Raw genomic sequence first — 57,671 nt, forward strand, 5'->3', positions numbered from 1 at the left:
TGTGAAAGCAGCAATCGATCAAGTCTTGCTCAGTTTCCAGAAACAAAATCTTATGAGATCAGTGCTTATGAAGATGTGGTTTCAAAAGGTGAGTATGATAAGTATGTTATTAGACTTGAAAAAGATTCAAAGAACTTTTTTCACTTTGCAGTAGATTCGAAAACGGGGAACCTTAGCTATACCATACAATCATTGGATGCTTCTAAAGTTCTATCAGACCGCAATGTAAAATCCGGGGTAGATAAAATCTATGCCTTACATCCTGAAACAAAATCCTATGAGATTTCAAGTGCTAATATTGTAGACAACTTTGTAAGCAAATTTAGCAGATATAACCTTACGTTTACTGATAAAGGTTCCAAACGCTTTATCACTTTTGGAATAAATGCGAAAACGGGAGAGATTATTACTACGGAGAAAAAAGAGCTCTAATCTGCTATCTTTGGAGTGGGGCTATCTAGAAAGTGGGCTTAGACTGACTTTCTAGATAGCCCCTGATCGTTCAGAAGTCGTCCGCATGTTATTTCCGTGTGTCACTTATTTTTTTAATGAAGGCATGACACCCTCTGGAATCGGGCACACATACGTTTGACCGCCTAGTCGCTGTTTCAGCTCAGCTTTTGCCTGCTCGATCAGCTCTGGGTTTTTCAGCATGTCAATAGCTGTAGAAGCCAAGACTTTCCCCGCATGCAGCATCCCTTTATGTGCCATGGATGTCGCCCCGAGGGACACCCATTGCCAGGAGTGCAGCGTGGAGCCATTCATATAGCACGCAGTTGTGCATTGCGCAGTTGGCGTAATCCAACTCACATCCCCTACATCCGTGGAGCCGTTCAGCGGGATTTTTGATCCGTCGAATGGATTGAGCCATGTCACGATGTCTGGAGCAGGCATATCCGCTGACTGTTTTTCCGAAGTAGCGAGTTCCTGCTTGGACAGTGTCGCACGCATTTCTTTTGCCAATTGCAGTTCCGCTTCATCATGCACAGGGACGCCTAGTTTCTGGAAGTTTTTGTACATGACCTCTTCGAGAAGCTTGTTTTGTACGAGGTTCAAGCACGCTTTGTCGAATACAATCTCTACCTCCGTTTCGGTCATGAGCGCAGCGCCTTGCGCAATTTTGCATACACGTTCGTAAATCTCCTGTACTTGATCAACCTTTGGCGCACGTACGAGGTAGAGCACCTCTGCTTTTGGTTGAACCACATTTGGCGACAAGCCACCGGAGTTCGTGATGGCATAGTGCACACGTGCTTCCGGGATAATGTGCTCACGCAAGTAGTTCACGCCGACATTCATCAATTCCACTGCATCCAGTGCGCTTCGACCGAGATGTGGACTTGCTGCCGCATGGGCACTCTTTCCTTTGAATTTAAAGTAGATTTGATAGTTCGCGAGTGAATCGATGGACATGATGCTGTTGTAGCCCATTGGGTGCCAGCAAAGCGCGAAGTCCACGTCGTCAAACAATCCTGCTCGCGCCATGAACGCTTTCCCGGAGCCGCCTTCTTCCCCTGGGCAGCCGTAGTAACGAACAGTCCCCGCCATGTTGTTCTCTTCCATGTACGCTTTCACTGCAACGGCTGCCGCAAGAGAAGCGGTACCGAGCAAGTTGTGTCCGCAGCCATGGCCGTTTGCGCCAGCTACGAGAGGCTCTTCTGTGGTTTGTCCTTTTTTCTGACTCATGCCCGACAGAGCGTCGAACTCTCCCAGAATCGCCACGACAGGATTGCCGCTGCCAAAACTTCCGATGAAGGCCGTTTTCATCCCACCTACACCGCGCTCAACCTTGAAGCCCTCTCCTTCGAGTGTTTGAGCCAGCAGGTCAGCCGATTGGTACTCCTCAAAACGCGTCTCCGCGAAGTCCCAAATCTGGTCGCTCACCTTGATGAAGGCATCTCGCTTTTTCTCAATCATTTCTGCAATTCGCTTGGTATGCATTCGCAAGCATCCTCTCTGCCCTCGTTGTCCACGTGCTTTTCCGCTCAGTTTCGGAACGTTTTTACGTCAGCAATCGTCTGGCAATTCGGTTCAAAAGAGCTACGCTGCGTGGCAAAATCTCTTCTTGTATATCGAACTTCGGATGGTGGTGAGATGCCGGGATATCCGTACCGATTGCCATGTACGTTCCTTTTCCGCCACGGTCCTGAACGCGTTTAATCATAAAGCTGGCATCTTCACTGCCCATCGAGTTGTACTCGCCGTGCTTAAAGGAATGGAAGCCCTCTACATGCTTGGCTTCTTCCAGGGCAAGCTCTGCCATCTCCACATCGTAGTTGATCGGGATTGCTCCTCCGATGACTTCGATTTTGTAGTCGAGCTCATGCATAGCGGCACTGTGCGCAATGATGTTTCGTACGCGATTTTCTACTTCTTCATTTACTTCTTCGGTGATGGAGCGAGTCTCCACAACCATCTTGGCATAGGCCGGAATGATATTCGCCGCTGTTCCGCCTTCTAGGACCCCCACATTGATTCTCGTATCACCAGTGCTGAAGCGAGGAATCGCATGAATGTTCAACAGGGCGGTAGCCGCTCCGAGCAATGCATTTTTCCCTTGCTCTGGCGACGCACCAGCATGTGAAGAAACACCGTAGAAATGCGCCATCATTTTCGTGGTAGCCAAAAATCCATAGGAACCGCCGTGTACCTCACCTAGCGGCACATTGACACCCAAATGGTTGCAGAAAATATAGTCAACATCGTCCAAATGGCCTTTTTCCACGATCGCGTATGCACCGCGCACGCCTTCTTCGGCTGGTTGGAAGATCAGTTTGAGCGTACCGGAAAAATCCCCTGCTGCAAGCGCTTCTGCCAATCCCAAGCCAATCGTGGTATGACCGTCGTGAGCGCAGGCATGCATGTTGCCTTCATAATGGGAGCGGAAGCCATTCGCTTGTGGAAAATGGTCTTGCTCCGTACTTTCTAAAACAGGCAGTGCGTCCATGTCAAAACGAAAAGCAACCGTTGGTCCAGGTGCCTTCCCTTTCTTCACACCGATCACTGCTGTATAGCCACCACGCATTTTTTCAACGATGGCTGGGTTCGCACCGTCACGCAAAGCTCTTTCATACGCTACCTCGAGAACCGCCTCGGAAGGCACGCCCCGCCGGGAATCTCCATCGATTGCTTCTTGTCCGTATATGACCTCATAGCCGAGGGACGTCAAAATCTCTACTACCTTGGAAGCGGTACGGAACTCCGTAAAACCCACCTCTGGATGTCTATGAAAATCTCTTCGCAACGAAACCAGATCCAACATCGTTCAATTCCTCCTGTTAACTCTGGAGCATGTCTTTTTCCATGCCCAGGTCCGATAGGCAAGCTCTAGAAATATGAGAAGACTGGCAAAATGAAACCCTTACAATATACGAATAATAAAGGACATTTTCGCTTAATTGAATTATATAGTTGCCCTTCTGTTTTTTCAACAAAAGTTGTTAGACTTCTTGGAAAATAACAAATTTTGTCCAGTTGTTTTGGAGAAGAGGAAACAGACGAAAAAGCGAAACCGTGTCTAAAGAGCTTCGCTTTTTCGCCTGTTTCCTTTACGAACTGTTCTAATTACACATATTCTCATGGGAGTGTTAAACAGGATAACTACTTATTAGGATTTATTCATTCAATAACATACATAGAAATGGTCTTTGGACTATTCTCCGAGTCATCCACTCCAAACGAAATGGCTGAATCAGATCGAAACAATTTACTTGTCATCGTTATGTTATCAGTAATTGGTTTTCGCTTTCCTGTTGACAAATCGACAACAAAAATTTGATTGACTGCGTATCGATAAAAAAGGTAATTATCTTTAATAATGGGAGTGTCGTTTGTAAGTGTGCTACTTGCACTATCAAATTTATACTTTACTTTTCCTTCTTTCAGAGATGCTACAAAAACTGAACCCTCCTCAGTCCAAACAAACCAGTCTCCATCTACTGTAAAGTCGATTACTCTGTCACGGTCTATAATATGAATCGGTTCTTTACCGTTAATTGGATAAAAGGAAATCCTATACGATTTTGTCTTTGCTCTCTTATCAAAGATAGATACATCGACAATATAGCCCTCTTTAACCGCCTTTATTGAACTAAAATAGATGCCATCCCTTTCATCTGATTCATCCAATTCTTCAGTTGATATGATACTCTCTCTATTTTTTTCGATGTCAAATGAAATTATTTTGCTTATCGTTCTTTCTCCAACTACCTCATATTCAAGCCAACATAGTTTTCCTTGTGCCATGCTTAAAATTGGAGGGTCTGTTTTCTTTCTGCTAACTCCAGATTTCATTTTATTGGTCTTCTTGTTAGAAAGATTGTATTCCCAGATTGTCCAGTGATTTTCATCCTTTTCTGATTTGTCAAACTCGACCCAGTACAATTTGTTTTTATACCCGGTGAGACTGTTCATAAATTTCTCATCAGAAGCTTGACGAATCTTGGTATATTTCTTAGTTTTTCTATCAATAAGGCCAATTGATGCTCGTGAAGCATCCTCTTTGGACACATATGACTGAAAAGCTATTATGTTGTGAGTAACATATTCAGGTGCAATGAGTTCATCTTCTAGTGTTTTCCGTTCAATATCATATTTCTTTATTGTGAGTGGCAACACTACATTTGAATTACTTTGTATTTGAGGTGCCACTTCATCAAAATTGCTGATTAATGTAGCATCCTTCTGTGGCTTATCGATTTTCTCATCTTTGATTACTTTTTTAGTCGTATGTACCTCTGGTTTTGCTTCAAGAGTCTCCTGCTGCACACTGCTACATGAAGATAACAAAATAGAAATCAGTGTCATACAAAGAAACTGCTGTTTTCTCATAAACGATTCTTCTCCTTAGCTCGAGTAAGAATCCTTGAAGCGATTGCTCCAAGGATTCTGCTGATTCTACCAGATTACTGCTTGACGAAAGTGTGCTTGATTTGCTTTCCAAACTCCATCGGCAGGATGCCATGTATTACCTAGAGTTCGACCTTTACCATTCTGGTCAAATGGGTCGGTCAATCTTAGTTCCCAATCACGCCAATCATAACCAGAAGCATTCAAGATATGTCCTTCAACAGGTTTGTTATAAATGGGCATGTACGAAGGCTTAATGTGCAGATCCATTAATACTGGATAATCAGATTCAATACCGTATTCAATCTTATCTAGAAATTTGTGTTTTTCATCAGAACTGTGAGTTTTGTAGACATACTTAGTTCGGTCTTGGTGTTTGTTTAACAGTTCATCAATTAGTGAGAAATCTGTTCCTGCTTTAGTAGTACCAAGTTCTTTGGCATATTGATCTTGAGATTTTGACTTGCCATTAATGAAATGTAAAACTTGCTTGACTGTTGCTGGACCGCAATAGTAATTGGTCTCTTGCTCAAAGGCGTCTACACCAATAGTGCCACGGTATTTTTCACCGGCCTTATTTGCCGCAATATTCGGATATTCAGATTCAGACATATTTTTGATGTCCGAGCGCTCGAATTTTTCATATTTACTTTCAATATATCTTTCCAATAATTCTTCTTTTTCTGGTATTGCTTCGATTTGTTCTTGTGTTGGTTTATCTTCAGTTATTTCAGGATTATCACCTGTACCTTGGGCAAATGCTTGTGGAATTAAAAGTACACTTGAAAGTGCAGTAGCTGCAACCAATCCAGATACAAATTTTTTGGTGAACATTCTTAACTCTCCCTTTGTATATATTTTACCTAATTTTACATTTTACTACAATTATATTACTTTCATAAATTTTGTTGTTTACTCATTTAAAAAAATCTGAGTTATATTTTATTATATATGCTATGCACCCCCTTATTTTCTATGTGTCACTTCTATAGATTCTCACCTCCTTTCATTGAATAATTTAGTACTCACAAGTTTTCTTTTTTGACATTCTACAATGTATTTATCCAGCTCTTGGCTTAAATCAATGACTATCGAATGTGATAGCCCATACTTACTAACGGCATCCTCCAATTCTTTTTTCAGATCCTCTATCATCTGATTGAGATAGCTCTCATAGGAGTTGAATCTAATGGATTGCGCCTGCTTTTTTATGTCTTCGTATACTAAATATTTTTCCAACAATTCCATTAGATTCCTCCTATTATGGTATTATTTGGATACTACCATACGTCTCATTAATCTTACGTATCTAACTTTTTCGTGAGACATTCGATTTATTTCGACAAATCGGTGTTTAATAATGGGTATTTTATTCGCTTGTCTTATGAACAAAAAAAAGAACGCTGCGCGCGTTCCAAAGTTTCAATATAATTCAATGCCCCGGATCATATTCATACTGAATAATTAGTGGTGGCTTTCGGATGTTAAATGATTTTCCTTCGACTATTGGACTAAAAATTGCAACTAAAATAACGAAAGACGAAGCAAGCAAAATCATGTTTTTTTTCAATTCCGTTCACCTCTTTGGGGATTTAATGGTTCTATACTTAATCTATCATAGCACTTCCTGCAACATGGCTATGTGCTCCCTTTTTAATTCCATAGAACTATTGCAGATGTTTTTCATGAGTTCTTTCATACAGATATTTATTTCCTCATGGGCATTTATTGTTTTATACGCTCCAATACTTTTTATGAAACTTTCAACCCCTAAATCAAAAAGGCCAGTCCTGAATCGATAAATCCCTTTAAGACGAAAATACGAACCGATAGCAGAATATTTATACGGTGTTTCAGGATTCCTAGGAAGGAATAAATCTTCTCTGCTTATTAGACCAACAATTGATTTCATATCACCAAGCTGCAAGTATATATCCAGAAGTTCGTTTTCTACATGTATTTGTGCCTGCTTACTTGTTTCATCCAAACATTTTTTTAATAATGGGATAGCCAAATCAAACTCTTTTTTTCTTGATTTTACAATAGCTCTTGTCAGTAATGATGCTTCTCCTACAAAGTCATGCTTAAATGTTTCAAATATGTCTAAATGCTTCTCAACCTCATCATAGTTAGCTGTATAAGAATAGCAATTAATCATGCTCAGATAGGCTCTTGCCTTAAGCTCAGTATCCTTCTTTTCTAGTTCAATACCCTGCTTGCAGCTTTCAATACACATTACGTATTCTTGGATATTGTGAGCATGCAGTGCAAAACGAAACAGAAAAGTTATTTTCTCCTCTATGTTCAGAAATTCTAAGTAGTGTTTCACTTCTTCACCAAGTTTAAACGTTTCTCTCAACCTATTCAGATCAGTTCGCTCTAGTAAATATCTTTGCAAAAGACTCCTCGCAAAGATTGGATGAATGCCCCTGATCCGACAATATTTGATCAGTACTTCTAATAGTACTAGTTTAAGAGGTGATTCCTTAACAGAAACGGCTAATTTATATAACCTATCCGCTAATGTCCAACTCTCCTCTCCAGGACATTCCATTATTTTCTCTGCTAATTTTCTACATAAAGACACATTGTCAAATTCAAGTTCCTCCAAGAGTAGCTCATATAGTATCTCAAAACGATCTTCAATCTTAATGTACAGTTCCATCATTTCTTCTTTTGGAATATTTAACGCAGAGAAAATGGGTATCAGTGTCTTTAGTTCAGGTCGTTTTGTTTCACCATTTTCGATTTTCCCAATTACACTTTTGGAAACACCAGACACTCGTGATAACTCTGACAATGAAGTATTACCCCTATAACGTTTAATTAGCTCCCCCAAAGTTGTTTTTCTCTCTTTGGTCGTTGCCACTAATTTAACCTCCCTAACAAACTTCCTTTTAATCCCATATATGGTATCATCGTTTTTCTTCTCGATCAACTCCTTTGGTTCTATATAAAATAATCCTGTCTAAAAAGCCCCTAACAATGCAAAAAAACTGATAGAAAAGTATTTCGTTTTTTGTCGCTTCTTTTATCCTAGGGGTCGAAGAGAAACTGAGAATGAGAATGACAAAATAAATCATTGTCTTTTCAAGAAATTAAAAACACCCAAGTACTCCTGGGTGCCCTTATATTTTCAACTTATAAAGTTTTTTCGGTCTGCCACGCACAGCCTGCTGCTCTTCCCCGTTAAACTCGGCCAAATCCACCTCGCACAAGCTTCCCATGATCCGCTGGGCATTCCGTACCGTCATCGACAAATGCGAAGCGATATCCGTCGTCGAAAACGACTTCCAGCCCATACGCTGAATCAACGCACGCAGCTTGTGATACGATTTGACGCTGACATTGGCCCGGTTCAGCTTTTCCAACAGCGCGCGATCACTGGAGCGGAACGAATAGGCGAGCTCCTCTGCTTCTCCCACCGATTCCATCATGACGCCATTATCCTGTACGACGACAATGCCTGCCCCCGGTCGTTCTTTTGCGTGCTGGATTGCTTTTCGCGCATTGTTTTCCGCTGAAAAAGCTGTGTCCCCAAAGCCTACGCCTACTGCAACCGGAACCTCTGCCTCCAAAGAGAGCTGTTCCACCGTGTGTCGTAGCATTTCAATTTCTCGTTGAATCGCACCACGCGAGCTGAAAATCTGGTAGCGTCCGTTGCCATTTGCCAGCAAAGAGCCGTCCAGCCGATCGCAGAGCGCAAGCAGAATTTGTCTGATCTTTAGCTCTAGATGCTGCAAGTAAAAACGTGTGCTGGCCCGCTCGGGAATCTTGTCAAACTGCTCTAGTTCAATGATCTCTACCCCAATTTGTGTGTCCTTGAAATAGGAGCTTTTCACCTTTTCGATGACAATTTTCATCGCTTGCCGAATCTCCATTTTGGTCATCAAGACACGATAGACTGGAATACCCTCTTCGCGCAGTGCATGTTCCACCACAGAAAACGTGGTGAACGCTCCTTGTGTCTTGCCTTCACGCCACAGTGATACATGAAACTGCGTGATCGCATCGAGGTCAAAATTCTCGTCGTACGTACTGACGTAAATCTCCTCTTCGGGTATGTCCAGCTCCGACATCGCCTCCCGCAAATGCGTTCCTTCCGAATCAATCATATCAATGGAGACACGGTTCACGGCTGTCTTTTGATCAATCGACATCTGAATGAAACAACGGTACAGATTCGAACCGTTCGGCGGGCAATACACGAGATTGGCATCCGGGCTGAGCACGTTTTTGGCGATGGTAAACGGAATCGGTCCAGAGAAGAACCATCCGTTTAATTCTGGATGATGCTCCAGGACGATTTTGCTCACGTCACGAACGTCCTCATAACGAAAAGGAACAAATTCGATCTCATGCTCAAACTCATTGGCAACTGCCAGAATCCGCTCCACCGAAGGCCGTGGTCCTACAACACCGATTCTATACATAAGGGCGTTATCTCCTACCTGGTCATGATCGACACCATTTCCTCATTCATATCATGTGCCGTTCTCTTTGTCTACTGGATGCCAAGCATACTACGCTTGCTCCATGATTTGCATAACCATTTGTTCGAGTGAAGCAGTGGGCTTGCCGATGATTCTCTCCAAATCCGTCGTCGTGCTGCTCGCATCAATCTGCATCAAGAAGCGATACAGCCAACTTTCTGCAAGAGGGTCCTCCCGATGCCTGATAGATTTGCCTGTCTGTGCCGTCAACACTTCAGCCAGCTCTGCAAAAGTCCAAGCTCGGGAAGCCGTAAGCACGTAAGTCTGATTTTCGTGCCCCTCTGTGCTGATCACAGTGGCAGCAGCCAATGACAGATCCTCGCGTGTCACTGTGTGAAAGCTCCACTTGCCAGGGGATGTAATGAGCTCTCCTGTTTCGATTGCCTGCTGAATGCCAAATGCCGCAATCACATCACTGTAAAGTCCATTCCGCAGAAACGTATACGGTATCCCTGTCGTGCGAATGGCGTGTTCGGTTGCCAAATGGAGATGCGTGAGCGAGATATTTGCTTTTTCCAAAAAGGCAAAGCTGGTATACACTATGTGAGTGATATTTGCTTTTTTCGCCGCTTCTATGACATGACTATGCTGTCGTACACGAGCGGTATCATCAGTGTGGGGGCTGGAGATAAACAAAAGCTTCGTGCCGTCCACAAAAGAGCGCTCCAGAGACAGAGGGTCATCATAATCCGCCTGTCTTACCTCGATTCCCAACTCTCTTAGCCTTGTCGTTTTGTCCAGTCGGCGCACACAGGCAATGAGGCGTTCTCTTTCCACCCTTTTCAAAAGCTGTTCGATAATCAAGCTCCCTAGCTTGCCCGTTGCTCCTGTGATGAGGATTGACATGCTTTTTCCCCCATTTCCCCTGCGCCCCAAAGTTCATCTCACACTCTTCCTTATTTTCCCTAATAAAAATAGCAGTTGATGCAGCTCCTGCTCCTCCAGTCCTTTTAACCCCTCTGCAATTACCTGGCGATTTCCGGGAAGGTGCACGAAAAGAAGCTGTTTTCCTGCTTCCGTCAGTGAGATTACGGATTTTCTGCCGTCTTCAGGATGGGAAGCCCGGTGTATCAGACCATCCTTTTCCAGTGGCGCAAGCAAAAGACTAATGTTGGCCTTCGTCACACCAATACACTCTGCCAAGCGTGAAGGCAGGATACTGTCACCATGCTTCGCGATCTCTACCAATAGTCGGATTCTTGCGCCGTTCATGCCTTTTGCATGCCAATATTTTTCTGAGAGCGCCACCAAATCTGCGGTAGCGTCTACCAAGGAAAAGAATGCCTTTGTCCGTAAAGGGGGCTGTTTTACATACGCTTCGAGATCATCTGCCATGCTCTCCCCCCTTATTTAGTTAAGCACTTAACAACCTGAAATGTAATCCATTTGTATTTTTTTGTCAATGGGCAAATTAAAAAGAACTGATGGTTATATACTCCTTATCCATCAGTTCTTTTTCTATAGAAAGTTTCCCATTACTAAGTTGAGTTCGAAGATTTATGGAATACGACTAATAGCGATTCAAGTTTTTAATGTACTTACCAGCAGCCACTTGTCCCTCGTAAACCCATCCTGGTGGAACAGGGGAGTATTTGCTTACTAATAATACGGTTCCATAAGGGGCTCCAACGACATTCATGATCGTTTTGCTATCATAATTTTCTCGCGATACAACCCATCCAGTTGGAATGGGAGAGAACTTAGTCACATTGAACTCCGTACGATAAGTTGCTCCTATTACGTATTTTATCACCCGACCAGCTACTTCATCTCGTAAAACTACCCATCCCGCTGGAACGGGAGAATATTTGCTAACTCGTAATTCCTCACCATAGGGAGCACCTGCTGTATTTTTAATGAGCTTGGACCCTAGATCTTCACGAATGACGACCCAACCTGCTGGTACAGGAGCAGATTTTCGAATCCATTCCTCATCTGAACTCCATCTGGCGGAAGCGAATGGATGTTCTTTCTGTCCATCAACACTAGGTGGTGTGTTTGCGGCTTGAATCGGAGACGTTAGCACTGAAGAAAATACGGCTACGCTTAATGCTGAAAAAACCATTTTCTTAAACATAATGATTCCCACCTTCTACCATTAACATTTACCAGAATATACCATATTTTAAAAAATGAGTAAATACAGTCAATGGCCGAAGTAAATATTTTTTATCGAGAAACTAAAAAAATTCCTTTGCTATCGAAAACGCTAGCAAATATTCTGAATATACGTTTTCTATTATTATTATTTTTAGGGGGGTATTTATGAAAAAGGGACTGGCAATCGCAACCTGTCTTACCTTGCTTTTCGGGGTACTAGCGGGGTGCTCGAACTCTTCCACACCTGCTGAACCCACTGGCTCCACTACACCTGCAGAAGCGACAAAAACAGAGCCGATGGTGTTAAATTGGAGCATCAACAACGAACCGCCATCGATGGACCCTGGGATCGCCGTCGACGCGGATTCGTTTGACATGATTTACGCTGCCTTTGAAGGTTTGACCAGCTATGACCTGAATGGTCAACTCGTCAATGCTACGGCCGAGAGCTTCACTAACTCGCCGGATTACATGAACTACACCTTCAAAATTCGCAAGGACGCCAAATGGAGCAACGGAGACCCTGTCACCGCCCATGATTTCGTTTATGCGATCAAGCGCAACCTCGATCCGAAAACAGCGTCCGAGTACGCCTATCAGCTTTACTACATTAAAGGAGGAGAGGAGTACAATACGGGGAAAGGCAAAGCAGAGGATGTAGGCGTCAAAGCTGTAGACGACTACACCGTGGAATTCAACCTGAAGTCACCGACTCCATTTTTCCGTGAGCTGACCTTCTTCCCGACCCTCTTCCCGTTGCATCAAAAAACGCTGGAAGGAAACCCGAAATGGGCGAATGAAGCGAAAACCATCGTGGGAAATGGTCCATTCATCATGGACAAGTGGGAGCATAAAAGCAGAATCGTCTTTACGAAAAACCCGAACTATTGGGATAAGAACAACGTCAAACTCGACCGAATTGAAATTGCTATGATTGAGGACAACAATACGGCGTTCTCGATGTTCGAAAACGGCGACATCGATTGGGGCGGCTATCCTGCCTCAACACTTCCGACCGACGCAATCCCTACACTCAAAGATGCGGGGAAGCTGATGGTCGCGGATAATCCGGGCACACAATCCGTTGTTTTTAATACAAACAAACCACCGTTCAACAACAAAAAAATTCGCCAAGCCTTCGCTTATGCCATCAACCGTCAGGAAATCATCGACAATATTTTGCAGACGGGTGTTCCAGCCGCCTACGGTTGGGTACCGACTTCCATGGGATTAAAACCAGATGGCTACTTTAAAGAAGACCAGGCGAAAGCAAAAGCACTGCTGGAAGAAGGTATGAAGGAGCTCGGACTCTCGACCTTCCCGACTGTCACCTACACCTTTGATACGAATGATACCAATAAAAAGCTGGCCGAAGCTCTTCAAGATCAGTGGAAAAAAGCACTCGGCGTCAACGTGAAGCTGTACACGGCGGAGCTGAAGGTGTACCGCGACATGAGATCGCAAGCGAACTTTGACATGATCCGCTTCCAATGGGGAGCAGACTTCAACGACCCGATCAACTTCCTGGAGATGTTCCGTGATAAAACGGGTGGAAACAACCACCCGGATTGGGAAAATGCCAAGTTTAAAGAGCTGATCGACAAGAGCTACAATGAGCCTGATTTGGGCGCGCGGAAAAAAATCCTGCTAGAAGCGGAAACGATTCTTATGGAGGAAATGCCGTTGGCTCCAATCAACTTCCGTGGAAGTCCTTATGTGAAAAACGACAAGGTGAAGGATTTCATCATCTTCCCGCTGGGAGGCGCGTACTTTAAGTACACCTCGGTTAATCCGTAAAGGCAAAAAATCTTATGTTTGTGCGAACATAGTGGTGGGGAAGAGAAAAACGGGCTTCCTCCGTTCGTGGCACGCCAGCGAGGAAGCGGGGATGTCCGTCTCCACTCCAAAAAGCGGTACGTCGACCAAAAGCCACCCGATGGGCGGAAGGTTCTCTATGAAGAGGTAGGTCGACAAGCGTGTACAGCTTTTTGGAGTTCCGACTGGGTAGGCGTGCCAAGGCCTTCGGTCGCTCCGTTTTTCTCTTCCTCTCCGTAACTTTTGTATTCATGAGTTTCTTGAAAACACATAATATAACAAAACAGGCTGTACCTGTCACAAGAGACGGTACAGCCTGTTTTGTTTAATTTACATTTACACAGTCAGTGTTTTTTGTTCATTTCCGTGGTAAGCATTGGTATCCAGCTCTTTTGTCACTCTGCTCGTCAAAAGTCCGGAGGTCATGCTTCCGCTTACGTTTAGCGCTGTGCGGCCCATGTCAATCAACGGCTCAACGGAGATGAGCAGACCGACAATGGCAATTGGCAAATTCATCGTGGACAAGACGAGAAGAGCTGCAAAGGTTGCTCCGCCCCCTACGCCAGCAACCCCGAAGGAGCTGAGTGCCACTACTGCGATCAGTGTCAGGATGAACGATGGTGTCAGCGGATCAATTCCTGCGACTGGTGCTACCATGATGGCCAACATGGCCGGATAGATCCCTGCGCAACCATTTTGTCCGATGGAGAGTCCAAAGGAGCCTGCGAAGTTGGCAATTCCCTCAGAAACACCCATGCTTTGTTGCGTTTTCACATTCAGCGGCAACGCGCCCGCGCTTGTACGCGAAGTGAAGGCGAACGTCAGGACAGGGAATGATTTTTTCACATAGGTGATTGGATTCAATCCTGCAAACGTCAACAGCAACAGATGAATGATAAACATGATAATCATCGCCACATACGAAGCGACAACGAACTTGCCCAGTTGCCAGATGGCATTGTAATCGCTAGTAGCTGCCACTCTGATCATGATTGCCAGTACACCATATGGCGTCAGGCGCAAGATCAAAGTAACCACACGCATAATGATCGTATGGAATGCGTCCACAATTTTCGCAAACAATTCAGCTTGCTCTGGATTTTTGCGTTTTACCCCTAAATACGCAATACCGATAATCGCAGAGAAAATCACAACGGCAATCGTAGAAGTCGCCCGATCTCCAGTCAGATCGAGGAAAGGATTCGCCGGAAGCAGTTCCAGGATTTTGGCTGGCATACTCAAGTTCTGGATATCACCCAAGCGCTGTTCCACCTGTTCGATCCGAGCGGATTCCGCATCCCCCTGCTGGAATTGTGCTCCGTCGAGATTAAAAGCCAAGGTAGTGGAAATCCCGATCGCTGCGGCGACAGCAGTCGTCCCTACCAAAAGTCCGATAATCAGCGTACTGATTTTCCCAATGTTATTGGTTAGTTTCATTTTGGTGAAAGCCGATAAAATAGAGATGAATACCAGTGGCATTACAATCATTTGAAGCAGCTTCACATAGCCTTTCCCTACAATGTTGTACCATTCGATGGTGGATTTGAGTACGTCCGATTTGGCTCCGTATACGTATTGCAAAATGAGTCCAAATAAAATCCCGAGTCCGAGACTAACAAATACCCGCTTGGAAAAAGAAATATGCTTCTTTTGCATGGCATACAATCCAGCAATGAATAAGAGCAACAAAACAATGTTTGCGATGATCAATAACGTCGACATATATTCCCCTCCCTTTCGTTTTATGTACCTCTCATTATTGTATTCGGTATAGATATAGTTATATTACCAACAATCCCTACTGGTCAAGTATGAATTGTTTTTGTATTATTCCAAACTGTCTTACATGAATAACTTTGTCCGGCTGTTGTGGTGGGGAGGAAACAGGAGAAAACGCTCAGCTTCTAGGGCCACCCCCTGTGGGTTTGACTGCCCAACTCCATGCAAAAAGCGAAACCGCGTCCAAAGTAGTCCATTCAGGATGTGTTTCAGAGGTGGACGCTTAAAGGCGTGTTTCTCTTTTTGCATTGCGTCTCGGTCGGTGTCCCTAAGATCTTCGCTGTTTTCTCCTGTTTCCTCTACTAGCTTTCAGTCTTCATCGTGTTTTAAAATCCTTAAAAGATTGAAGAATGCACATTCGTTACGCTAGAGAAGAATATTTCCAGACGTAGCGAATTGTGAAGTCCTACCGAGCGGAGAAGGGATTAGCGGGAAATAGAAACGCAACCGTGCCCACGCGACGTAGCGGCTACCACTTTTGCGTTTCCCCGCTAAGCCCTTCGCAGCGGGCAGTCTATTCCCACAGTGGGACGGAGCACTGAAGCCTAGACTGGAAATATTCTTCTCCCCACCGCAGCCACATATAAAGTGACCAAAGAAAAAAACAGGAACCGCCCCTTTGGACGATTCCTGATTCGTTAGTCGTACGAAATCTTTTCGCTTATTGCAGTTGTTTTCTTACCAAACACCACAACCAAGTAACGACGACCGCACCAATGACTCCGGCAATGACGTTGAAGCCGGCCCACATCCAAAGCCAATCACCCAGTACCAAATCGCCCAGCCAGCTACCCACAAGAGCAGCAATGAGCGAAGCCCACCAGCTTGATCCTGCCGCTTTTCCTGAACAGATCCTACTCATTGCCCACCAAACGACCACACCGACGACAGCCCATACGAACCAGAACATTCGTACACACTCCCTCTCTCATGATGGTGACGCTTACATAAGGGCCAAAATAATGACTGGATATCTGTTACCATCATATTGAACAAAAGAGAAAGTGTGCATAGGCATTTAATTGGTATACAGTTCCACTCGGCGGTTGGCTACGCTTGGCAATTTGCCCCGTACTCGTTCAATCCGACTAACATCCAGTTCTGCGATCAACAAGGTTTCTTCTTCCCCTGCACTTGCAATCACGACACCCATCGGATCGACGAACATGCTCCGTCCGGCAAAAATATTTCCGACCTGATCAGCCGCACATACAAACATCGTGTTTTCAATGGCACGCGCACGAACCAGTGTCTCCCAGTGATCTTCTTTCATCGCTCCCGCTACCCAGCCTGCTGGCACAAACAAAATATCGGCACCCTGTAGCGCAAACTGTCTCGCGATTTCCGGGAAGCGCACCTCGTAGCATACCATCAGCCCGATTTTGCCAAATTCCGTTTCTACCACTTGATACGGATTATCCCCAGGCGCGATGAAGTCCGATTCTGTGTAGGAAAAGGCATCGTACAAATGTGTCTTGCGGTATGCATGCTGCAGCTGTCCTTCACGCCCTAGAAAAACGGTCGTATTGTAGGCGCGGTTTTCATCACCCTCGATCGATTCGAACACACCGCAAACCACATAAACTCCATGCTCGGAAGCAAGCTCTGCCAAGCCGGAAACAAATGGACCATCCAGCTTTTCCGCTACCTCCGCTGGGGTTACTCCCGACTTTGGCGTGGCAGGTGCGCTGTACATTTCAGGCAAGATGACAAAATCTGCCCCTGCTGCCTTTGCTTTTGCGATGTAATCGGCTGCTTTTTGCAAATTTTGCGTCTTATCCATCGTCGCTGTCAGTTGTGCAATGGCTACTTTCATGAATATCCCCGTCCTTCCCATTCATAAAAAGCTCTCGTTTTCTTATTTGCTAGTATAACTGATTTTGTCCGAGTTCCAAGTAATTATGCTTTACCAGCTGAACGTCTTGTATATAATGGACTTGTCATCTTGCGTATGAGTTTTCACCCTATTGAAAGTAGGTGAGTCCATGTCCATCCGTATCAAGCTGCTGCTTTCTTACACAGGGATGCTAGTCATCAGCTTGCTGACGTTTTTCGTAGCCGCCAGCCTATTTACGATTGCGGCAACAGGCGATTTCAACAGCTTTCGCGATTTTTATAAAGTGCATTATCAGCTCAATCCGCTGACAGAACAAGAAGAGAATATTTTCCTCGAATTGAAATATCATGCCAAGAATGAGCCGGATCAACTGCAAAACCAGGAGCTACTTGCCGATTACGATTTCAAGCTCAAAACGGTACGAGCCGGGCTGTATGTCCGCAGAGAGAGCAATCAAGTCTTTGCCTCCCCAACTATTAATCAGCCCGAGCTGGAAAACAGCTTGCCGCCCTATGACTTGAACAACAACCAGATTCGCAATACGTTCAACATCGGTGAAAGATTTTATGCGTATGCCAAATTTGACTTCAAGTTTTCGGATGGCGCAAAAGGCAGTGTCTTTGTGATCCGCGAGCGCAGTCCATTTGGTGAGGTTATCCGCAAACTGCTGCCGATTCTCGTGTTCCTCCTCCTCGGCGTCATTGTCATTGCAAACGTCTTGTTGTACCGCTGGATTACCCGCAGCGTCGTCAAGCCGCTCGATCTACTGCGCAATTCGGCTGAGAATATCAAGGAAGGCAATCTGGACTTTGAGCTCCATCTGCAAACGAAGGACGAGATTGGACAACTGAACGAAGCGTTCGAAAACATGCGCAAACGATTGCAGGAATCAGTGCGGCTGCGCCTTGCGGACGAAGAAAGCCGCAAAGAATTGATCTCCAACATCTCGCATGATTTGCGTACGCCGATTACCAATATCAAAGGCTACATCGAGGGAATCCGCGATGGGGTAGCTGATACCCCGGAGAAAATGGACAAGTACGTTAACATTATTTATTCCAAAGCAGTAGACCTCGACATGCTCGTCGATGAGCTGTTTCTCTACTCCAAGCTCGATCTGAAACAAGTACCCTTTACGTTTGAACATGTAGATATCGTGCGGTTTTTGGATGATTGCATCGACGAACTACACTACGATCTGGAAAAGAAGGGCATCGCGATTCAGTGGAATCAACGCACAGCAGAAGGTACCCTGGTCATCGCCGATCTGGAAAAAATCAAGCGCACCGTCTTAAACATCATTGGCAACTCGCAAAAATACATGGATAAACCTGAAAAAGTCATCTGCATCTCGGTTCAAGCTGACGCTCATTGGGCCACGATTGAAATAAAAGACAACGGCATCGGTATCCCGCTAGAAGCCATTCCCCACCTGTTCGAGCGCTTTTATCGGGTGGAGCAATCCCGTAATTCTTCTACGGGCGGTAGCGGTCTGGGACTGTCCATCGCGCGCCAGATCGTCGAGGGTCACGGCGGAAAAATTTGGGTGGAGAGCAAGCAAGGCGTAGGTACCAGCGTGTTCTTTACGCTAAAACGTACCCACAAACAATAGGAGGTGCACATTCCCATGTCTTCACGTATCCTCATCATTGAAGATGAGACGACCATCGCTCAGCTGGAGCGGGATTATTTTGAACTGAACGGCTTTCAGGTCGATTTATGCCACTCTGGCAGCGAAGGCTTGCCGCTTGCCATCAATGGCGACTACAGTTTGATCATCGTTGATTTGCAGCTTCCGGGCATGGACGGCTTCGAATTGTGCAGCCAGATCAGGCAAGTCAAGGAAGTGCCGATCCTGATCGTCTCCGCCAAAAAAGAAGAGATCGATAAAATCCGTGCCTTTAATCTCGGTGCCGATGACTATATTACAAAGCCATTTAGCCCAAGCGAATTAGTAGCCAGAGCCAAAGCCCATCTGACAAGATACGAGCGTTTGACAGCCCGACAGCCTCAACCAACGAACGCAGAGATTCACATTTGCGGTCTCGTCATCGACAAAGTATCCCGACGAGTCTATGTACGCAATCAGGAAGTTATTTTCACGACAAGAGAATTCACTCTGCTTGAATTTTTAGCGACCCACCCGAATCGGGTTTTTAACAAAAATGAGCTGTTCGAACGAATCTGGGGCATGGATTCCAGCGGAGATATCGCGACTGTTACGGTGCACATTCGCAAGCTGCGGGAAAAGATCGAAGTCGATCCGTCCAATCCGCAGTACATCGAGACGGTCTGGGGTGCCGGTTACCGATTTACTGTCTAAGCGTGAATACCATGACCATCACAAAAACCTTCAGCGAAAACGAGGACGGATATTCCGCTCCACGTCAAAGCTGGAGGTTTTTTTACGTGTAAGAAAGTCAAATCCCTTTCCGCTAAAGCGCGGTCGCTCCTCCATGTCCAGGCTTCGATAGAGGTCAGTTTATCTTTTTTTAAGAACTTTTTTAGATTCTGTTAATCTCTTGTTTCTTGGCAGTTTAGGTCTCTCGACTATCCTACAGATAATCAAGCAACACCCACTCAATTGATCTAAAGGAGGACCAACTGATGAAAAAGCTTTCCAATAAAATCGCGATCATGATGCTTGCAACTATTATGGGCACAGCATCCCTTCCTTACGCTGCATTGAACGTGCAAGCAGCTTCCACTCCCCTGAGTGCTCAAGAAATTCAACAAGCCGTTACTGAACTCTCCAAGCTGAAAGTCATGCAAGGCAGTAACATTCATAATCAGGTTACGCGTGCCGAGCTGGCAAAAATGGTCGCACACACCTTTGGCTTGCAAGGCGGCAAAACAGATAAATTCGTAACGTTTACGGATGTGAAAGCAAATGACTGGTTCTATAAATACGCGGTAGATCTGGTATCCCTCGATATCATGCAAGCAAAAGATGGCCATTTTGATCCACGTGGAACCGTGACAGATGCTGAATTCGCACAAATCGTCGCAAAGGCGCTCAAGCGTGATGTGAAGTCGGTTAACTACTGGGCGGAACGCTTCTTCTCCGCTGACAGCACCGTTACTCGCGGTGAAGCGGCTTATCTGTTGAATGTGGCTCGCCAGGCAATCCCTTCTGATAAAGCGACCATCACCAGCGTACACGCCTTGAACGAAATTACATTGATTGTGACGTTCGATGCTCCGTTGACCGCAGAAAATGAAGTATTTGCCAAAGCAAAAGAAGACTTTGTCTTTAGCGATGGACTGACACTGACCAATATGCCACGTCTGAAAACAGGTTCTACCCATACCTACATCGTGCCAACCTCTGTTCAAAAGCCAGGAATCACCTACAGCCTGACATACAAAGGGAAAAAGGCGGGCACATTCGCGGGCAACGCAACCAAGATCAACATGACAGAAGTGCGCCAAGTAACAAACGATACGTTTGAAGTCGAGTCCCTGCAAGCAAACGGTGTCATCGATTATGGATATGTCATCTCCGCCTACAGCGGAGGGCGCGGTGCAAATGCATTGGTGCTGGATCAAAACAACGGTGCAAACGGCAAAACGTATCAAATCATTTCTTCCATGCAAGCAAGACAAGTGACCATTACACCAGAAGGCGGACAACCAATCGTAGCGAAATACGTGCCTTTCACACAATCAACAGACGGCAAACAAGAAATTAAATTCCGTCTGCCAGAAGGCCAAGTCCTGACTCCGGGCGTTACGTTCACCATTACCTCCGACTGGGCGAATATCGCGAATCCAACCTTCGTCGCAAAAGAAATCGCTCCGCTTGAAATCAGCGAAGCCAAAGCAGTTAGTGAAACTTCTATCACCGTTTCCCTGACAGAGGACCCGGGAGACGAGCTGTTCTCCGGACGCAGCGTAGAACTCACTAGTGCAGATGGAGAAAAACTGCTGGCGACGTACAAATATTCCAGCCGCAAAGGTACCACAGGCGTATTTGACATCCAGCAAGATGGTAAACTGAAAGCAGGTACCACATACACAGTAACACCTGTCGGCGATTGGGCTGGTAAATCTTCTGCCGAGCTGACAGTGGAGTAGTCTTTGTGAACTACCTCTTCGTGTGATGCAGGCATCCAAATCAAAAAAAGGTGTGGGCTCGCTATACTGCGTATCGGTCTTATGACGATCGCCATCTTAAGCGGCGCTAACAGATGGCGCGGATATTGACGCCACCGATAGGAAAGGCCGCACCCCTGCGGCTGATCGTGAGTAAGGCTACAAAGAAATGATGGAAATACTCACACAGGCTGGCGGAAAATAAAGAACATCTCCCATAAGAAAAAGGATAGGATCGTCAGAAATCACCTGACCCCTATCCTTTTTCTTATTTTCTAGATCAAAAGACCCCGCAAAGCTCAAAACTTTTTCTATATTCAGGCGTCAATTACTAGTAAACCATTCCATTATGCCTATACCATTTTGATAGGAGCCTGTTTTACATGACCGTCAGCACGTATACATCGATTTTGGAAACGGACAAACGAATCCGAAAAGCTTCTCCTAACCTTGAACCCAAGGTGGAGATGTACAAGCTCTTTCTTGCTTCTACAGACGCTATTGAAATCCATATCAATAACCTGACGCATCCTTTGACTACCATCAGAATCTATGACATCCATCGAACAAAACTTGCAGAAGCTGAATATAGTCCAAACGCCCCCATCATCCTTCCGTTTTTTCCGGAGGAAGATGGTCTTTACTACGTGCAGCTGACGATTGGGCCTGATCCAGACCCTCAGCACACCTATCAACTGCACGTAGATAAGTACAAGCGCCTATCGGGGATCATCAATCAGTCGGAGGAATTTTCCGAAGAAAATGGGCCGTACATGATCGGACCAGAGGATGTCATCATAGCTGCTGGGACTTCCATCAGTTTTGAAGCAGGTACATCCATCAACGTACGGTGTCAAAACAAGATCGTCGTCCAAAACGGTGCCTCTATTTCTTTTCGCGGGGAACCAGATAAACCCGTCGTCGTCATCGGCGCCATTGACGATACAACCGCGCACCGTTGGAATCAGCTCATGTTATCCCCTTTTGCTGAGGCAAGCTTCCAGCAAATCATTGTGCAATACGACAGCGACGAAGACGGCGTGGACTTCCTAACCTCAGCAGCCCCTTTCGTGGCGATTGCCTCATCCGTTGAAGAATTCGAGTCAACCGTTGCTAAAACGAACTATGTGGAGCGGGCCGCTGTCTTGTCTCCCTCTTCTCGCCTGGACTTCATCAAAACTTGGTTCCAGCAGTCCAGCCCTTACCGCTTCCATATTTTGGGCGACCTCTTGCCTGAGCTTTATTTCGGCATTGATGTCACCACCTTTGCGCGATGGGAAACGGATACGAAACGGATTAATGAAGAACGCGTAGAAGCTGGTGAAATCAATTACTGGGATTTTGTTAACGGCAACTTCACTGCCGATTTAATAGAAGCTACGTATCTGTTTGCCAATAATGAGAGAAGCCCTGAGCTGCGAATCCAACGATTGATTGATTTTCTGATCATCGCGCAAAAATGGAGGAGAAAACACGGATGCTTCAGCCTGTTCGACATGCTTGATCCGTTTCATGATCACGACGAGGAATTTTACAAAACGTTTGAACAGATGTCTTCCTCTTTTTGGCTCGCACACAATACGTCCATTATTCACTGGGATACTCTTTCGCGAGAACTCGGCATTTGGCAAAAAGAAAGTTTCTTCGAACGGCAATTCATCAACTCTGTCATGATTCGCCTGCACTTCGCAGCCGATTTGCCGTTCACTCTTCCGGGGTATGGAAACAACATTCCACCTGTCGGCTTTCTCGGTATTTCCATTCACTTTGGTCCGTTCCGCTATCCAGAGGATTATCCGGCTCCCGGGCCTGAATTCGACGTCAATTACGGCGAACTCTCTACAGCTACCTATGTAAAATTTATGTTCGAATCCTTGCTCAATGGCAAAACGAATCCCGTCTACACGTGGTGGATACCTACACAAGCGGATAAGGAGCTGTTTCGAACCTTGCAGGAAAAGGGCATTTCGCTGGATTCCCCTCCGGAAGACTGGGACCGCGAATTCGTGCAGCCTGCTAGAAAAACGCTGGAGGAGATTCGGGCCTACTATCTTAACCCAACTCTTCGAGAAGATAAAAGAACGATGTCCTCCAACTGTTGAGGTCGGGGGAAGCCATGACACATGTTTTCCAGTCGCCTATATCCTCTCTTCGTTCGGGCGGTCTCCTTCCAAACATGTGCCATGACTTTCGAACAGCAGAGGATCATTTCGATGGTTAGACCTTTTTCTCAGTTATGTCTGGAAGTCTCTTGAAGTAGATGATCTTTTGCTTCATCTTCTGGTGTAGTCTGTAGGAATTATTTCGATTTTAGAGATCTCGATTCATATTTCAGAGCTTCTTAAGCTGCGTAGAAAGAAGCGCATTTCCAGTCCAAGCGCCTCTGGAGCCCAACCCAGCTCCGAAATGAATGGCGGGGAATTTCAGCTTCACTTATGAGATACTTCCTCGAAACTATCTACGTTTGAAGCGCTCCCGCCATTCATTTCGGAGCGAACAGTGAATCCCCTCTTGCGGGGCGTAGGCCGAAGCGTAGACTGGAAATGCGCTTCTTTCCCCCACTACAGCTACGAAAAAAGCTTCCTCAATCTGAGAGAAGGCTTCCTCTTTAATTCACAAAATTTTTCCCATAGTAAATCTCGTCCATCTCTATTTGCAATTGCTTCGTAATATCCTCCTGCTCCTCTGGTGTCAGCCTATCCTTCGTGTATCCAAACAAATAATTGTTCAGATCAAATTGCCTGCGTTTACATTTGGTATGGAAAATATTATCTTGGTACACATTCACATCAATCATATGGAACAATTCCTTAATTTCCTCGGGAATATAATTTTGGATCGAACTGATGTCGTGATCGATAAACAGCTTATATCCATGAATATCCCGGGTAAAACCGCGCACCTTGTAATCAATTGTCATCAAGTCTGTATCAAACGAACGAATTAAATAATTGAGTGCTTTGAGCGGAGAAATTTCGCCACAGGTCGACACGTCAATATCGGCCCGGAATGTACTGATACCCTCTGTTGGATGGTACTCTGGGTACGTATGCACCGTAATATGGCTCTTGTCCAATTGCAGCACCACATTTTCAGGCAAAGGTCCGGGGGATTCCTCATAAGATTCAGTAGGGACTTCTACGACTGGCCCCTCGGATACAAGAACCGTGACGCTCGCACCTTGTGGTACATAATCTTGTTGGGCGACATTCAATATATGTGCGCCGATAATATCCGACACGTTTTTCAGGATATTCGTCAAACGCTCGGCATTATATTGTTCATCTATGTATTCGATATACGCTTCCCGTTCCGCTTTTGTTTTTGTGTAACAGATGTCGTACATGTTGAAGCTGAGTGACTTGGTCAAATTATTGAAGCCATGCAGCGTAACGTTTTGTTCCGTTTTTTGTTCCAAGAGTCATTTCCCCCTGTGGTATCCAAAACTCGTTCGTTCTTACTTTTTCCTCCATCTCGTTCATAAATACCTATTACTTTTGTCCTATCAAAAAATGATTCAATAGCATCAGATAAACTTAACGAAATATGGTTCTAATCCACTGGGTTTAGTGGTAAAATATCGAAGTGTGTCAAAATTTAGCAGAAAGGGGGAAATTATCATGCATTGGTATACAAGCGTGTTGAAACAATACGTCGCTTTTGCAGGAAGAGCTAGACGTCAAGAATATTGGATGTTCACTTTGTTCAACATCATCGTATCTTTGGTAATTGCTCTCGTAGACTCATTAATTGGTACAGCATCTGTTTTGGGTATGATCTACTCACTGGCAGTATTACTGCCTAGTTTGAGCGTAACCGCTCGCCGATTGCACGATACAGGAAGAAGCGGTTGGTGGATCCTTCTCTCGTTTGTTCCTTTGGTCGGTGCAATTATTTTACTCGTTTTCTTGTGCCAAGACAGCAAAGAAGACAACCAATACGGTGCGAATCCAAAAGCTTCGCAATCCTTCTAATGTCTCCATCACCTCTCCTGATAAAGGAGAGGTTTTTTATTTTTGGCCCAAAGAAAAAACGGCCGTTCGGGGTTCCCCAAATGCCGTTTGATCCATTACCGTTTTACGCCTCGTCCCAAAAACGTCGCAAGTTGTCCCTCCTAATCTTGGAGCAGACAGCACCCTTTCGACCACTGCCTTTTCTCCCTCTTCCGCTAAGGTCGACAGCTGCTTTTGTGCGATTATCCTGCCTGTATGATCAATGAAACCAACCAAGATTTTGGTCCCACCCAAGTCCAGTCCAATCGCATAATCATCTTTTGCCATGCTCGTCGCTCTTTCTAGTGTCAGAGCGATTCGCTTTCGTTCCTTTAACCAATCGTGTATTGTGCAAACATGTCGTCTACTTTGTCTACCATTCGACAATATCTCCTAAAGTAAAAAAAGTGATCATCCTATAAAATGGTATATATAGGAAGTTTTTTGGGAGGGGCGATGAAATCCATCTCATTATTCTGTATAGAGTACCTAAACATCTGGCATCCACTCGATGAGCGTTTCAGAGCTACATTACCACTGTCATGAAAGGTTGATGTTCATGTTTAAAAAAGCCTTGATCATCCTGACATTAAGCTCAGTTGTCGCTGTACCATGTTTAGCCGCAGAAGCCCACGGGGCATCTCTACCTTTACAGGAGAAGGCGCCAGCCTCCGAAAAAACAATAATCAAAAATGCCGCATTTGGCCAGGAAGTCTGGGTAATGCTCGGCTCCCCTATTCCAAGCGGTTGGGTCGTAATCAGAAGTACTGGTACTATGAACCTGATTAAGGATGTAAACAAGGCCCCTGCTGGTTACGAAGTTTGGGTTATGCTCGGCTCCCCCATTCCAACTGGATGGGCTGTGATCAGAAGTTCTGGAAATATGAACTTGATTAAAAATCTTAACAACGCTTCTTCTGGGCAAGAGGTATGGGTGATGCTAGGCTCGCCTATTCCTGACGGATGGATCGTTATCAGATCAACGGGAACAATGAACCTGATCAAGCACCTATAGGAAAAACTAACCAATTAGGTAACTGCATTCATAATAGATAGACACATGGCATCATCTCATCTACAAGCTGACGTCGAAACTCAATCGACATCAGCTTGTTTCTTTTCTTTTTGGCCATAGGCCGAGGGCTCCTGTTCCGAAGAGCATGCCGCTTCACGACGCGTTTTGGAGAAGGAAGCGTATCTAAGTTTGCTTACATCGCTTTTGGCGGTATTGGTCTCGGTGGAATCGGTGCTTTTGAACCAACATAGCGATTTCTAGCTGCACCTAGACCAAATATAAAGAGAAAGATTGACGCACAAACCAAAAGTAGAAGTGGAACAGTCCAGCTATCCGTTACATCATGCAGATATCCGAAGAGGGTCGGGCCTATTGCAGCAAGTAGGTAGCCAACTGATTGAGCCATACCGGACAGCTCTGCAGCCTGTTGAGCATTCTCTGTACGCAAGCCAAAAAACATCATCGATAAACTAAATGCAAAACCTCCACCAATTCCGAGCAGGATGATCCACCAAACAATGAAATTCGCGTTTCCGTAAAGTAATCCAAGAGTCCCCATTAAAAGCAAGATGGCCGTAATCGTAACTAAAGAGCGTTGACTGGACATACGCCCTGCGATAATCGGAACGACAAAAGTAAATGGAAGCAAGGCTAACTGCATAATGGAAAGTAACCAACCAGATTGATCTGAACTTGTTCCTTGCTGTTTTAAGATTTCAGGTAGCCATGTGATAAGTACATAGAAAATCATGGATTGGAGTCCCATAAACAAGGTTACTTGCCACGCTAGTGCGGAACGCCATAAATTCACACTGCTATCGGCCGATTGATTTTGACCGGTGGCTGTTTCCCTATTGCGGCGTTTCATTTGAGGTAGCCAAAATAATACAGATACCAAACTAAGAATGCCCCATATTCCCAATGCCCCTTGCCATCCAACTCCTAATCCAACTGCAATGGGAACACTAATACCAGATGCTATTGCCCCTAATAAATTCATAGAAATGGAATATACACCAGTCATTAAACCAATTCGTCTAGGAAACTCTCGCTTAATAAGGCTAGGCAACAATACATTCGAAACGGAAATTGCCAATCCAAGAACAGCAGTACCGATATATAAAGTAGCGATTCCTGGGAGAGAACGCAAAAAAATCCCAAAAGTAAGAAGGATGATGGAAATTAGAATCATTCCTTCTACTCCAAATTTTCGTCCTAATTTAGGAACAAGAGGAGAAATAAGTGCAAAGGCTAATAGGGGCAACGTGGTAATCATACCTGCCAGCGTATTCGAAATATGTACATCGTCCCTAATAAGACCAACTAGAGGCCCCACCGAGGTTAACGGAGCCCGTAAATTGACTGCAATAAATATAATACCTACAATAGCCACCCAAGCCGCTGATCTAGTAACACTTGTCTTTGATTTTATATCTTGAGTGCTCATCATTTTCCCTCCTTCATTCGAGACCGGAACAAAAAGTATATTATAATATACATTTAACCAAAAAATATACTATAATATATGACGATTGTCCAATATCGATCCTCTCTCATAAATCACAACAAAAAATAACCCTCTAGCAACCATTCTGTCGATAAAGGGTCATAGTCGTGGTAGTCTATGAGAATAACAGGGGATTGATTATTAGACCCCGTATTTCAATATAATATGGAGCACAACAAGATCGTCGGACTGATTTATATATGAATGCGTGCCATCTGCACAAAAACTAATCGAATCATATTGATTCAAGACGTATGACTCATTATTGACATGAATGGAAAGGGTTCCTGACATTACTGTCGCAATTTCCGTTGTATTGTGGTGATGCTTCTCTGGATAGTACGAGCTATTCGGTTGTAAATAAGCTCTATACGTTTCCATTTCATTACTTACGTTTTGAAAGATTGGCTCAATGACCCAATCCTTATTATCCCCAGCAATTCTGAGTCCCTTCCCAGCTCTGGACAGATTCACACTGTTTTCCGTTGAGAATAGCGCCAAGAGTGGTATCGATAAGCATTTCGAAATTTTCCACAGCATCCCGATTGTTGGGTTGGTTTCTCCACGCTCAATATTTCCAAGTGTCAGCTTGCTCACACCGGATAATTCTGATAAATCTTCCAGGCTCAAATGCTTCTCTTTACGAATTTTTTTTAATACCCCTCCAACCTGTAAAACAACTTGTTTTGGATCATCGGTTTCTAGATTCACTTTAAGCCTCCCTTTATCATAACGATGGAAACTATAAAAAATATGCTAGTAGCATTCATATACTATCGTGGATGAAATCATACTAAATATACCAGATCATTAATCATAACCCCTTGAACTACTCCCACCTACGCTTACATTTAGAGGTGGGAGATTCCTACGTACGGAAACCTAGCGGCTTCTAATTGAGTAGGCTATCCCCGTAATCCCTACGGTTACTGCGATTATGCAGACAATAGTCTTTTGCCTTCAGCAAGAATGTTTCGACTTGCGTTAATATCCCTATCGTGATGCGCTCCACACTCAGAGCAATTCCATTCACGTAGGTTAAGATTTTTAACGTCCTTGTTTTGGTATCCACAATTTGAGCATAGTTGAGAAGAAGCGAACGTCTTGCCTACTGTAACTACAGTTCGACCATACCAATTCGCTTTGTACTCAAGCATCGTTCTGAATTGATACCAAGAAACTTCACTGATTGCTTTAGCTAACTTGCTATTCTTTAACATGTTAGATACCTGCAAATCCTCAATCGCTATGATGTCGTGGTTTTTAACAACATACGTTGAAATCTTTTGCAAGTAATCTGTCCTTGCATTCGTAATACGCTCATAGATTCTTGCTACTTTAATGCGTTGTTTGTTCCAGTTAGAACCTCCTTTGGTTCGTCTTGACATTGTACGTTGCTCACGAATGAGCTTTGTTTCCATCTTTCGCAAGAACTTAGGATTTTCAAACACTTTACCCGTAGAGAGAATAGCGAAATCCTTCAAGCCGACATCAATTCCAACTTCTTTATTAGCTCTAGGCAAGGTCTGAACCTCAACTTCTACAAGTATAGACACGAAGTATTTACCTGACGGATTACGTCTAACCGTAGCGTTAATGATTCGCCCATCTACCTCACGACTCTTGGCGTATTTAACAAGTCCAAGTTTAGGGAGCTTGATATACTTATCGAATACAGCGATGTTTCCTTTCGTATGTTTTGTGGTGTAGGACTGAACTCTATTCTTCTTCCCTTTGAATTGTGGGGTATCATTCTGTTTTTTGAAAAAACGAGAATAAGCATCTGCTAGATTTTTAACAGAAGACTGTACAGCAATAGAATCTACTTCTTTTAGCCATATGTATTCTTCTTTTAGTGAAGGCAATTGAGCAGAACATTCCTTATAGGACAAACCCTTACTTGTTTCCTTGTATATATCGTTCCACTTTGCCAAAAAATGATTGAATACAAAACGAGCGCATCCGATTGTCTTGTTGATGAGTGTCACTTGCTCTTGAGTTGGATAGATACGAAACTTAAATGCTTTATTCACCAACATTTGATTTTCGCCTCTCTTCCGCATATACTTAGTATATACTTTTTACTTAGCATACATCAAGCATATTTGTTAGAGGTGAAAAAATGAGTCGAATTCCAAAGCTTATCAAGTTCCCTAAAGAGTTGATAGAAGCTATAGAGAAGTACCAAAAAGAAAACTACATTTCATCATTTGCAGGAGCAGTCTATGAGCTGATACGGAAAGGTTTAAAGATGTCGGACAATTGAGATGACATATAGTCATCCCTTGTCCGAAGCCATTCATCTCCCGCCTACTCACTGGTGCTGTCGCACCTTCACGTTCCTTGAGGTGGGAGTCTTCTTGGCTAAAATGATAAAAAAAGAAACCCTTCCTGCCAAAACAGAAAGGGCCTCCTCTAGCTGGTCCACTACTTAAACCAGCCTTTTTCCTTGGAATGCATAATCGCTTCAATTCGATTGCTCACACCGAGCTTGTCGAGAATGACAGAGATGTAATTTCTCACAGTGCCTGTCGTAATGTACAACTGACTGGCAATCTCCTTGGTGTTCTTCCCGTCAGCGATCAAGACCAGGACTTCCTTTTCCCGCACCGTCAGCGGATTCTCCTGTCCGTATGCCTCATCCACCAGCTCAGGGGCGTAGATCCGTCGCCCCGCCATTATGCTGCGAATCGAGCTGGCCAACTCTTCGCTCGGACTGTCCTTGAGCAAGTAGCCGTTTGCACCTGCCTTCAGCGCTCGTTCGAAGTAACCTGGGCGAGCAAAGGTCGTTAGAATCATCACCTTGCAGCCGCTACCTTTCAATTCCTCGGCAGCGTCCAATCCGCTTTTGACTGGCATTTCGATATCCATAATGCAAATGTCGGGCTGATGCTGATGCACGAGCTTGACGGCATCCTCACCGTTACTGGCTCGCCCGACAACCTTCATATCCTCTTCCAAATCGAGCAGGGAAGCAAGGGCTCCTAAAAGCATCCGCTGATCCTCTGCAATGACAATGCGAATCATCCTCCCGCCTCCTGTTCCGGTTGTTTGAAGACATTGGGTACCCGAATCACTAGCTGTGTTCCGGACACGGAAGACTGGATTTCCATGCTTCCGTTGACAAATTCCAGCCGTTCCTTCATCCCGCGCAAACCGTTGCCTCGGTAGACCAATTCCTCCGCCATTCCGATCCCATTATCCGTTACCCTTACGACAAGATCGGTACGAGTGGGTTCGATGACAATGGAGCAGACAGTGGCATTGCTATGCTTCACAATATTGTTGACCGCTTCTTTCAGGCACATGCACAACACGTTTTCCGTCATCAGCGAAGTATTGGTCAGATTCGTGTCGCCTTCCAGCACGAATTCAATTTCCGCTGCCTTGAAAATTTGTTTGATCCGAAACATCTCATCCTCTAGCCGCGTCCCACGCATTTGCGTGACCATTTCCCGTACTTCTTTCAAAGCGATTCGTGCTGTCTGCCTGATTTCCTCCAGCTCTGTTCTCGCCAGAGCAGGATTTTTGTTGATCAGCTTGTTCGCCAAATCGCTTTTCAACCCAATTAGGGAGAGCTTCTGCCCCAACGTATCGTGCAAGTCCCGGGCAATGCGTTGGCGCTCCTCGAGCTTGACCAGCTCTGATATTCGCTTGTTCGCATGCTCCAACTCTCCCTGCAGCTTCTCTCGCTTATTCCAGTTGTACGTGGTTACGGGCAAGAGAATGACAGCTATCATGCTAACCAAAACAAATGGAAGCTGACCGATCAATTGCGCGTTTTTGGTAAAAAATCCGATGTTGACCGATATGGTGGTGCTAATCAAATGAACCGTGTACAGCGTAACAAAGCCGATTCTGTTCTCGATATTCCCGATAAAAAACGCCAAGAAGAGCGAGAAATACACATAGCCGAACATCAAGGTCATGGCGATGGATATGATGATCTGCACACTCGTCCAAAAGTAAATCAGCCAGCCCTTTGACAGAAAGGAGAATACATAACAAATGAAAAACAGAATGATCATGATGATTCCGATCACCGCTTCGTACGTCGAGGATGACCGGAAGATGAAATAGAATGGCAGGATGTAGAAGACAACCCACACATAAGGGCTCAAGCCCGTATTTTTTTGAAGAATGTGATACCACTTCTGCTTCTGCATACTTGCCCACCTTTTCTTCGCCACTCTCTCAAGTGTATCGGAATTCAAAGGTTTATGGCAGGCTTATTTTCCTTCCAAGCTCGGTTTGGAGCCTTGGAGTGCATCCATGATCGCTTCTGATCGATCAGCAGCCAATCGCTTGATGCCTTTGAAGCTCACAAAGCGCTTGTTGCTTTCATCCCATAAATGAAACCGCAGGCACTGCAGGCTGGACGCCAGTGTAATCGTTGTCGCCATATGAAGCGGCGGTGTCTCATTATGTGCTTTTTCCAAGTTGTAATTCGGTACGCGTGGGCTTAAATGATGGACGTGGTGAAAGCCAATATTGCCTGTGATCCATTGCAAAGCCTTCGGCAGCTTATAGTAGGAGCTTCCTTCTACTGCTGCTTTCACGTAGCTCCACTCTTCTTCGTTCTCAAAGTACGAATCCTCATACGTATGCTGCACATAAAACAGCCAAATCCCAAACAATCCCGAGACAAAAAAGATCGGACCTTGAATCAGCAGGAATGCTTGCCAGCCAACCGCCCAGATTAAGAGCGCATAAAGACCGACCAGCAGCACATTCGTTAAGTACGTATTCAACCGCTCTTTGCGGCGAGCTCGCTTTACATTAAAACGATATTGGAGCAAAAAGACAAAAATAGGACCCAAACCAAACATAACGATCGGATTACGATACAGCCGATAAGCAATTTTATGCCAAATTGGAGCTTCGAGATATTCATTAACAGTCATCATCCACAGATCGCCTACGCCCCGTTTGTCGAGGTTGCTGCTCGTTGCATGGTGAATATTGTGACTATTTTTCCACTGTTCATACGGAACGAGGGTAAGTACACCAGTAATTGTCCCCACGATGTCATTCGCCAGACGTTTTTTGAAAAAGGATTGGTGGCAGCAATCGTGGCAAATGATGAAGGTACGGATGACGAAGCCAGCCGCGACAATGACGATAGGCAGCGTGAGCCAATAGGACACGGACAGACTGAGATAAGCACCGTACCAGAGCAGAATCAGCGGAACCAGCGTATTAATCAGCTGTCGGATACTCTTTTTCATCTCTGATTTTTCAAAGGGGGCAACATTCTTTTTTAACTCGGCAATGTTGGCTTGATGCATCAATTGTTTCCTCCTCGATCGAAGCGTACAGGGCCATAGAATTCGCCGGACGCAATATTCTATCTTTATTGTAGAAAATAGCGTCTGACCGCTGTAGTCATAAACGTCAAGTCGAGGATATGACAAATGTCATGGCTGAATAAATGAATGGAAAATTTAGGGCGCATGAACTAAGCGGTACACCCATATTATGCCAAGAAAAGACCCCATCCATACTTCTGATGAGGTCTCTCGCTTTGACGCCTTATTCTACTTACTTCACATCAAGGCGCTTCATGATATCTTCGAGCAGCAAATTCGCTGCCTTGATACCGCCTGCTTTGTTCCAAACGGTTTCGTCTACTTGGTAAACCTGATTGTTTTTTGTCACATTCAGAGATTTGAAGACTGGACTTTCCATCCATTTTTTCGCGTTGTTCGCAACGTCTTTCGATTCTTTCGTTGGCTCCGTTACCCAGTAGAACAGGATATCCCCATCCATAGCGGACATACCTTCTTCGCTGATCATTTCTGCAAAGTTGTTTACGTCCTGGGAAGCTGGACGTGCGAGTCCGAGCTGATCGAGCATCACACCGCTAAAGGTATCTTTTTGATAGATTTGTACGCCTTTTTTGGAGAATTTCGCAACGGATACTTTCGTAGAAGCTTTAGAACCCAGCTTTGCTTTTGCAGCTGCTACACGGTCGTCGAATTCTTTCATGACTTGCTCGCCTTCCGCCTTCTTGTTCAGTGCTTCTGCATAAAGCATGAAGTTGCTTTTCCATCTACCGGACAGCTCTTCTGAGAATACGGTTGGAGCGATTTTGGACAGTTGATCGTAAATCTTTTCATGACGTACTTTGTTCCCGATGATCAAATCAGGGCTCAGGCCTACAATCGCTTCGAGATTCGGCTGGTCTTCGAAGCCCAACACTTCTACACCTGTCATCTCATCTTTGATGTGAGAATACCAAGGATCTTCATCCCAGGACTGTACAGCAGCGATTGGCTTGACGCCAAGTGTAAGCAACGCTTCGGTACCTTCATTAGTCAAAATAACCACGCGTTTTGGTGTTCCTTTAATTGGAGTGGTGCCCATTGCGTGTTTCACTTCACGTACTTCATTAGAATCGGCTGGTGCTGGAGTAGCCTCAGTCGTCGTTCCCGATGCAGCTGGCGTCTGTTGAGCTTGATTGGCATTGCCTCCACAACCGGCAAGGACAACCAGTAAGCACAGCGCGAAGAAGCTGGTCATGATGTGGCGCATGGTACGTAAACTGGTCTTACTTTTCATATCGAGAATGCCCCCACTTCTGCTTATCAACTTAGTGATAACAATTATCAATTGATAGTATATAGAGACTCCTCTTACTTTTCTATGGACGTCATTGTCTAATTGCCATGGACCAGATTACCCCTGTTCGGCCTGGAGAAAATACGCTGTGCTCCTTTGAATCGTATGCTCTCTGCCAAAAGGTCCCCATGGGTCCCATTCGTGATTGGCTGGATGGTACACTTTGTTTTCCCGTACCGCACGCAAGTCTCTCCACAGCGGATTGTTCCACAGCGCTGCCACATGCTCCCGTTCGCTCCAGAACACGATGATTCGCTCCGGGTTCAATTCGATCAGATCGTTGAGCGCATGTGGTTTATAGGCTGCGTGGGTCACATTCGGATCAGGCGCAAATCCAAGCTTGTGATAAAACAAGTCAGCGAGGGCGTGCCCCTCAACACCATACAGGCGCACCTCATCCGCAAGGACGCGAATCATCGTCCATTCACCCATGCGTGTAACTGGCAACAGCGCATCTCTTGCTTGTTTTTCCACTTTGTCGATGTGCTTGATGATTTTCTCTGCCTGACTCTCTTTTCTGAAGAGCGTTGCCAATCTGGTTTGGTAGTCTATCCAGTTCGGATAGCGGTCAAAGGAAACTGTTCCTTTTATTTTCTCCCAGTCTCCTGCCTCCCGATTGTGGAAAAAATTCATTCTGACAATCACATCAGGCGATAAAGTCAAAATTTCTTTCGGATCGATTAACTTCTCTGCATTCAGTGCTTTTGTCCCGCGCAGCTTTTGCTGCAAATAAGAAGGAAAGCCCGTCCTCGTTTCAAAATAGTTCGGGAAGGAGGGCGCAGCAATCGGCTGAATGCCCATCGCAAGAAAATGATCCTGCAAAAACAGCTTGCTGACCACGACTACCCGCTGGTCACCTTGCTTCATATAAATTTGCGGCGACAATCCTTCGCGTTTTTTGAAGAGTCTACTAAAATACAGCTCATCGGCATAACCAACGTTACGAGCTACATCCTTCACGCTTCCTCCGGAATGGGCAAGCAGCTCCTTGGCATGCTCCATCCGCAGCCCAGTTAAATACTCCCCAGGTGTCATTCCCGTCGCACGTTTAAAAGCACGGCAATAAGAGCTGGGGGTCAACCCCGCCAGTTTCGGCAAGCTTCCCAATTCCAGTGACTCACGGTAGTGTTTTTGCATGTAAGCGATGGTCTCCTCAATCGCTCCAATGCCCTTTTCCTCTTTCTTTTTCTGTTCATCATGAACAGTACCAAGCAGCTCATAGAGCAGCGCTTGGCTCCGCAAAAAAGAAGAGTAGTCCCGCTGCCGTGTCAATTGCGAGAGCTCCTCCAATACCGTCAGAAATGAGGCAGGAGTAGAGACAGTCAAAACCTTGACTTCTTTCCTCTCAGGAGCGCTCTCGTGCTGATTGCGTCTCGCTTCCACGTAATGCAGCCTGTATATGTGCAACGGTCCTGATTGACACCTCAGTTCTTCTATCTTCGTCGTCGGGTGCAACAACAAGAGCTTTCCGGCGTCGAGCAGCTGCTTTTGACCATCAACCGTAATCTCTGCACTTCCTTCTGCCACATAGCAAAGGACATGGGTGTTTACCTCCACCTGACGCAGGTGAAAATTGTTCAATCGCTGTTTGCGAAAGGCGGTCATCAAAAAGCCAGGATAATCTTGATTAATCGTCAACAGACTCACATCCTTCTATCACCGGAAATAGCAAGAAAAAGTAGACAAGCTGATTGCCAGAATCAGCCTGTTCTACTTTCATCATGTTGGAGATCTTTGTATTTGGCAAGTATTTGCCTACGTCTATTGTGAGGAACGATTCGAACGGAACATCAGCAAGAACAGATATGGCGAGCCTAGCAACGCCACCACTACCCCCGCCGGAATATCTTTCGGGATCATGACGATCCTTCCCAGCAAATCAGATGCAGCCAGCAATACAGCTCCAAGCATAGCGGAGACAACAATGGCACGGCGATGATGAGGTCCAACCAGCATACTGGCTGCATGGGGAGCGAGAAGACCGATAAATCCTACGGCTCCGACACTAGCAACTGCCGCTGAAGCGAGCAACACGGCAATGACTGCCACAGACAACCTCGTCATCCGCACCTTTAACCCCAATCCAGTCGAGCTCTCGTCGTTAAATGACAAGAGGTCCACCCGACGACCTAACCACCACGCGATCGGAGCTAAAACGAGGATCGCAGGCAACAGGCGGCCTACTTCCATCCATCCCCGCCCGTATGTACTTCCTGCCAGCCAAGTGAGTGCAGGCGCTGCCAAGATCATCGAATGTACGATTAAGATATTGATGAGTGCGGCACCTGCGGCAGACACCGCAATACCTACAAGGGTTAATATGATGGGATTGAGTTCCCTTCTCCAAGAGACCGCGTACACAATCGCAGCAGAGATGATCCCCCCTGCAACAGCCCCTAGCGGCATCCAAGCCGAGAGTTGAGGAAACACGAGGAGCACGATAATCGCCCCTACACCCGCACCACTCGTGACACCGACAATCTGCGGATCAGCCAGTGGATTACGTACTGCACTCTGCATGAGACTTCCGCTGATCGCGAGTGCCACACCTGCCAACATCGCTGTCAACAGTCGCGGCATCCGAAGCTCCAACACCAATTGACTGTACATCTCGTTTCCTTGTCCCATAAAAATGGCGATGATCTCTGTCCACGGCAGGTACAAGTTTCCGCTAGACAAGCTGAGCATCCAAACGACCACGAGCAACACAGCAAGCGTGGATACAATCAACGGATACGAAACTTTGCGTTGTGCTCCACCTACACTCATCGAGCCTCCAGTTCCAGCACTCATACTGCGCGACACACGCAAAGCCAGCCAGATCAACCATGGGCCACCAATAGCAGCCGTGATGGCTCCTGCCGGAAGTTCACCATAATGATTGATAAACATACGTGCAATCGTATCAGAACCAACAAGCAGCGCTGCCCCCCAGATGGCACATAACGGCAGCAGCCATCTATGCTGCGTGATACCAGACAAGCGCACTAGATGCGGAGCCACGAGTCCGATGAAACCGATAGGCCCGACCACGCTGACACTGACGCATGTAACCAAGATCGCAATAAACATGGTGAAAAGCCGTATTTTCGCCACCTTTTGCCCCAAGGATTTCGCCGTTTCTTCATGAAGGCTAAGTACATCAAGCTGCCTGGCCATAAAAAAGCTGACCAAAATCCCAGCTACAATCCATGGCCAACTGAATTCTACACCCGACCAGTCATTTTGCTTCAGGGAGCCCGAGCCCCAGAGGAAAATGCCATTTGTCGTTTCTTCGTTAAACAAGATGATGGCACTCGTCAAGGAGGAGTACACCAAGGTGACGATCATCCCGGACAATGCCACACGCACAGGTGTGCCTTTTCGCCCACCAGACATGAAGTATACGGTAACGGCTGCGAGTATTCCGCCCGCCATCGCAAATGGAAGCGGGTGGTCATGCAAGAATGATGGCCAAAAAACCATTCCGAACACCACGAAGAAATAGGCACCCGCATTTACGCCCAATGTCGTTTCCGAAGCGAGCGGGTTTCGTGTCACTGTCTGCATCAAAGCTCCGGCAATAGCCAATGCTGCACCAGACAAAAGCCCCATGACCGTTCTCGGAAGCCTGACACCTTGTATCATATGGTGATCGGAAATGTCTTGCGGAGCAATAATGGCCTGAATAACAGAACGCAGAGAAATGTCTGCCATCCCTTGTGTCAAACTGACAAATGTAAGCACTAACAGAGCGACAAATCCACTTCCTAACATCAAGAACAATCTCCAGCCCCCTCTTGGTGAGGAAGTGGCTGGAGTGATGTCAGATCGTGTAAACATTTTATTTTTGGCTAAACTCATTATTTTGCCAACAGATCAACAGCTTTATTCGCGAGAATCTTTGCAGACATGGTACCACCATACGGCCACAAATCTCCGCCCAGAGCATAGACGCGATTTTCTTTCACAAAAGTAAGGCCGTTCCAAACCGGGTTGTTTTTCAATTGATTCTCAATCACGTTGTCATCATCTTGAATGATATGGAGGAAATTCGCATCCTGTAACGCTGGAAGTGCCTCTACATCTGCCAGTGTCAATCCTGTTTGCTCAAATTTCTTTGGCTTATACTTATTTGTCAGACCAATATTTATCAAGATGCTTGCAGCTGTAGAGTTGTCCGTAGACAAGCGGAATTCTACTGCATTTTGGCTGCTGTAGCCCATTGCGAGGACAAATGGAACTTTATCTGCACCGGCTTTTGTCAGCTTTTCTTTTGCTTCCGCATAGGTCTTGTCGAGGTCTTTCAAAGCGGCTTCAGCTTCTGCATTTTTACCTGTAATATCCGCAATTTGCTTGAAAATCTCGATCATTCGATCATACTGTGATCCCTGACCTTCAGCAGGATTCGTATCAAAAGCAATCGTTGGCGCAATTTTGCTCATTTCATCGTAATTCGCTTCTACATTTCGTTTAATACCGATAATCAAATCTGGCTTCAACATCATGATCGATTCCAGGTTTGGGGAAGTACGACTCCCGACATCCACTACTTCTGGAGCAATCTCCACAGGGAGTTTGACCCATTTTTTCATATTTGGAATATCTGCAATCCCTACAGGCTGAATACCAAGAGCCAACAAATGCTCTGCTGAGCTCCATTCCAATGCAACGATACGCTTAGGAGTGCCTTTGATGGTCGATTCTCCCATCATGTGCTTCACTGTACGCACTTGCTCTTCAGCCGGCTTCGCCGCGTCAGGCTGAGCAGTAGCAGCTTGGTTGGAACCAGATTGTGCAGTTGTCCCTGCATTGCCGCAAGCAGCGAGTAACAGCATTGCAGACATAAATACAAGCATCACTGGTAGTTTCATAAGACGCATGAAAAAATTCCCCCTACTTTTCTAGGTGTTACTTCAATTGAAAAGGATGTTGCATGATGGTCATGATTTCCAATCAACCATTGATTATGATAATGATTATCATTATCTTTGTCAACGGTGGGATGTGTTCAAAGTCTTAAAAAATCTCCAGACTCAGAAAAATTCGTTTTAGACTGAACCCGAATAATAAAACAGCAGCGACCTAGGACTTGAAAAAAGTCTTAGACTCGCCGCTGTTTTATTACGCTATCGATCCCGTTGGTTGAACGAAACTCATTATTTGCGCTTATAGTTCCTGCCGTTAAGTTAATTCAATAGCCGATTTTAGACAACGTTCTGTTGGCTAACCTCATGAAGTTGCTTAAAGTTGCTAACGGGAATCGTTAGAAATACGATGATTAAGCATATTGCCATACGAGCTGTCCTTTTGGCGCTCTAGGTTTAAAGGCGGAGGCTCTTCTAGACTTAAGTCCAGTTCTTATTCAAGCCAAAGTCCGTTACCAAATCTTTCTAACCACTGTACGATTAATGTACAAACGGATCACGTAATTTGAAATGACGATCTGTTTAGCATATGCAGAAGAAAGGAAGATAAACGTTTGAACAACAAAATGAAGTTAGTAATGATTCTCCTGGCCGCTGCCAGTATCGGAATCGCTGGATGTACGAAGGAATCCTCCGTCACTAGTACACAAAGCTCGTCCCAGCAAAACGCTTCTATACCGACGAACACAATTGCAAATTCAGAAACATCGGACATTAAGAATGTCTCGAATGCAGGAAAAGGAGATATTTCTCAAATAGATGTAACTAACATTCATTCCCTAAAAATTCAGAGTAACGCTGCTATGGTTAAAGTCATAGGAGACAAACAAATCAATCAAGCAGAATGGGAATTATCTATGGGCGATTCAAAAGAAATGGATACCAACGTGACTACGTTGATCCAAGATGGAACATTACAAATTATGCTTAAACAGGAACAAAAGAAGTTGATAAATACGGAGCCATTGCCATCCTTAACGATCCGTCTTCCTTATAAAGACTTCAAATCCCTTGAGATAGATAATGAAGTTGGCAACATATTCATTGAGTCAGAATTGTCGGTCCAACATTTAAATGTGAGCAGCAATGCTGGCAACATTACCGTAACGGATGTAATTGGCAAGGAAAGCAGTAACATATCTACTAACCTTGGAAACGTAGAATTCGCTCTACCGGATCAATTAGCACCTCTATATGTAAGTTTATCAACTGAAATGGGGAATATTGATAATCAGGTTAATCTTGAAAAAGCAACAAATACCACATCGGTTGTTTCCAAAGAACTCCATGGATATGTGGGTGAGGCTCAATCCGAGAATGCAACGCTCAACATTTCCACACAAGTGGGCGAAATTCTATTCAAAAAATAAGTGTCATCATCGTACCAGGCTTGCCATAATCATGATCAGGCCTGGTATTATTAGCATCCATTATTAGATCAACAGACAGATGTTCATTGATAATAGAGTTTTAGACTAATTCATCGAACCCGTAAAATCAAACCGCTAATTGTACGGATGCATAAACACTTCGTACTGAATCCGACGTTCTTCATGTTACTGCCTTAAATAGTTGATATCGGTTCCTCTTTCAACAATATCATCGTTCAAAACCAAAGCCTTATGATCGTGATAAAACGTAAAGGGGCTATCTAGAAAGTCAATCTACGCCGACTTTCTAGATAGCCTCACTCCAAAACAACTTTGGCATCTCAACAGGTTCAGTCTACAACACTAATTCCTAGAGCTCTTGCTTCTTCGTAGGAATAATCTCTCCCGTTTTCGCATCTATTCCAATAGTGATAGATTGTTTGGGATCTTTTCCAGTAAACGTAAGGTTATATCTGCTAAATTTACCTACAAAGTTGTCTACAATATTGGCACTTGAAATCACATAGGATTTTGCTTCTGGATGTGAGGCATAGAATTTATCTACCCCGGGTTTTACATTTGGGTATGATAGAACTGTAGCAGCATCCAATGATTGTATGGTATAGCTGAGGTTCCCCGTTTTCGAATCTATTGCAAAGTGAAAAAAGTTTTTTGAATCTTTTTCAAGTCTAATAACATACTTATCATACTCACCTTTTGAAACCACATCTTGATAAGCACTGATCTCATAAGATTTCGTTTCTGAAAACTGTGCATAGACGTTATCGATTGCTGCTTTCACAGCCTTGTCGGCAAGAGCTTCGGAAGCTGAGAGCTTTTTGTAAGTTCCTGCATACAATTCTTGATTTTGAGCTACAGTCTTTTGAGTTGGGTTTTCATTTGCACTTACTACTAAAGCTCCAGATAGGGAAATCGCAGTAGCCAATCCTAAAGCTGCCAAACGTACGGATGTTTTTTTAAGGTTTATTTTCATACCAATTCTCCTTCACGTTTATGATTTTCTTTCCTAGGTATAAGTTAGAAAAAACTTCTAAAATATATAGTGGGATAAACTTAAAATTTTTATTAAAGTTCTTTGGTCATATAGCTTATCCCATGTTTTTGTCCTTTTAGCAAGTTGAATGGTCCTTTGCTTATAACGGTCCGTTTAAAAGACAAAAAATCCCCCTCTAATGAGGAGGATTTCTTCAATTAACATTACGCTTCTTTTGGCAACACAATTCCACGATAAAGCTGAACCGTAATGTAATAGTAAATCGCATAGATCACAACGAAAATCAGCGTTGGAATCCAGATGTTCAGATACGGATCCAAAAGGATGAACGAGAACATCTCCATACCGAGCAATACGTGCATCAGACCGATGATCGCTGGGAAAATGAATACCATGAACAGCTCTTTATAGATCGAACCTACGAGCAATGATTGACGTACGCCGATTTTTCTCAGCATGCTGTAACGGTCTTTGTCACGGGAAGCACCGGACAAGATTTTGAACATCAGGCAGCTCGCCATCATTGCCAGGAAAGCAATTCCGAGGAAGAAGCCCATGAACATCGTTCCGCTTGTGAAAATATACATGCCCGCATACGTGCTGTATTTGGAAGAAGTGTATACGTCTTTCGCTTCCACATTGGTGATAGACCCAATCAGTTGCTTTTGACGTTCATCCATTGCTTTTAATTCTTGCGTGTATTTCAAATAGTCGTCAACCTGGGCAAGGAGAACCTTGTGTTCACTTCCAGCGGTTTTCTCATACGTCGCCTTATCCACAACTAGAACAGATTTGCCCTCAATCATCTGGTAGTTAATAAAATTGGTGAACATCGCTTTGTCCCAATCCTCGGGAATAGCATCGTATTTACTTTTGTCTTCTTTTGACGCACTTACGATATACGCCTCTTTCGGAAGCGGATCTGTCACAAGCTTAGGCTTGTTGTCAGCAGAGTAATCTTGAATGCTGTTCGTGGAAATCAGCAGCGGGTTTGCCAGCAAGTCTTCCTTCAAGTAGTAATACGCCTTGTCGTCGACTTTGTATCGATACGTATTTTGCTCCAGGACGTTCATTTTTTTCAGTGCCTGATAATCCGCTTCAACCGGATCATGCAGATTCATGTCATACACATGGAACACCGTAGTAAACAAATTGACGTTTTGCTGGAAGGCTAAGCCCCCTGCCATCGCCCCGACACCAAGCCCGATCAGCATGGCTACTGTGCCAAGGATTTTGGTCAGGTTGTTCACCCGAAAGCGCAGCTGAGCAAAGGTAAATGCGTTCAACTTGCTATCATTTAGCTTTTTATTTTTCTTCAAAGCCTGTACAAGAACTGGCAACAGCGAGATGAAAATCAAGTACGTCCCGATTGTGCATGAAATCGCCCCGACGATAAATCCGGGTGCTTGCAGGTACATAAGCAAGTGCAAGCATGTATAGCCTAGAGCCAACAGGATAACTCCAAGAATGGCTACCAACACCGCTCCGATTCCTTTTGACTTGATTTTGTCATTTTGCTGCTCGGCACGGATAAGAGCGAGCTCAGTAGCACGAGCCAGACGAATGGCATTAATCGTGGAGGTGATCAGAAAAAGTACGAGGAAGAATCCCCATGTCATCAACATTGCCGGCAGATAAAAAGCATAGTAACCCGCTGTCGAAATCTCCAACAGATTCATGAGCAAGACACCGATGCCACTCGCGAGCGCAATACCGACGAGGCTACCGATCACCAGGGAAACGATCCCCATCGTCAATGTTTCCAGGAACAAAATCTGGCTGATTTTCCCCTTCTTCGCTCCTAAGACCATGTACATTCCGAGCTCTTTGCGCCGCAGCGAAAGCAGGAATGAGTTGGCATAGAAAATATAGAAAATCGTGATAAACGCCAGCAGGAATGCCCCTACATTGAAAACGATCTGAATCGAAGAAATCATCGCGTTGTTTTTCGTGTAATCAGAATTGAGGGCAAGCGTCTGGAACATGTAAAAAATCGAAATGGAGATGACCAGACCCACGAGCAGAACCAGATAGTCCTTCATCATCTTCCGCATACTGGACATAGATAGCTTGAAAAGCATGAAACGTTACCTCCTAGCGTACATCGTGTGATGCACCTAGCTCAGCCAGTACATCCAAAATTTGTTTGAAAAATTGCTGACGATCCCCTGTACGTTGAATCTCGGTGTACAGCTTGCCATCCTGAATGAACAAGATACGTTTGCAATAACTCGCGGAAAAGGCGTCATGCGTAACCATCATGATGGATACTTGGTGGTTCTCGTTCAAATCTGTCATCGTTTCCAGCAAGCTTTTCGCATTCTTCGAGTCGAGAGCGCCCGTCGGTTCGTCCGCCAGCAAAATCGCAGGATCATGCACAAGTGCGCGTGCTGCTGCGGCTCGTTGTTTTTGTCCCCCGGAAATTTGAACCGGATATTTTTGCAAAATCTCTTCGATCCCGAGTGTTTGTGCTACTTTATTTACTTTGCTGCTGATCTCTTTGGAAGGGACACCTTGCAGAGACAACGGCAATGCAATGTTCTCATACACGGACAAATTTTCTAGCAGGTTGAAATCTTGAAAGATAAAGCCGAGCTTTTGCGAGCGAAAATCTGCGAGCTGATTACGCTTCATCTGTGTAATGTTCGTTCCCGCAATTTCAATAAACCCTTCCGTCGGACGATCCAGTGTGGAAATAACGTTGAGCAGAGTCGTCTTACCCGAACCGGATGGCCCCATGATTCCCACGAACTCTCCTTTGTCTATGGTCATCGATACGCCTTTTAGAGCATGCGACTGGCTTTCACCTTTTGTCCCATATATTTTTTGAACGTCTTTCACTTCTAGTACAGCAGTACTCATTCTTACGTTCCTCCATCCTATCTATTGGCTAGCGCTCATTGTTTCTGTCGCTATTAACTGTAACCAAATTCCAGAATAGGAGCTATTGATGTTCCTTACAGTTTTCTTTACATTTTGTAAGGTTTATTACGTGAGACGAAAAATAGTCATCCGGCTAGGGATGACTTTTCTTGTGATCTATTTTTTGCTCTTGTTCTCTTCGTGTCTTTTGATCAACATATCTACGAACATATCAATCTGTGCTGAGATTGCAATTGGGTCATAGCGATAGAATGTATCGAAGTCGTTGTAGAAAATTTGATTATTTTTGGCAGCTGAGGTCGCATTCCAGACAGCGGACTCCTGTAAGGTTTTCAAGGCTTCGCTATTTTTTTCCGGATTGTAGAAAGTCACGAACATGTAATCCGCAGCGTATTCTGGCAAGGTTTCCATAGACAGCTGTACGGTTTGCTCTTTGGATTTGTCAGCGTGCGGCATTTTCAGCTTCAATGCATTGTACACGGTTTGACCACCGCGTCCTGCGTTGTCACCGAAAATCCACAAATCTCCTTTGTTGGTCAGCTCGTAGAGACCAACCGTCGCATTCTCATCCACGATGCCTTTCAGCTTTTCGCGACCCTCGGCAGCCTTCCGGTCAAAGTCTGCAATGAACTTGTCTGCCTTTTCTTTATCGCCAACCACTTCTCCGAACAATTGGACCGTATCGTTAATGTTTGTCGCCGTGCCGTACGGGAGATAAACGGTTGGAGCAATTTTGGACAAGGCTTCATAATTGTCATCATACATGACGACGATGAGGTCTGGAGCCAGCTCTAATGTTTTCTCCACATTGATCCGCGGGCTCCCCACGTCCTGCGCATTTTTTAATGGTTCAACGGTAAACGGGCTTTTAAAAGCCTCCGTCTCTGCACCGATTACATTTCCGCCTACTGCAATCAACTCGCCTGCGTAGTAATCCGTCACAATCCGTTGTGGCTTGTCAGGAATTTGAATGGTCCCTTTGGGTGTTTCGATGCTGCGCGTTTTGTTCTCAGTAGGGGCTTCTGTTGACTTGTCAGCTGGCTTGGAAGCAGAATCCGTTGCGGGTGCTTGCGTTGCCGTATTTACTCCACCACAGGCCGTCAAAAAAAGCGAGAACACCAAAATGACAGCAAAGACAGCCTTTACTGTTTGGTTCGTAAGCATAATGAGCCTCCCTTAAGTACGTTTGTAAGATAGATGTAAGTAACGTTGCAATCGATATTGATTATCATTATCGATAAAACTATAACAAACAGTATTTTTACTGTCAATCGCCCGAGCTTTGCGAAAAAAAGCAAAAAAATCCCTTTCTGAGAAAGGGATTAGTTGCCGGAGTGTCTTTGTTTGATCATGTCGTCCATCTTTACAAAGGTGTAGCCTTTGCTTTTCAGACTTTCCAGTACAATCGGGAGTGCCTCAATCGTATGGATGTCATCGAGCATATGCAGCAAAATGACACTGCCATTTTTCGTCTTGCTCATGACGCCATTTACAATATCTTGGGCACTGTTTTTCTTGTCCCAATCCAATGTGGTGACATCGTACAACGCAATGACCTTGTAACCCGTGGCTGCAATCACTTTGGCTGTATGATCGTCTACTACGCCAGTCGGCGGACGGAACAGCATGACAGGCTGCTGTTGAATCGCCTCGGTGATGACCTGATGTGCTTTCACCACGTCCTTCTGCAATTCTTCCGTTGTCAGCGTCGTTATGACCGGATGGTTATAAGAATGGTTTGCCACATCGTGACCACCCTCCACAATCGCTCTCGCCAAATTTGGATTGTTCTCTACCCCTTTTGCCCGCAAGAAGAACGTCGCTTTCACATCATGCTCTGCCAAAATGTCTAATAGTTTCGTTACGGTTTTGTCGCCTCCCCAGTCGTCAAAGGTTAGCGCGATCTGTTTTTTATTTGTATCGACCTGAGAGATGATCTCATACTCGGCATTTTCGAATTGCGGATTCAGTTTTGCTGCGTCAAAGCCTGGTATTTGTTCCAGCGGCTTGCGTTCACCACCGTTTTTCACCATTTCACTGAGCGGGACTAACTGGTAGCCGATATCCGCTGCAGCCTTAGCGATCAACGGAATGGCCGGAATCACCTCAGGATTGATGTCAGCATTGAGTGAGATAATGCCGCCCCTGGACATATAGCGAGTTATGTAATCTCCAATGGTTTTGGCGTCTTTTTGCAAATCACGGTCCTTCGGGTTGATGTTGTAGCTGACGACCGCTTCCATCCCGAGGTGGGCAGTTGCCAAACGAACGTCATCTGTCACATCGCCAGATTTGGTTCTCACATAGCGAGGTGAAATACCCGTCTCGCGTTTGATGATCTCATTACTCAACTGAATCTCCCGATAAATTTGCTCGTAGCTGAGCTTGCTCATATCCAGTTGATTCAATGTGTTATTTTCAATTTCATGACCGCGGGCCAAAATGTCCTTGGCGATGTTTGGCTCCTCGGCGACACGCATACCCGGGAGAAAAAAGGTTGCTTTGATCTTATGAGCATCTAGCTGCTCCAAAAGACTTTTCATCATCTTATCATCGCCCATGCCGTTAAACGTCAGAGCTAGTTCCTTGCGCCCCGTGTATACGCGAGATAGCGCCTTGCTTTTTTCCCCCGTGTATCGAGTGATTTTCTGGTTCTTCTCTATCTGCTGGCGCTCAGTGGATTCTTCTTTGCTCGCAAACATCGAGCATCCGGAGACGAGCACGACTGTCATGAGCAGTGCAATTCCTTTGCACAGTTTGGTGGATGTAATCATTTATGACCTCCTTTATCCATTTTGCTTTGATGTAACTACCATCTATGTATGCTTTGTGCTACTATTTGGAATAAAATTCTTGTCAGGAGTGATCAAATTGTCCATCGAACCACTCTTACTTTCCTTTCCTGAGAGTTTTGAAACGAGTCGTTTACACATCCGAGCACCCTTGGCTGGAGATGGTCAAATGGTTCACCTGGCCTTGACAGAAAGTATAGAAGATTTGCGTCCTTGGATGCCCTGGGCACAAACTCTTCCCACGGAAGAAAAGTCTGAGGTCAACGTTCGTCAAGCCAGACTGAAATTTTTGGAGCGTTCTGATCTCCGCCTCCATTTGTTTGATAAACACTCTCGTCAGCTTATTGGCTGTAGCGGTCTACACCAAATTGATTGGGATGCAAGAAAATTTGAGATCGGCTATTGGGTTCGCCCATCATTTAGGGGACAAGGTTACATTACGGAAGCTGTAGCTGGTATTACGAGCTTTGCGATCCGTGAGCTGCAAGCGAACCGTCTCGTCATCCGATGTGATTCTCGCAATACAGCAAGCTCCCGCGTTGCTGAACGGTCGGGATTTATCTTAGAAGGAATTCTTCGACAAGACACGCGCAGCATCGATGGTACGCTACGTGACACGATGGTCTATGCAAAAGTTCGGGGCATTGATTTTTAACTCTCAACGGATCATAACTAAAATTATACTCTGTTTGGCATTTTTGGTAGAGTGGATATTTTTTCCATTCATTGACAAAAAAGAGGCGGATCTTCTCCACCTCTTTTTGTTACCTATTTACTTACTCCTGAATACTCACCTTGCCGCCATCCGCAAGCAGTGTCTGCCCTTTTACCACGACTTTATCTCCATTCGCTAGGCCGGACACAACTTCAATCAACTCGCTTGTCGAGTTGCCCGTCGACACTTCCACTTGCTTGGCTGTTTCCCCTTCCAGTTTGAACACATATTGTCTGCCTTCACGATCAAATACGGCCTTGCGAGGAATGACCAGTGACTTCGCTCCTTCTGAGCTTTGCGGGAAGGTAACATTCACGACCATATCGGACTTCAATTCATTGGAAGCATTCGGAATCGTGATTTCTACTGGATAAGCTTTGAGCTGCGAATCCATGACCGGACTAACCGCCGTTACGTTAGCCTCAATCGTTTTGCCTGTAGACTGCACATTTACTTCGACGACTGTTCCTACTTTTACTTTCGTCACATCTGCTTCGGACAAATTCGCTTTGACCACAAGAGGATTCGTTTTGACGACGGTCACAATGGCTTGCTGACCTGCCATCTGTCCTACTGCTCCGGTCACGCTTGCGACAAATCCGTCGATCGGGGAGACAACCGTTGCATTCGCCAGTTGCTCACGAGCATTTTGCAGTCTGACTTCGGACTCCGTTACACTCGCTGCCGATACTTGTACACCCGTTTTTTGTTTCGCGCTTTGCAGCTTCTGCTTTGCATTGTCATAGGAAATCTGGGCTTTTGTGAGCGTTGTATTTACCTCTTCCATTTTCTCAGTAGCAATCGCTCCCTCTGCGAGCAGCTTCTGATTACGTTGTTGATTCAGTTTGGCGTCGGCAAGCGCTCGTTCTGCTTCCGTCAAATCATTTTGTGCTTCCACCAAACTTTGGTTAGAGGTGCTGCCTGCTTGGGTTAAGTTCGCTTTTGCCACACGGAGAGATGCTTCTTGTTCTCTTACACTGTTAGACAACTCATTCGTATCGAGTGTAAACAATAATTGTCCTTTTGTTACGGCCTGACCCAGCTTTACTGGGAGAGATGCAATTTTCCCGCTAGTTTTTGGTGACATTTGGACTGCCTCACTTGGTGCCAACTTTGCAGTCAGTCCGGATTCAGATGTGACCACACCTTGTGCCACCGTTGCAACCTGTACAGGGGTAACCGTTTCTGCTGGTGGGGCAGCATTCGTCGCTGCATCCTCCTGGCTTGCGCAGCCTGTGATCAAGGTAAGGGAAAGTAGCGCCACAATCGCGATTCTTTTATTTATGATCATGAATGGTTCCTCCTCTTTTCTCATGCATTTGTCGATTCCAAAGTGGTAAGGATTTTCTTTTCCTGCTTTTGCTTGCGTTTGGTGCGTCTCTTTTGTCCCATCTCATCAAACCATACAGTAACCACAGGTACGAGTATGAGCGTGATCATAGTGGAGAAAATCAAACCGTACATGACGGCCGTAGCCATTGGCGCTTGAAATTCTAATCCAGACCCGGCAGCGACGGAGAGCGGAGCAATGGCCATAATCGTCGTGAGGGTTGTCATCATAATCGGACGCAGACGAGCAGGTCCCGCATGTAAAATCGCTTCATGTAACTCCCACCCCTTTGCACGCAACTGATTGATCAAATCGATCAACACAATCGCATTGTTCACGACCAAACCGATCAGCAAAATGTACCCGATCAAAACAGATACAGTAATAGGCGTGCCTGTAAACAAAAGCCCCAATATGACACCAGTAAGGCTCGGAGGAACCGAGAACATGATGATAAATGGACTAAAAAATGATTCAAACTGAGCAGCCATGACCATGTACACAAGCACGATAGACAAGACAATCGCGAGACCCAGATTCACAAAAGAATTTCCCATATCCTCGCTCTGCCCGCCCATTTCGATGGTGTATCCGTCCGGAACATTCAGCTTATTGAGGATACTCGTAATTTGCGTCGCGGCCGCTTGCAGATCATTCCCGATCAAATCGCTTGTGACCTTCACTTCACGCGTCATGTTTTTGCGCTCAATGGATGGCGGTACATCGACTTTACTGATGGTCGCTACGGATGTGAGGCTGATTTGAGCACCCGTCGGCGTGGAAATACGCAGGTTCTTCAAGTAATTGATATCTTCCTTATAGTCTTCTGGCAGCTTGAGATTGATATCAATTTCATCTTCGCCCGTACGATACTGGGTAACTGTTTGACCTTGGAAAGAAGTTCGCACAGCAGAAAGGATTTCATTTGTTGTCAATCCGTACAAGCTCGCCTTCTCTGTGTTGACCTTCACATCGAACTCCTGACTCATTTCCTGAACACTGGTAGATACGTTCATCGTTCCCGGTACCTTAGCTATTTCTCCTTTCACAATCTCGCTCAGTTCCGTTAAGACGTCCAGATCATCTCCGCGAATTTCAATCGAGATGGCTGCTCCGCCCCCCATACCACCGGAAAGGGATTTCACCTTGATATCTGCTCCTGCAATATGCTTGACTTGCTCTTGTAGGCCCACAGCAATTTCCTCTGTCGATCGCTGTCTCGTAGAAATCTCTCCTACTTGCAGTTCGATCGTTGCGTTATGAGAAGTAGAGGCACCGCTCTCTGAAATACCGTCGCCACCTCCGACCGAGGACTTGACCAATTTCTTTTCTGGTACTTGATTGACCACTTCTTCTACCTGCTTCATTACTTTTTCACTTTCCGTCAAGACAGTACCCTTTGGCAGCTTGATCTCTACCTGGATTAATCCTTGGTCCATATCTGGGAAAAATCCTGCTCCGAGAGATGGAACTAGCATCAATGAGCCAATCAACATGGCAAAAGCAGATCCAACCACCGTTTTTCGATGATCCAATGCCCATTTGAGCACCCTTTGATAGCCTTTTTCCACCTTATGGAATCCGATGTTAAACCAGATGAGTGGATTGAAGCCTCGATAGTTTTCGTGATTCGTATGCTCCGGTACCGTTTTTAACAGGCGAGCACTCATCATCGGAACGAGCAAGAAAGTGAAAACGAGTGCTGCGATGTGTGAGAAAACGACCGTCAATGCTAACGGTGCGAAAAGCTCAGCGACAAGACCCTCTGTCAGCGCAATCGGTAAAAATACACAAATTTGTGCCAATGCGGATGCCATCACCGCGGTTCCTACTTCTTTGGAACCGACCAATGCCGCTTCCATCATGCTCTTGCCCTGCTCCCGTTGACGGAAAATGTTTTCCAGCATAACGACAGCAAAGTCTACTAATGATCCCAATCCGAGTGTGAGACCTGCCAGGGAAATCAAGTTGATTGTTTGACCTGTCATGTACATCAAGAGGAAAGTCGATATGATCGATATAGGCAGGACAATGACCGCAATGAGCATAGACGATAGACTGCCCAAGAAGAAGAACAGCATGAGCACGCCAATGGCACCACCCCCGAGAGCATGTACTACCGTGTTGTCAACGGAACTCTGGATATATGTGGAGGTATCGAAGACGATACGTGTTTCTACATTTGCAGGAAGCGTGCTATTAATCTTCTCCAGCTCAGCCTTTACGTCTTTTGCGATTTTGATCGTATTGCCGCCGGTGCCTTTCATCACGGCAATTCCCAAGCTCGGCTTTCCATCAATGTAGCTCAGATTAGTCACTTCTTTGATGGTGTCTGTTACGTTGGCGATATCACTCAATCGGATGAAGCTCCCACCGACAGAGATCGGAGTAAGTGCAATGGTGTCCACATTAGTGAATTCTCCTTGCACACGAATACTGGTCTTTGCGTCACCTTCCCGTATCGCACCGGCTGATCCGGATACATTGCTGTTTACGAGTGCTATCTTAATTTGTTCCAATGTCAATCCATAGGCGGCCAGTTTGGCTGGGTCCACGATGATGTCCACGATTCGCTCTTGCCCACCAGTGACGTTGACAGAAGCAACACCGTTAATTCGTTCCAAGCGGGTTTTAATTACATCATCCGCGATTTTTTTCAGCTTGTTGACATCTTGATCGCCAGTTACAGCCAGATCAATTATCGCCTGGCTTGTCGGATCAAATTTCAACACCCTCGGTGAACCAGCTGATTCAGGCAAGCTCCCTCGGACCAAATCTACTTTATCTCGCATATTCAGCGTCGCTTGATCCATGTCTGTTCCCCACTTGAAATGGAGGAGTACCGAGGAGGAGCCGTTAACAGAAGTTGATGTGATCTTGTCTAAATTCGGAACCGTGCCTAGTGCATTTTCCATGGGTTTGGTAACGAGCTTTTCTACCTCAGCCGGAGCCGCCCCCTCTACAGAGGTAACAACTACGGCGACCGGAGAAGTTAGCGATGGCATCAATTCAATTGCCAAGCGAGGAAAGGTAACCAAACCAAAAATGAAAATCGCTACGGATATCATAATCATCGTGACCGGACGTTTAATGGACAGTTCTGATAGATTCAAAATTTTCTCACCTCTTCATTTGTAGGGAGCTTAGCATATCAGCTCAGTATTTCTTTCTCCAAAATAAGCGCGCGCAAGGAATGCAGCGATGCAGGTGTACAAGCACTTCCTTCTTGTTCCGTCCAATTCGCTGGTACACGCTCCGTCAAAGCTGCCCACACAATTCTCCGATCCGATTTATCACGAAATCTGCGCACCAATTTCATCTGTTCCAACCGATTGATTAAACCTGAGGTCGTACTATATGAAAGATTAATCGCCTTGCTGATTTCTCCCATTGTTTTCGGGCTGATCGCAATTTGCTCCAGAATGAGAACTTGTTGCCAGGTGATATCACTTGAATCCAATGCTTGCATGGAAAGCGTGGAAAATACAGTGCTCGTTTCACGTAGAATCTTCGCTAACTGAAACAGTTCGTTCATAAAAGCCTCCTACCCATTGTCTATTTTTCGGTCTATCTTTTGGGGAGTTCCCCTCCACAGATCACATTGTACTTATACGATTGGTCCCCGAAGTCTATCGGGTAGTCAAATTGTGGAATTCGATTTTATCTATCCAGAGATAGAAGACCGTACACCCGGAGATAGACGACAGCGCATGCTAAAATGAAACTATAATGGGTACGTATTCCAAGAAAGGAGGTTGTCTTCTTGAACGACTCAACTGCATCTTTACGCTCACGTTTCCTGCTTATTTGTTTTTTTGTATTGTTCTCATTTTTTCTCATTCCAGCTGCATACATGCATGAACCCACCATTCCCTTTATCATCTCTCTGATCATTATCTTCTGTTTCCTGCTGGTGTTTCTCAGGCCCCAAAAAAATTGGAGACCTTTTCAAAAAGATATCGCCATTATCGTTCTTGGTACCGTGTCATTTATAAAGGTTCTATATGTAGGGGTAGAGGTCGGTCTATCCTTGCCATTGGTAGCTTTTATTGGATTTCACATTCTTAAACGCCGCCGATTGTACTATGCGATTTTTTTTGGCGCATGTTCCTTGTCTCACATGTTCTTTTATAAAGACTTTATTTTTGAGGAGGTAGTAGGCTATGTCGTGGCCTATATCGGATGGTATATCGGTGCACGAGGATTATCTCTTCAAAATCAAGCAAAGGAATCGAGTCAGCAGCATCTTAAACAATTGCAAGAGGCGCATGTTGAACTCCAGAAAGCTCATTCAGAACTTCAAGAGGCTTCTGTGAATACACTTCGTGCTGCTGTCCTCGAGGAGAGGACCAGAATCGCCCGTGATGTTCACGACGCCTTGGGACACAGTCTCACATCGTTAATCGTTCAATTGAATGCCTTGAAATACATGCTGCAAGGCGGACCGAGTGACGCACAGGAGGCTGTGCGAGACATGCTTTCAGTATCCAAGCAAAGCCTCGATGATATACGCTCGTCTGTACATACATTAGCCGCAGACAAATCCTCACTGGGAATCACACCGCTGCGTATACTTTTATCACGAGCCCAACAGCATACCGACATCAAGATGCAGTTGATCAGTCCCAATCCAGATATTCCGCTCTCACAGCAGATGACCATTATGCTTTACCGGATTCTCCAAGAAGCTATTACCAATTCCAGTCGACATTCTGATGCAACCGAGATTTTCATCACGATTGAAAAAAAGCAAAACTACCTATTCCTGGCTATTTGGGACAATGGGAATATTACGAATCATCATCAAATCAAGCTGGGCTCTGGTTTAACAGGTATTGCAGAACAAACCAAGCAATTAAACGGAGACCTTTCCTATTCCATTCGAGAACCCCACGGTTTTCAAATTGACATCAGCTTTCCGCTTCGATAAGCAAACAGCGATAGATACGGAGGAATGCCAGCATGGAAAATCAAAACAAAAAAGAGACCATTCGTGTGGTCCTGGTCGATGACCAAACGATGATCCGTCAAGGGTTGGGATATGTCATCAAAATGCAAAAGGATATGGAAGTAAGCGGGGAGGCTTCCAATGGTGAAGAAGCCGTGAAGATCGTAGGAGAAATCATTCCTGATGTAGTCTTAATGGATGTCCAAATGCCGAATATGTCAGGAATCGATGCAACAAGAGAAATCACTCGACTCCATCCTTCGATAAAAGTATTAATCCTCACCACATTTGACACGTACGATTACATCGTAGACGGTATTCGCGCAGGGGCTGTCGGCTATATGTTAAAGGATTCCGATTCACAGGATATGTTGGACCTCATTCGCAGGGCCTATCAGGGAGAAGCACTGTTCTACACGGCTACAGCTGCCAAGGCTCTAGCGGAGGTTCTACAGTTTCAACAAAAGAATCACGAGTCTGCCTCTCATTCTGACTCTGATGCCGACTTTGACTCTGCGCTTCCACCCCTTGTCATGTTTGATCCGTTGACCGATCGCGAGCGTGACGTACTTGAGCAGCTATCCTACGGCAAACGGAACGATCAAATTGCGCAACACTTGCTTATCTCAGGGGGAACCGTCAAGACGCATATCCATCGGATTTTGCAGAAAATGGGCGTAGAAGATCGTACACAGGCAGTTGCCAAGGCGATCCGGTATAAAATCGTGAAATAAGAAAGGAAGCGTAAAAAGCCCAAGCATTATAAGCATGCTTGAGCGTTGATGCTGGTTGGAATAGACTGCAGCTATTCCACACTCCGTCCCTTTTCGATTTCCACTTCCAATAACGGCAATGTTCTGCCTGGGAAAACGGTAGACGCGATTTCTCCTACTCGCTTTGCCCCTCTCGACAAGTAAAACGGTTCTGCGTACGGGTCGCTGTGGATGGTAATGACTGTGATATCCAGCTTTTGTGCTACCTCCACCATATACTGCCATAGAGCCTTTCCGTAACCTTTTCCAACTGCCTCCGGTTCCATGAACAAATAGCCTAATAGCCACTGCTCTTGCTCTGTATCCTTTTCCAAACTCATGAAGCCTTTGATGCTCCCCTCGTCCTCTAGCACATATACTTCCTGCGTCTCGATATAGGCAGATGATAGCGTCAGATCATCGCGACAGGCCTCCATGAATTCATCACTGTATCCCCAATAAGCTTTGGAGCGATAGGCTAGCTCGCTCAGTTCGTTTGCTTCTTGTCCTTTACCTCTGCGGATGTTCATCTGAATCCATGCCCTCCTTTGCTACGATTTCCGCTAGACGTTGTTTAATACCCCCTGTACAAACGCCGCCGTGATAAGCAATCACCGTCTCTATATCGAACTCAAGCAGTTTGCGGATCGATTGCAGAGCTGTCGTTTGATCTGGCGTGAATTCGGGATTGAAGGGCATCAGTACCCCATCTTGTGCTGTAAGGGCGTCTCCTGAAATCAACGTCTTGCTCGGAAGATGATACAAAGAGATGTGATCGGGGGAATGACCGGGCGTATAAATCACCTGGATACCTCCACAGTAAGGGAGAACATCGCCATCCTGTACGGCATGATCCACGTTTACCGGAGGAGCCAGTACCCCACTTTTGATCAAGGGTGTTTCTCCTGCCAGATACGGAATCGCTACCTCGTGAGCAACCACCTGTACGCTTCCTTCCTTTGCTGCTACTATTTCAGGCAAGCTGCCGATATGATCACGGTCTTGATGGGTAATGATGATTTTCGTCAACTTTTCAAAAGGAATCGCTTCTTGCTCCAGTACGTTCTGAATCAGCTCCAATTGTCCGGGGATGCCTGTATCCACAAGCATGGCTTCATTCTCATCCCATAGCACTGCGGTGTGGACGACGAATGGATTGCCTCCCGCGTTCATCTCCAGTTTGATCGTTTTGATTCCTTCTGTTTGGGTCAAATCGGACACCTCCACATTTGCTTGAATCTGAATGGTATGAATGATTCCCTAAAAGCAGGGGAGAATCCTCTCCCTTCCTGTTTAGAATTTACGGAAGACATATGGAAAAAAAGCTTCTTCTTTATAATTTTCCCTTTATTTGGGGTATAATCGAGATACGGCGTGTATATCTCGGTTGAACCCCCACTTAGAACGATCACGGGTCCTTTTGGATGAACGTGAATTATATCGTAGTCCGTTCCTACATTGTGGTTTATCAAAGGCTATATACAATCACTTTTGGGAGATAACGAAAATGAACAAAAAAATAATGATTATCGTTTTCCTAGGCTTAATCCTTATCTCTGTTCCAGTTATATATGTTCAAGGAACTTTGTTAAGCTTAGAGAATCAGGTACGCCAACATCTCATTACCGAGAAAAATATTGATGAGAAAACAATAGTTAGTGTAGATGGCGTTTTTGGGAAGCTTCCGTTCTTTAGTGTAGAAGTTATTTTTGCTGATGAACCCGATGTAAAATACTTTTATACTGAAAAAAACGGAAAAATAATAACTTTACATTCAACGCTTAAACCCAAAGGTTACGAATACAAACATAATTGAGTCCCCGGACGCTGGTACTACCCCATCCCATGTCACCTCAGCTTTATTTGGTCCCGATAATAGGCATTATGAAAGCATACGTCTGAATCTTCAATTTCGGGCGTTTTTCGCTATTTTCGGGGATGATCCCTTTTACGATTATCGTACTGCTCATTTAGCGAAAAGTGGTCGTTCAAGGGTATTTGCGGATGCGTTCGTGTAATGTTTCTAATTCCTGCAAGCATGGTGACACCGTTTTTCGATGAAAATCTCTTGGTGGAGGTATCAAGTTGTAAGAAAAACGAGCCTGTTGAATTGCTCCAAAGGCTCGTTTCCGTTCAGGGAGAGAAGTTCGTAATCCCTAAATTTTTTACTGTTTTTAGCAGTCTCTATAGCGCGGCTTCCTTTTTAAAGATTGTTTTCCCTTTCCTTCAACTCATCCTGTAAAAACATCACTAAGTTATCAGCAATCTTTTCAGCGTACCCACTGACTTGCTGTTTACTCATTATCTCATAGTCTTCTTCATGATCGAGCATGACAATGGGGGTGTTATCTAACGTGTATTCTATCCCTTCTTTGCTCAGGTCAAAGCAGTAGGCATCTCCCCCTAAGTTGGTAGCAAAAACAATATACCCGTATTTGGATACATCTCTTCCAGGAACCAATTCATTGTTTTCCACCAGTACGTTGGCAATTGAGCATATCCTTAAATCCCCTAGGTTAAACTTTTTAGTCCCATTATATGACAAAAAATAATTAGTGAAATCTTCTGGTAAATTGAGTGACTCTAATTTTGCAATCTCTTCTTTTGAGGCTTGTACAAATTGCATACCCGTTATTTTGCTAATTTTTGTCATGAGCTCCTTCAACAACTGAATTATCCCTCCTACTTGACTACACTTAAATGAAATGGTGACACCGTTTTTCCATGAGAATCTCTTGGTTGAGGTATCAAGTTGTAAGAAAAACTAGCCTGTAGAATCGCTTCTAAGGCTCGTTTCGCGTTCTCGGAGAGAAGTTCGTAATCCCTAAATTTTTTACTGTTTTTAGCAGTCTCTATT

50 protein-coding genes and 1 pseudogene (2 of these 51 running past the window's edge) are annotated in these 57,671 nt (G+C 45.1%); 13 read left to right on the forward strand and 38 right to left on the reverse strand.

Going from position 1 to position 57,671, the window contains the following annotated elements:
- Positions 1-154: the 3' end of a hypothetical protein gene (locus E8L90_RS30895; protein WP_244297291.1), read on the forward strand. 203 nt of this gene lie to the left of the window's left edge; only the last 154 of its 357 coding nucleotides appear in the window; its start codon lies beyond the left edge, outside the window; its stop codon occupies positions 152-154.
- A 383-nt stretch (positions 155-537) separates the two neighbouring features.
- On the opposite strand, the gene E8L90_RS18930 is transcribed toward E8L90_RS30895, so the two are convergent.
- From E8L90_RS18930 to E8L90_RS18975, 10 genes are all read right to left on the reverse strand, one after another.
- Entirely contained in the window at positions 538-1,941 is a 1,404-nt protein-coding gene (locus E8L90_RS18930; protein WP_137030789.1) for a M20 family metallopeptidase, read from the reverse strand.
- A gap of 61 nt (positions 1,942-2,002) precedes the next feature.
- Positions 2,003-3,262: an amidohydrolase gene (locus E8L90_RS18935; protein ID WP_137030790.1), complete on the reverse strand. Its 1,260-nt coding sequence runs from the start codon at positions 3,260-3,262 to the stop codon at positions 2,003-2,005.
- A gap of 356 nt (positions 3,263-3,618) precedes the next feature.
- Positions 3,619-4,830, reverse strand: a complete 1,212-nt coding sequence (locus E8L90_RS18940) for a hypothetical protein (protein WP_137030791.1) — start codon at positions 4,828-4,830, stop codon at positions 3,619-3,621.
- Between the two features lie 66 nt (positions 4,831-4,896).
- Positions 4,897-5,682: a C39 family peptidase gene (locus E8L90_RS18945; RefSeq protein WP_137030792.1), complete on the reverse strand. Its 786-nt coding sequence runs from the start codon at positions 5,680-5,682 to the stop codon at positions 4,897-4,899.
- A 162-nt stretch (positions 5,683-5,844) separates the two neighbouring features.
- On the reverse strand, positions 5,845-6,096 hold the full coding sequence (locus tag E8L90_RS30900; RefSeq protein WP_244297293.1) for an aspartyl-phosphate phosphatase Spo0E family protein: 252 nt from the start codon (positions 6,094-6,096) through the stop codon (positions 5,845-5,847).
- 367 nt (positions 6,097-6,463) lie between these two features.
- Positions 6,464-7,717 (reverse strand): helix-turn-helix domain-containing protein, encoded by a 1,254-nt coding sequence (locus E8L90_RS18955; protein WP_162309101.1) that lies wholly within the window; start codon positions 7,715-7,717, stop codon positions 6,464-6,466.
- 259 nt (positions 7,718-7,976) lie between these two features.
- Complete coding sequence (locus E8L90_RS18960; protein ID WP_137030794.1) at positions 7,977-9,281, reverse strand: hypothetical protein; 1,305 nt, start codon at positions 9,279-9,281, stop codon at positions 7,977-7,979.
- Between the two features lie 90 nt (positions 9,282-9,371).
- Positions 9,372-10,187: an SDR family oxidoreductase gene (locus E8L90_RS18965; protein WP_137030795.1), complete on the reverse strand. Its 816-nt coding sequence runs from the start codon at positions 10,185-10,187 to the stop codon at positions 9,372-9,374.
- A 33-nt stretch (positions 10,188-10,220) separates the two neighbouring features.
- Positions 10,221-10,676 (reverse strand): MarR family winged helix-turn-helix transcriptional regulator, encoded by a 456-nt coding sequence (locus tag E8L90_RS18970; protein WP_137030796.1) that lies wholly within the window; start codon positions 10,674-10,676, stop codon positions 10,221-10,223.
- A 175-nt stretch (positions 10,677-10,851) separates the two neighbouring features.
- Positions 10,852-11,418 carry a hypothetical protein gene (locus E8L90_RS18975; protein WP_137030797.1) on the reverse strand — a complete coding sequence of 189 codons (567 nt, stop codon included), beginning with the start codon at positions 11,416-11,418 and terminating at the stop codon, positions 10,852-10,854.
- A gap of 188 nt (positions 11,419-11,606) precedes the next feature.
- Between E8L90_RS18975 and E8L90_RS18980 the strand changes: the two genes are divergently transcribed.
- Positions 11,607-13,238 carry a peptide ABC transporter substrate-binding protein gene (locus E8L90_RS18980; protein ID WP_137030798.1) on the forward strand — a complete coding sequence of 544 codons (1,632 nt, stop codon included), beginning with the start codon at positions 11,607-11,609 and terminating at the stop codon, positions 13,236-13,238.
- 354 nt (positions 13,239-13,592) lie between these two features.
- Here the strand turns inward: E8L90_RS18980 and E8L90_RS18990 are convergent, their stop codons facing one another.
- The 3 genes from E8L90_RS18990 to E8L90_RS19005 form a co-directional block, all read right to left on the reverse strand.
- Positions 13,593-14,978 (reverse strand): L-cystine transporter, encoded by a 1,386-nt coding sequence (locus E8L90_RS18990; RefSeq protein WP_137030799.1) that lies wholly within the window; start codon positions 14,976-14,978, stop codon positions 13,593-13,595.
- Between the two features lie 718 nt (positions 14,979-15,696).
- On the reverse strand, positions 15,697-15,945 hold the full coding sequence (locus E8L90_RS19000) for a GlsB/YeaQ/YmgE family stress response membrane protein (RefSeq protein WP_137030801.1): 249 nt from the start codon (positions 15,943-15,945) through the stop codon (positions 15,697-15,699).
- A 108-nt stretch (positions 15,946-16,053) separates the two neighbouring features.
- On the reverse strand, positions 16,054-16,851 hold the full coding sequence (locus E8L90_RS19005; protein WP_137030802.1) for a carbon-nitrogen hydrolase family protein: 798 nt from the start codon (positions 16,849-16,851) through the stop codon (positions 16,054-16,056).
- 169 nt (positions 16,852-17,020) lie between these two features.
- Between E8L90_RS19005 and E8L90_RS19010 the strand changes: the two genes are divergently transcribed.
- From E8L90_RS19010 to E8L90_RS19025, 4 genes are all read left to right on the forward strand, one after another.
- Positions 17,021-18,484 (forward strand): sensor histidine kinase, encoded by a 1,464-nt coding sequence (locus tag E8L90_RS19010; protein WP_137030803.1) that lies wholly within the window; start codon positions 17,021-17,023, stop codon positions 18,482-18,484.
- 15 nt (positions 18,485-18,499) lie between these two features.
- Positions 18,500-19,195 carry a response regulator transcription factor gene (locus E8L90_RS19015; protein ID WP_137030804.1) on the forward strand — a complete coding sequence of 232 codons (696 nt, stop codon included), beginning with the start codon at positions 18,500-18,502 and terminating at the stop codon, positions 19,193-19,195.
- A gap of 284 nt (positions 19,196-19,479) precedes the next feature.
- Positions 19,480-20,949: an S-layer homology domain-containing protein gene (locus E8L90_RS19020; RefSeq protein WP_137030805.1), complete on the forward strand. Its 1,470-nt coding sequence runs from the start codon at positions 19,480-19,482 to the stop codon at positions 20,947-20,949.
- A 401-nt stretch (positions 20,950-21,350) separates the two neighbouring features.
- The gene (locus E8L90_RS19025; protein ID WP_137030806.1) at positions 21,351-23,069 is read left to right on the forward strand and encodes a hypothetical protein; all 1,719 of its coding nucleotides are present in this window, start codon (positions 21,351-21,353) and stop codon (positions 23,067-23,069) included.
- A gap of 506 nt (positions 23,070-23,575) precedes the next feature.
- On the opposite strand, the gene speD is transcribed toward E8L90_RS19025, so the two are convergent.
- On the reverse strand, positions 23,576-24,385 hold the full coding sequence (gene speD, locus E8L90_RS19035; RefSeq protein ID WP_137030807.1) for an adenosylmethionine decarboxylase: 810 nt from the start codon (positions 24,383-24,385) through the stop codon (positions 23,576-23,578).
- A gap of 202 nt (positions 24,386-24,587) precedes the next feature.
- Between speD and E8L90_RS19040 the strand changes: the two genes are divergently transcribed.
- Positions 24,588-24,941 (forward strand): DUF805 domain-containing protein, encoded by a 354-nt coding sequence (locus tag E8L90_RS19040; RefSeq protein ID WP_137030808.1) that lies wholly within the window; start codon positions 24,588-24,590, stop codon positions 24,939-24,941.
- A 36-nt stretch (positions 24,942-24,977) separates the two neighbouring features.
- On the opposite strand, the gene E8L90_RS30905 is transcribed toward E8L90_RS19040, so the two are convergent.
- The gene (locus E8L90_RS30905) at positions 24,978-25,247 is read right to left on the reverse strand and encodes a hypothetical protein (RefSeq protein ID WP_244297295.1); all 270 of its coding nucleotides are present in this window, start codon (positions 25,245-25,247) and stop codon (positions 24,978-24,980) included.
- A gap of 271 nt (positions 25,248-25,518) precedes the next feature.
- Here E8L90_RS30905 and E8L90_RS19050 point away from each other — a divergent pair, with 271 nt between their 5' ends.
- Positions 25,519-25,974, forward strand: a complete 456-nt coding sequence (locus E8L90_RS19050) for a hypothetical protein (protein WP_137030809.1) — start codon at positions 25,519-25,521, stop codon at positions 25,972-25,974.
- Positions 25,975-26,167: 193 nt separating this feature from the next.
- Here the strand turns inward: E8L90_RS19050 and E8L90_RS19055 are convergent, their stop codons facing one another.
- From E8L90_RS19055 to E8L90_RS19100, 10 genes are all read right to left on the reverse strand, one after another.
- Positions 26,168-27,421: a CynX/NimT family MFS transporter gene (locus E8L90_RS19055; protein WP_137030810.1), complete on the reverse strand. Its 1,254-nt coding sequence runs from the start codon at positions 27,419-27,421 to the stop codon at positions 26,168-26,170.
- A 201-nt stretch (positions 27,422-27,622) separates the two neighbouring features.
- Positions 27,623-28,192 carry a helix-turn-helix domain-containing protein gene (locus E8L90_RS19060; RefSeq protein WP_137030811.1) on the reverse strand — a complete coding sequence of 190 codons (570 nt, stop codon included), beginning with the start codon at positions 28,190-28,192 and terminating at the stop codon, positions 27,623-27,625.
- A 224-nt stretch (positions 28,193-28,416) separates the two neighbouring features.
- On the reverse strand, positions 28,417-29,520 hold the full coding sequence (gene tnpB / locus E8L90_RS19065) for an IS200/IS605 family element RNA-guided endonuclease TnpB (protein ID WP_137030812.1): 1,104 nt from the start codon (positions 29,518-29,520) through the stop codon (positions 28,417-28,419).
- A gap of 388 nt (positions 29,521-29,908) precedes the next feature.
- Positions 29,909-30,508, reverse strand: a complete 600-nt coding sequence (locus tag E8L90_RS19070; RefSeq protein ID WP_137030813.1) for a response regulator transcription factor — start codon at positions 30,506-30,508, stop codon at positions 29,909-29,911.
- Entirely contained in the window at positions 30,505-31,647 is a 1,143-nt protein-coding gene (locus E8L90_RS19075; RefSeq protein ID WP_137030814.1) for a sensor histidine kinase, read from the reverse strand. Before E8L90_RS19075 ends, E8L90_RS19070 begins: the two co-directional genes overlap by 4 nt.
- A gap of 63 nt (positions 31,648-31,710) precedes the next feature.
- A complete protein-coding gene (gene desA / locus E8L90_RS19080) occupies positions 31,711-32,769 on the reverse strand; it encodes a Delta(5) desaturase DesA (RefSeq protein WP_137030815.1) in 1,059 nt (352 codons plus the stop codon).
- 253 nt (positions 32,770-33,022) lie between these two features.
- Positions 33,023-34,042: an ABC transporter substrate-binding protein gene (locus E8L90_RS19085; protein WP_137030816.1), complete on the reverse strand. Its 1,020-nt coding sequence runs from the start codon at positions 34,040-34,042 to the stop codon at positions 33,023-33,025.
- Between the two features lie 117 nt (positions 34,043-34,159).
- A complete protein-coding gene (locus tag E8L90_RS19090; RefSeq protein ID WP_244297297.1) occupies positions 34,160-35,740 on the reverse strand; it encodes a helix-turn-helix domain-containing protein in 1,581 nt (526 codons plus the stop codon).
- A gap of 123 nt (positions 35,741-35,863) precedes the next feature.
- A complete protein-coding gene (gene fhuB / locus E8L90_RS19095; protein WP_341870813.1) occupies positions 35,864-37,945 on the reverse strand; it encodes a Fe(3+)-hydroxamate ABC transporter permease FhuB in 2,082 nt (693 codons plus the stop codon).
- The gene (locus E8L90_RS19100) at positions 37,945-38,964 is read right to left on the reverse strand and encodes an ABC transporter substrate-binding protein (protein ID WP_137030818.1); all 1,020 of its coding nucleotides are present in this window, start codon (positions 38,962-38,964) and stop codon (positions 37,945-37,947) included. Before E8L90_RS19100 ends, fhuB begins: the two co-directional genes overlap by 1 nt.
- Before the next feature lie 599 nt (positions 38,965-39,563).
- Between E8L90_RS19100 and E8L90_RS19105 the strand changes: the two genes are divergently transcribed.
- Positions 39,564-40,379 carry a DUF4097 family beta strand repeat-containing protein gene (locus tag E8L90_RS19105; protein WP_137030819.1) on the forward strand — a complete coding sequence of 272 codons (816 nt, stop codon included), beginning with the start codon at positions 39,564-39,566 and terminating at the stop codon, positions 40,377-40,379.
- A 138-nt stretch (positions 40,380-40,517) separates the two neighbouring features.
- Here the strand turns inward: E8L90_RS19105 and E8L90_RS31255 are convergent.
- From E8L90_RS31255 to E8L90_RS19135, 6 genes and pseudogenes are all read right to left on the reverse strand, one after another.
- Positions 40,518-40,610 (reverse strand): annotated as a pseudogene (locus E8L90_RS31255) (phosphoribulokinase); the annotation flags it as partial.
- Between the two features lie 139 nt (positions 40,611-40,749).
- Complete coding sequence (locus E8L90_RS19115; protein ID WP_137030820.1) at positions 40,750-41,373, reverse strand: hypothetical protein; 624 nt, start codon at positions 41,371-41,373, stop codon at positions 40,750-40,752.
- Positions 41,374-41,597: 224 nt separating this feature from the next.
- Positions 41,598-43,475, reverse strand: coding sequence for an FtsX-like permease family protein (locus E8L90_RS19120; protein ID WP_137030821.1), 1,878 nt, complete (start codon positions 43,473-43,475; stop codon positions 41,598-41,600).
- A 13-nt stretch (positions 43,476-43,488) separates the two neighbouring features.
- On the reverse strand, positions 43,489-44,256 hold the full coding sequence (locus tag E8L90_RS19125) for an ABC transporter ATP-binding protein (protein WP_137030822.1): 768 nt from the start codon (positions 44,254-44,256) through the stop codon (positions 43,489-43,491).
- A gap of 177 nt (positions 44,257-44,433) precedes the next feature.
- Complete coding sequence (locus tag E8L90_RS19130) at positions 44,434-45,441, reverse strand: ABC transporter substrate-binding protein (protein WP_137030823.1); 1,008 nt, start codon at positions 45,439-45,441, stop codon at positions 44,434-44,436.
- Positions 45,442-45,599: 158 nt separating this feature from the next.
- Positions 45,600-47,051, reverse strand: a complete 1,452-nt coding sequence (locus E8L90_RS19135) for a polysaccharide deacetylase family protein (protein WP_137030824.1) — start codon at positions 47,049-47,051, stop codon at positions 45,600-45,602.
- A 97-nt stretch (positions 47,052-47,148) separates the two neighbouring features.
- Here E8L90_RS19135 and E8L90_RS19140 point away from each other — a divergent pair, with 97 nt between their 5' ends.
- Positions 47,149-47,724: a GNAT family N-acetyltransferase gene (locus E8L90_RS19140; RefSeq protein WP_244297298.1), complete on the forward strand. Its 576-nt coding sequence runs from the start codon at positions 47,149-47,151 to the stop codon at positions 47,722-47,724.
- Between the two features lie 121 nt (positions 47,725-47,845).
- Here E8L90_RS19140 and E8L90_RS19145 read toward each other — a convergent pair whose 3' ends face one another.
- Genes E8L90_RS19145 through E8L90_RS19155 form a run of 3 tightly spaced genes read right to left on the reverse strand, consistent with a single transcriptional unit; the run spans position 47,846 to position 52,649 of the window.
- The gene (locus tag E8L90_RS19145; RefSeq protein ID WP_137030826.1) at positions 47,846-49,075 is read right to left on the reverse strand and encodes an efflux RND transporter periplasmic adaptor subunit; all 1,230 of its coding nucleotides are present in this window, start codon (positions 49,073-49,075) and stop codon (positions 47,846-47,848) included.
- A gap of 20 nt (positions 49,076-49,095) precedes the next feature.
- On the reverse strand, positions 49,096-52,227 hold the full coding sequence (locus E8L90_RS19150; protein WP_137030827.1) for an efflux RND transporter permease subunit: 3,132 nt from the start codon (positions 52,225-52,227) through the stop codon (positions 49,096-49,098).
- A gap of 38 nt (positions 52,228-52,265) precedes the next feature.
- Entirely contained in the window at positions 52,266-52,649 is a 384-nt protein-coding gene (locus tag E8L90_RS19155; RefSeq protein WP_137030828.1) for a MarR family winged helix-turn-helix transcriptional regulator, read from the reverse strand.
- A 228-nt stretch (positions 52,650-52,877) separates the two neighbouring features.
- Here E8L90_RS19155 and E8L90_RS19160 point away from each other — a divergent pair, with 228 nt between their 5' ends.
- The gene (locus E8L90_RS19160) at positions 52,878-54,044 is read left to right on the forward strand and encodes a sensor histidine kinase (RefSeq protein WP_137030829.1); all 1,167 of its coding nucleotides are present in this window, start codon (positions 52,878-52,880) and stop codon (positions 54,042-54,044) included.
- Positions 54,045-54,076: 32 nt separating this feature from the next.
- The gene (locus tag E8L90_RS19165) at positions 54,077-54,796 is read left to right on the forward strand and encodes a response regulator transcription factor (RefSeq protein ID WP_137030830.1); all 720 of its coding nucleotides are present in this window, start codon (positions 54,077-54,079) and stop codon (positions 54,794-54,796) included.
- 71 nt (positions 54,797-54,867) lie between these two features.
- Here the strand turns inward: E8L90_RS19165 and E8L90_RS19170 are convergent, their stop codons facing one another.
- Together E8L90_RS19170 and E8L90_RS19175 are read right to left on the reverse strand one after the other, a co-directional pair.
- Complete coding sequence (locus E8L90_RS19170) at positions 54,868-55,344, reverse strand: GNAT family N-acetyltransferase (RefSeq protein ID WP_137030831.1); 477 nt, start codon at positions 55,342-55,344, stop codon at positions 54,868-54,870.
- Positions 55,325-56,026 (reverse strand): MBL fold metallo-hydrolase, encoded by a 702-nt coding sequence (locus E8L90_RS19175; protein ID WP_137030832.1) that lies wholly within the window; start codon positions 56,024-56,026, stop codon positions 55,325-55,327. Before E8L90_RS19175 ends, E8L90_RS19170 begins: the two co-directional genes overlap by 20 nt.
- Positions 56,027-56,321: 295 nt before the next feature.
- On the opposite strand from E8L90_RS19175, the gene E8L90_RS19180 reads away from it, so the two are divergent.
- On the forward strand, positions 56,322-56,630 hold the full coding sequence (locus tag E8L90_RS19180) for a DUF3139 domain-containing protein (RefSeq protein ID WP_137030833.1): 309 nt from the start codon (positions 56,322-56,324) through the stop codon (positions 56,628-56,630).
- Between the two features lie 387 nt (positions 56,631-57,017).
- Here the strand turns inward: E8L90_RS19180 and E8L90_RS19185 are convergent, their stop codons facing one another.
- Together E8L90_RS19185 and E8L90_RS19190 are read right to left on the reverse strand one after the other, a co-directional pair.
- On the reverse strand, positions 57,018-57,482 hold the full coding sequence (locus E8L90_RS19185; RefSeq protein ID WP_137030834.1) for an SMI1/KNR4 family protein: 465 nt from the start codon (positions 57,480-57,482) through the stop codon (positions 57,018-57,020).
- 184 nt (positions 57,483-57,666) lie between these two features.
- Positions 57,667-57,671, reverse strand: the final stretch of a protein-coding gene (locus tag E8L90_RS19190; protein ID WP_137030835.1) for an SMI1/KNR4 family protein. The gene runs 451 nt beyond the window's last position; 5 of the gene's 456 nt are visible here — the last part of the coding sequence; its start codon lies beyond the right edge, outside the window; it ends in the stop codon at positions 57,667-57,669.

The organism is Brevibacillus antibioticus, assembly GCF_005217615.1.
Taxonomy (GTDB): domain Bacteria; phylum Bacillota; class Bacilli; order Brevibacillales; family Brevibacillaceae; genus Brevibacillus; species Brevibacillus antibioticus.

Excerpts from the sequence above, each read along its gene's own strand:
- E8L90_RS18935 (WP_137030790.1), bottom strand. The coding sequence starts at position 3,262 with ATGTTGGATCTGGTTTCGTTGCGAAGAGATTTTCATAGACATCCAGAG.
- E8L90_RS30900 (WP_244297293.1), bottom strand. The coding sequence starts at position 6,096 with ATGGAATTGTTGGAAAAATATTTAGTATACGAAGACATAAAAAAGCAG.
- fhuB (WP_341870813.1), bottom strand. The coding sequence starts at position 37,945 with ATGAGTTTAGCCAAAAATAAAATGTTTACACGATCTGACATCACTCCA.
- E8L90_RS18990 (WP_137030799.1), bottom strand. The coding sequence starts at position 14,978 with ATGTCGACGTTATTGATCATCGCAAACATTGTTTTGTTGCTCTTATTC.
- E8L90_RS19085 (WP_137030816.1), bottom strand. The coding sequence starts at position 34,042 with ATGAAAAGTAAGACCAGTTTACGTACCATGCGCCACATCATGACCAGC.
- E8L90_RS19040 (WP_137030808.1), top strand. The coding sequence starts at position 24,588 with ATGCATTGGTATACAAGCGTGTTGAAACAATACGTCGCTTTTGCAGGA.
- E8L90_RS19075 (WP_137030814.1), bottom strand. The coding sequence starts at position 31,647 with ATGCAGAAGCAGAAGTGGTATCACATTCTTCAAAAAAATACGGGCTTG.
- E8L90_RS19145 (WP_137030826.1), bottom strand. The coding sequence starts at position 49,075 with ATGATCATAAATAAAAGAATCGCGATTGTGGCGCTACTTTCCCTTACC.
- E8L90_RS19020 (WP_137030805.1), top strand. The coding sequence starts at position 19,480 with ATGAAAAAGCTTTCCAATAAAATCGCGATCATGATGCTTGCAACTATT.
- E8L90_RS18945 (WP_137030792.1), bottom strand. The coding sequence starts at position 5,682 with ATGTTCACCAAAAAATTTGTATCTGGATTGGTTGCAGCTACTGCACTT.
- E8L90_RS18975 (WP_137030797.1), bottom strand. The coding sequence starts at position 11,418 with ATGTTTAAGAAAATGGTTTTTTCAGCATTAAGCGTAGCCGTATTTTCT.
- E8L90_RS19055 (WP_137030810.1), bottom strand. The coding sequence starts at position 27,421 with ATGAGCACTCAAGATATAAAATCAAAGACAAGTGTTACTAGATCAGCG.
- E8L90_RS19130 (WP_137030823.1), bottom strand. The coding sequence starts at position 45,441 with ATGCTTACGAACCAAACAGTAAAGGCTGTCTTTGCTGTCATTTTGGTG.
- E8L90_RS19135 (WP_137030824.1), bottom strand. The coding sequence starts at position 47,051 with ATGATTACATCCACCAAACTGTGCAAAGGAATTGCACTGCTCATGACA.
- E8L90_RS19120 (WP_137030821.1), bottom strand. The coding sequence starts at position 43,475 with ATGCTTTTCAAGCTATCTATGTCCAGTATGCGGAAGATGATGAAGGAC.
- E8L90_RS19180 (WP_137030833.1), top strand. The coding sequence starts at position 56,322 with ATGAACAAAAAAATAATGATTATCGTTTTCCTAGGCTTAATCCTTATC.
- E8L90_RS19115 (WP_137030820.1), bottom strand. The coding sequence starts at position 41,373 with ATGAAAATAAACCTTAAAAAAACATCCGTACGTTTGGCAGCTTTAGGA.
- E8L90_RS19100 (WP_137030818.1), bottom strand. The coding sequence starts at position 38,964 with ATGCGTCTTATGAAACTACCAGTGATGCTTGTATTTATGTCTGCAATG.
- E8L90_RS19155 (WP_137030828.1), bottom strand. The coding sequence starts at position 52,649 with ATGAACGAACTGTTTCAGTTAGCGAAGATTCTACGTGAAACGAGCACT.
- E8L90_RS18980 (WP_137030798.1), top strand. The coding sequence starts at position 11,607 with ATGAAAAAGGGACTGGCAATCGCAACCTGTCTTACCTTGCTTTTCGGG.
- E8L90_RS30905 (WP_244297295.1), bottom strand. The coding sequence starts at position 25,247 with ATGGCAAAAGATGATTATGCGATTGGACTGGACTTGGGTGGGACCAAA.
- E8L90_RS18960 (WP_137030794.1), bottom strand. The coding sequence starts at position 9,281 with ATGTATAGAATCGGTGTTGTAGGACCACGGCCTTCGGTGGAGCGGATT.
- E8L90_RS19005 (WP_137030802.1), bottom strand. The coding sequence starts at position 16,851 with ATGAAAGTAGCCATTGCACAACTGACAGCGACGATGGATAAGACGCAA.
- E8L90_RS18940 (WP_137030791.1), bottom strand. The coding sequence starts at position 4,830 with ATGAGAAAACAGCAGTTTCTTTGTATGACACTGATTTCTATTTTGTTA.
- E8L90_RS19015 (WP_137030804.1), top strand. The coding sequence starts at position 18,500 with ATGTCTTCACGTATCCTCATCATTGAAGATGAGACGACCATCGCTCAG.
- E8L90_RS19010 (WP_137030803.1), top strand. The coding sequence starts at position 17,021 with ATGTCCATCCGTATCAAGCTGCTGCTTTCTTACACAGGGATGCTAGTC.
- E8L90_RS19125 (WP_137030822.1), bottom strand. The coding sequence starts at position 44,256 with ATGAGTACTGCTGTACTAGAAGTGAAAGACGTTCAAAAAATATATGGG.
- tnpB (WP_137030812.1), bottom strand. The coding sequence starts at position 29,520 with ATGTTGGTGAATAAAGCATTTAAGTTTCGTATCTATCCAACTCAAGAG.
- E8L90_RS18930 (WP_137030789.1), bottom strand. The coding sequence starts at position 1,941 with ATGCATACCAAGCGAATTGCAGAAATGATTGAGAAAAAGCGAGATGCC.
- E8L90_RS18970 (WP_137030796.1), bottom strand. The coding sequence starts at position 10,676 with ATGGCAGATGATCTCGAAGCGTATGTAAAACAGCCCCCTTTACGGACA.
- E8L90_RS19050 (WP_137030809.1), top strand. The coding sequence starts at position 25,519 with ATGTTTAAAAAAGCCTTGATCATCCTGACATTAAGCTCAGTTGTCGCT.
- E8L90_RS19170 (WP_137030831.1), bottom strand. The coding sequence starts at position 55,344 with ATGAACATCCGCAGAGGTAAAGGACAAGAAGCAAACGAACTGAGCGAG.
- E8L90_RS19165 (WP_137030830.1), top strand. The coding sequence starts at position 54,077 with ATGGAAAATCAAAACAAAAAAGAGACCATTCGTGTGGTCCTGGTCGAT.
- E8L90_RS19000 (WP_137030801.1), bottom strand. The coding sequence starts at position 15,945 with ATGTTCTGGTTCGTATGGGCTGTCGTCGGTGTGGTCGTTTGGTGGGCA.
- E8L90_RS18965 (WP_137030795.1), bottom strand. The coding sequence starts at position 10,187 with ATGTCAATCCTCATCACAGGAGCAACGGGCAAGCTAGGGAGCTTGATT.
- E8L90_RS19070 (WP_137030813.1), bottom strand. The coding sequence starts at position 30,508 with ATGATTCGCATTGTCATTGCAGAGGATCAGCGGATGCTTTTAGGAGCC.
- E8L90_RS19025 (WP_137030806.1), top strand. The coding sequence starts at position 21,351 with ATGACCGTCAGCACGTATACATCGATTTTGGAAACGGACAAACGAATC.
- desA (WP_137030815.1), bottom strand. The coding sequence starts at position 32,769 with ATGCATCAAGCCAACATTGCCGAGTTAAAAAAGAATGTTGCCCCCTTT.